The sequence below is a fragment of the Pseudoduganella guangdongensis genome, assembly GCF_009857475.1.
Taxonomy (GTDB): Bacteria; Pseudomonadota; Gammaproteobacteria; order Burkholderiales; family Burkholderiaceae_D; genus Rugamonas; species Rugamonas guangdongensis.
This window is the reverse complement of sequence record NZ_WWCJ01000005.1, coordinates 276,659-320,268: the sequence shown is the minus strand read 5'-3', so window position 1 is coordinate 320,268 and position 43,610 is coordinate 276,659. Positions and strand designations below refer to the sequence as shown.

The following is a 43,610-nucleotide window of genomic DNA, read 5'->3' as shown; positions in this document are numbered from 1 at the left end:
AAGCTTTGCATTGCCCGCCGCTGCCGGCCGTTTGGCATCAACTCAAATCGATATGATTGAAGGCGCTCCATACTGTAATTTTATACAGCATTCCGTATCGCAGTCGCACGGAAGGATGCCTGCGGCATCCGCGCTCTTGACCTCGGCCTGAAGGCCGAGGCTTGCCGCGCATTGGGTCAATTGCAAATGCTTCTCATTTACCTTAAAATTTGCAAAAATACTATGGAGAACTCCCTTGGACACTGCCCGAGATATCCACGCGTCCGGATTGAAGGTCACGGCACCTCGCCAGCGCATTCTTGAGCTCTTCCACACAGGGCGCGACCAGCACCTGACGGCGGAAGACGTGTTTCGCCTTCTGCTCGAAGAGCACGAAGACATTGGCATGGCCACCGTCTACCGTGTGCTGATGCAGTTTGTAGAAGCCGGCATCCTGGCGCGCAACCAGTTCGAAAACGGCCCCGCGCGTTTTGAGCTGAACACCGGTAAGCACCACGACCACCTGGTGTGCACCCAGTGCGGCCGGGTCGAGGAATTCGTCGATCCCTACATTGAAAAGCGCCAGCGCGTCATCGCCGAACAGCGCGGCTTTGCGCTGATCGAGCACACGCTGTCGCTATACGGCCAATGCCGCATCTGCTCCGAACAGCAGGCAGGTGCTATAGCCGCTTCTTCATAAAGACGCGGCTGACACCCTCCAAATCGGATTCAACTTCGCCGAATTTCACCCACCCGTTCTTTTCATAAAACCCGGGCGCCTGGAAGCTGATGGTGTAGAGCACCGCGTTGCGGCAGCCCCGCTTGCGCGCCTCGTCTTCAAACGCTTGCAGCACCCGCGTGCCCATGCCCGTGCCGCGCACGCTTGCCGGCAGATGGAACAAGTCCAGGAACGCCAGTCCGAGCGAGGTCCTGCCGACAATGCCGCCCAGAGCCTCGCCGCTGTCCGGATCGCGCACAATCACACAAAGCGGGCGCTGGTCGCTAAAACCCGCTGCCTGCAGGTTGAATTCCTCCAGCCCTTTGCCAAGCAGGTTTTCGAACGCGGGATCGGCATCTTCCACCACCTCTATCACGCTCGCGCGCACCACCGCTGCGGTGACGTGCGACACCAGCCGCCAACCCAGCGTTTGGTAGAGCGCCCGGCCCTGATCCGTGGCGACCAGCACACCCAGCGTAGCGCCTTGCGCGATCGCGTAATTGCCCAGGGCCGCCATGACGAGGCGCCCAAGGCCGCGCCGCTGGTGTGCAGGCTCGGTCACGATCTGGTCGAAGGTGGCGAAGCCGCCGTTATGCGCAGCGCGCCCGCGTGCCGCCAGCTCGCCCTGCAAATCGCGCACTTCCACTTCGATGACCGCGCCCACGTTGGAGACGACGAGACGATAGCCTTCCGGCGCAACCGCTGTGTCCATGCCCAGGACCACCGCCATCAGGTACTCCGGCGCCTGGACCTGCCAGCGCTCGTGCAGCAGCGGAGCCACATCCTCCGCCGCCGCGCAGACTTTGAGCCAGGTGCCAGGCGTGCGCAGGCCACCGGCCAGTTCACGCACCAGCGGTGCATCGAAATCAACCACCACATGCCGCTCCAGGTGATCCGGCAGGCCCAGGTCGATCTTGCAGCCATAGCCCGTGCTGACGGGCGACGCCTTATCGCGCGTCAGCGTCCAGCCTTTGGCCCACGCAGAAGCCACATCCGCCACGTCCATGCTCGCCTCCCTGTCAGGCCGAAGGCTTACGATAGCCCGACTCCATCCAGGCAGTCGCACTCGCCACGCTCAACTTGAAGTTCGGCGCCACGCGCACCTGCGCCTGCTCTTCGCCGAAAGGGTCGAAAGCGGTCAGGGTCGCGTATGGATCGTCTTCATCCGGCGTGATATCGAGGTTAACGGTGACGTAGGCAGCGCCGTTCGTATGCACACGCACGCTCTTGTGCAGTTGCGCGTGCAGTTGCTGCTCGTGGCGGCGAATCACCTCATTGGCAGTCTTGACCAGGGTGTTGAAAGCGCCGACGTCGAGCGGCTTAGGGTTCTTCTTGTCGCGGCCCATGGTCCAGGGACCGACCAGCGCCGGTTCCGCCTCGCCATCCTTGACCATCGCCACCGCCCAACCGTCGTCGTCCTCGTTCTTGATGACGCGCGCAGTCCAGCCATTGCCCTGCCACAGGCGGTCTTCCTGCACCAGCACCTCTTCCGCAACGTCGATCACATCGTCCATCGTCCCCACTCCAAAGTTGGCTTGTTGAAAATACTGTGATTATATACAGTTATTTCGAGCCAGCAAGTGCAGCAGACGAAACTTATGCGTTAAACTTGCTACCAATCGGTAACTTTGACTCTCGCCCTATGAAATCCACCATCCGCCTGATCCTCGGCGACCAGCTCAACTGCCAGCACAGCTGGTTTTCCAGCGTGCGCGACGATGTGGTCTATGTGCTGATCGAGCTGCGCCAGGAAACCGATTACGTCCTCCACCACGCGCAAAAGATCATCGCCATCTTCGCCGCCATGCGCGACTTTGCCGAGCGTCTGCGCCAACAAGGCCACCGCGTGCACTACATGCGCATTGACGACGCGGACAACCGCCAGGCTTTCCCCGAAAATCTCGACTACCTGCTCGCCCACTACGATGCCGCAGCCTTCGGCTGGCAAGCACCCGACGAATGGCGGCTCGACCAGCAACTGCGCGACTACGCCGCGCGCCTGCCGCTTCCCAGCGAGATGTCGGACACCGAGCATTTCTATGCCGGCCGCGACGAAGCAGCAACCATCTTCGGCCAGCGCAAGCAATGGGTAATGGAACATTTCTACCGCCACATGCGCGTGCGCCACGGCGTAATGGTCGGCCCCACCGGCGCACCAGCCGGCGGCCGCTGGAACTTCGACCACGATAATCGCGAATCCTGGAACGGCATGCCGTGGGAGCCGGCCGATACCCGCCCGCACCACGATCACAGCGCGCTATGGGACACCATCCAGCGCGCCGGCGTGCGCAGCTTCGGCGAACCGCATGCCGACGCCTTCCGCTGGCCGCTGAACCGCGACGAAGCACTGGAGCAGCTCGACCAGTTCGTGCAGAACGCGCTGCCGCACTTCGGCCGCTTCCAGGACGCCATGAGCTACAAGGCCTGGCGCCTGTTCCACTCCCTGCTCTCCTTCGCCATGAACACCAAGATGCTCGACCCGCGCACGGTAGTCGAGCGCGTGGAAGCCGCCTGGCGCGACGGCCACGTGCCCATCGCAGCGGCCGAAGGCTATATCCGCCAGATCCTCGGCTGGCGCGAATACGTGCGCGGCGTGTACTGGCACCGCATGCCGGGCTACGACACGCTGAACGCCTTCGATCACCAAACCCCGCTGCCGCACTGGTTCTGGAACGGACAAACGCAGATGCGCTGCGTGGCGTCCGCCATCGGCCAATCACTGGAGCACGCGCACAGCCACCACATTAACCGCCTCATGGTGATCGGGAATTTTTCCCTACTGGCCGGACTGTCGCCGCAGGAATTACACCAGTGGTACCTCGGCATCTATATCGACGCCTTCGAATGGGTCGAGCTGCCCAACACACTCGGCATGAGCCAGTACGCTGACGGCGGCCTCCTGGCGACCAAGCCCTACGTCTCCAGCGCCGCCTATATCGACCGCATGAGCGATTACTGCAAGGGCTGCCACTACGACAAGAAGCAGCGCGTTGGCGAACGGGCCTGCCCTTTCAATGCCTTGTACTGGGACTTCTTCAACCGCAATCGAGACAAGCTGGAAGGCAACCATCGGCTCGGCATGGTCTACCAGCAACTGCGCCGCATGACGCCCGAGCAGCACGCCGCAATTGCAGAGCAAAGTGTATTGCTACGCAACAGGCTGGACAAACTGTAACGACGCCGGAGGTCTTCGCAAACTCGATTGAACTTTCTTGCGCCAATGCTGTCCAACCTCAAAACGCGGCCCCACGATTGCGTCATGGACGACCAAACACGCATCATTAAGCTTGAAGTCGAAATGGAATCCCTGCGCGAAAGCAATGCACGCTTGCAAAGATCAGTCGACTTACTACATGGTGAGCTGGTTGACCTACGCGAATACCTCGACCGGAGACTGGCAGCCCAGCAAGCCAGTAATGACGAGAATTTCCGGGAAGTCCGCGCAAGCATGGAACGAGGATTCGCCGAATGCCGCGCTGAGAGCCGCACAGCTGCGGCACAGAGCCGCAAGGAAGCCAAGGAGGCTAAGCGATGGTTAATTGGCATCCTGGTCTCGATCGCTCTCGGACTGACAGGTATCGCTGCCAAGTTCTTGCTCGGCACATGAACGCTGGCCCCCTTGCAATAGGATGATTGCAAGTCTTAAGGACCGGCCATGCGCATAAAATACATTCTTCTTGGTGGCCTGGGCTTGCTTGCCCCTCTAGCCCAAGCGGGCGAGTTGGACACGTTGGTAGCGGGGGCGCTGAAAGACCGCAGCATTCCCGCCATGGCGGTCCCTGCGGGTAATCCGAAAGGTGAATAGGTGGTAGAAATCAGATGAAGAAAAAACAAAAAGCCCCGAACTAGTCGGGGCTTTTTGCTTGAATCTGGCGGAGACGGTGGGATTCGAACCCACGATACAGGTTTTGCCCGTATGCTTCCTTAGCAGGGAAGTGCCTTCGGCCACTCGGCCACGTCTCCTCGTTGATGTATTACTGCGTCAACGCGACCGCTATATTAAAGACCGACCTTGCTTTGGTCAAGGGTAATACAGCAGCTTTTTTGGAAATATTTACGCTTTTTCCAGCTCGAACGCCTTGTGCAGCGCGCGCACGGCCAGCTCCATGTATTTCTCGTCGATCAGGACGGAAATCTTGATCTCGGAGGTGGAGATCATCATGATGTTGATGCCCTCTTCCGACAGGGTTTTGAACATCTGCGATGCCACGCCCACGTGCGAGCGCATGCCCACGCCGACCACGGAGATCTTGGACACTTTGGCGTCGCCCACCAGGGTGTGGTGGCCGATCTCGCCCTTTTCGTTGTGCAGCACATCCATGGCCTTCTGGTAGTCGTTGCGCGACACGGTGAAGGTGAAGTCGGTCTTGCCGTCGACTGCCTGGTTCTGGATGATCATGTCGACTTCGATATTCGCTTCGGCAACCGGGCCCAGGATGTGGTACGCGATGCCTGGACGGTCTGGCACGCCCAGTACGGTGATTTTGGCTTCGTCGCGGTTGAAGGCGATGCCGGAGATGACTGCTTGTTCCATGTGTGTGTCTTCCTCAAACGAAATCAGGGTGCCCGAGTTGGCTTCTTCTTCCAGATCCATCAGCGGATCGGTCAGCGAGGACAGCACGCGGGTCGGTACGCGGTAGTTGCCGGCGAATTCCACCGAGCGGGTTTGCAGGACTTTGGAGCCCAGCGAGGCCAGCTCCAGCATCTCTTCAAACGTGATCGCTTTCAGGCGGCGCGCTTCGGACACCACACGTGGGTCGGTGGTGTAGACGCCGTCCACGTCGGTGTAGATCAGGCATTCGTCCGCCTTCAGCGCGGCGGCAATCGCCACGGCCGAGGTGTCGGAGCCGCCGCGGCCCAGGGTGGCAATGTTGTCGTTTTCATCCACGCCCTGGAAGCCGGTAATGATCACAATACGGCCTTTTTCCAGGTCTTCGCGCACGCGGCCGTCTTCAATCGACTGGATACGGGCTTTGGTGAAGGCGGAATCGGTTTTAATCGCTACTTGCCAGCCGGTGTAGGAAATCGCGTCCTTGCCAATGGCTTGCAGCGCCATCGACAGCAGGCCCACGGAGACTTGCTCGCCGGTGGAGGCGATCATGTCCAGTTCGCGTGGGTCTGGCGGGTTTTGGATCTCTTTTGCCAGCGCAATCAGGCGGTTGGTTTCGCCGGACATTGCCGACGGAACCACCACTACCTGGTGTCCTGCGTCGTGCCATTTGGCGACGCGACGCGCGACGTTCTTGATGCGTTCCGTCGAGCCCATCGACGTGCCGCCGTACTTGTGAACGATTAAAGCCATGCTGATTTTTCCGCATTGATGTGATAAAGGGAGCCCTTTACTCTACATGCTGCGATGCAAAATCTCAAGACAAAAAGTTCATACTCTCATACCGAATTGGCATAAGTTCATATGTATAGACAGCCGTCGGCGACGATTATTTGGCTTCCCAGCGAAATACCAAACGAAGATCGCCATCCGAGCTTAATTTACGGCAATCCATGCCGATCCCGCCCGCATACAGCGTATGGCCGGGGATCGATACCATGGGCATGCGCTCGCGCTCCCAGGCCGGGATGCCCAGGGTCTGGTAGTGCTGCTTGAGGGTGCGCGTGGGGCGGTTGCGGGCTGGTTTCAGGCGCGCGCCGCCGCTGCGGAAGGCGATGGTCAGCATCTGCTGGCGCAGCCAGGCGGGGTCCAGGCCCAACTCGGCCGGTTCGATATGCAGGGTGCCGCCAAAATGCGGGAAGTCGATACTGGCTTCGCCGTCCCAGCGGAACACCTCTTCCTGCTCGGCGTCGGCTTCGGGGCGGCGCGGCACCAGGTACAGGCGGTCGCGGTGGCGCCGCACGTCGCAGTCGGGGTGGGTGACTTTGAGGTTGGCGTCGTCGCGCGCGGTCAGGGCCTGCTCCTGCATCTCAGCGAGCCAGTTGGACGATGGCAGGCGGATGCCGCGCTCGGTGAACCAGTGGCGCAGCAGGTTGGCGATGCGGTCGGCGCTGAGCGCCCTCACCTTCGCCATGTCCAGGCTCGCCTCAACGTCGGAGGCCGAGGTGGCGCCGGCAGCGCCGGCCAGGCAGGACTGCAGGTCTTCTGCGGCTTGCTCGGTCAGCAGGCGCTGCGCCGCTTGGGCGTGGCGCGCGCTGCGGGCGAAGCGCTCCTGGTAGCCGGGATAGGCGGCGGCCAGCTTGGGCATGATTTCATGGCGCAGTGCGTTGCGGGCATAGCGCAGGTCGGCGTTCGACTCGTCTTCGATATGGGCGATGCCGTGCTCGCGCACATACTCTTCCAGTTGCGCGCGGCTGGCTTGCAGCAACGGGCGCACCAGCAGCACGCTGGCGGTGCCGAGCAGGCCGGCGGCGTGGTTGGAAGCGTCCATGCCGGACAGGCCGGCCACGCCCGAGCCGCGCAGCAGCTGCAGGAGGATGGTTTCGGCCTGGTCGTCCAGGTGGTGGGCGGTGAGCAGGTGCTCTACGCCGTGTTCGGTGCACAGGGCGCCGAGGGCGGCGTAGCGGGCCTTGCGGGCGGAGTTTTCGCTGCGGTCGCTCAGGGTGACACGGCGGCTGGCGTACTTTACGCCCAGGCGCTCGCATTCGGCGCGGCAGTGCGCTTCCCAGGCATCGGCGTTGGGGCTCAGGCCGTGGTGGATGTGGAAGGCGTGCAGTTCGCGGCCGGTGGCGACGGCCAGGTGCAGCAAGGCGCTGCTGTCGAGGCCTCCGCTGTAGGCGATGGCGATTTTTCCGGGGGGGAGGTGCTGGAGGAGTTCGTTGAGGCGCATGGTTTTTAACCCGGCAAACCAGGGTACGACCCAAGGGTCGGACCCTGATACGCGGCAGCCGCCAGTCTGGGTCTGACCCTTGGGTCTGACCCAGGTTCTCCGGGGTTTACTCGGAAGCAGTGGTTTCTTTGAACTTGCCGTAACCCATCAGCTTCTCATGACGGGCAGCCAGCAGGTCCTTGGTTTTCACGCCCTGGAACTGGCGCAGGGAATCCGCCAGCGCGCGCTTGAGCAGCTTGGCCATTTCCTTCGGATCGCGATGCGCGCCGCCCAGCGGCTCGTTAACAATCTTGTCCACCAGACCAAGCGCCTTCAGGCGATGCGCAGTCAGGCCCAGCGCCTCGGCCGCATCCGACGCGCGCTCCGAAGTCTTCCACAGGATCGAAGCGCAACCCTCAGGCGAAATCACCGAGTAAGTCGCATACTGCAGCATCAGCACCGAATCGCCCACCGCAATTGCCAGCGCGCCGCCGGAGCCGCCTTCGCCGATGATCGTGGCGATCAGCGGCACTTTCAGTTCCGCCATCACATACAGGTTGTGGCCGATCGCTTCCGACTGGCCGCGCTCTTCCGCGTCGATGCCAGGGAAAGCGCCCGGGGTGTCAACAAAGGTGAAAATCGGCAGGTTGAACTTCTCGGCCACCTTCATCAGGCGCATCGCCTTGCGGTAGCCTTCCGGCTTCGGCATGCCGAAGTTGCGCATGGCGCGCTCTTTGGTGTCGCGGCCCTTCTGGTGGCCGATCACCATGCATGGCTGGCCGTTGAAACGGGCGAAACCGCCCACGATGGACTGGTCGTCCGCATAGGTGCGGTCGCCGTGCAGTTCGTGGAAGTCGGTGAAGATCTCGTTCACGTAGTCCATGGTGTATGGACGCTGCGGGTGACGGGCGATCTGGGAAACCTGCCAAGGGGTCAGCTTGGCGTAAATGTCTTTGGTCAGCTGTTGGCTCTTCTTGGCCAGGCGGTCGATCTCCTCCGAGATATCGACGGCCGAATCGTCTTGTACGAAACGCAGCTCTTCGATCTTGGAATCCAGTTCCGCGATCGGTTGCTCAAAATTGAGGAAAGTCGTTTTAATCATTGTACCTCCAAGTGTTTTGCTACCACGGCAGCCCCGCTTTTGGCCGGGCTGCCGTGAGAATTTGCGCTATTTTACCGGAACCGGGTCCAGGCTACGCCATAAATACCAGGTGGCGACAGTCCGGAAGGGTTCCCAGTTGGCCGATACTTCGCGCGCATCGCTGCGCGACACCGGTTCGCCGGAAAAATAGTTTAGGCTGATTCCAGCGATCAGCCGGCTGTCGTCCAGCGGCAGCACATTAGGTCGGAGCAGATTAAATATCAAAAACATCTCTGCTGTCCAGCGTGTAATGCCGCGGATCTGAACCAGTTCAGCGATCACTGCCTCGTCATCCATCTGCGCCCATTGGGCGGCGTGGACCTTCTTATTCTTGAAATGGTCGGCTAAATCCAGGATGTATTCGGCCTTGCGCTTGGACAGGCCGCAGCCCGCCAATGCAGCGGCGCCGGCTTTTTGCACCGCCGCCGGGTTAAATTTCGGACAAGTTTCCAGCAGCTTGGCCCAGGCGGCGTTGGCAACCTGGGTGGTGACCTGCTGGTTCACGATGGCGCGCGCCAGGGTGGTAAACGGGTCGTCGTGGCCGACCAGGTGCAGATCGCCGAAATGGGGGATCAGGCGGTTCATGATGCGGTCGCGCTTCATGAGTTCCGCCTTGGCTTCCTCCCAATACGGTGGCACCGGGGCCTGTTCCCCGTTTTCCCTGGACAGGACCATTACGCGCGGCGCCAGTTGGTGGTGCCGTCAGGCTTGTCTTCGAGGACGATGCCGGCTGCCAGCAGGTCGGCACGCACCTTGTCGGCGGTGGCGAAGTCGCGCGCCTTCTTGGCGGCGGCACGGGAGGCGATGGCGGCTTCGATCGCCGCTTCGTCCATGCCCTCGCCTGCTGCGCCTTTCGGGGCGGCCTTGCGGAATTCCTCCGGGCTGCGCTCCAGCAGGCCAAGCACGGCGGCCAGGCCTTTCAGCTGGCGCACGGCGACAGGCGACTTGGTCTTGTTGACTTCCGACGCCAGGTCGAACAGCACCGACACCGCGATCGGGGTATTGAAGTCATCGTCCATCGCTTCGGCGAAGCGCTTGGCGTTGTCTTCGTTCCAGTCCAGCGGCTGGCCGTCGCCCTGCACGCCGTCCAGCGCCGTATACAAGCGGGTCAGCGCGCCGCGCGCGTCTTCCAGGTGCACGTCGGAGTAGTTCAATGGGCTGCGGTAGTGCGCGCGCAGGATGAAGAAGCGCACCACTTCCGCGTCGAACTGCTTCAGCACTTCGCGGATGGTGAAGAAATTGCCCAGGGATTTGGACATCTTCTCGCCGTCCACGCGCACGAAGCCGTTGTGGACCCAGTAATTGGCCAGCTGCTTGCCGGAGGCGCCTTCCGACTGGGCGATCTCGTTTTCGTGGTGCGGGAACTGCAGGTCGGCGCCGCCGCCGTGGATGTCGAAGGTCTCGCCCAGCAGGGAGCAGGACATGGCGGAGCACTCGATGTGCCAGCCCGGACGGCCGCGGCCCCACTTGGAGTCCCACTTCACCTCTTCCGGCTCGGATTCCTTGGCGGCCTTCCACAGCACGAAGTCGAGCGGGTCGCGCTTGCCGGTGTTGACATCCACACGCTCGCCGGCGCGCAGGTCGTCCAGCGACTTGCCGGACAGCTTGCCGTAACCCTCGAACTGGCGCACAGCGTAGTTCACATCGCCGTCGGCAGCCTTGTAGGCCAGGTCCTTGGCTTCCAGCTTCTCGATAATGCTCAGCATTTGCGGCACGTACTCGGTCGCCTTCGGCACGTCGGTCGGCGCCAGGATGCCCAGCGCAGCGCAATCCTCTTCCATGAACTGGATGAAACGGCCGGTCAACTGGCCGATGGTTTCCTTATTCTCCACCGCACGCTTGATGATCTTGTCATCGATATCGGTGATATTGCGCGCGTAGCGCACGTCATAGCCCGACGCCTTCAGCCAGCGGTAGATCACGTCAAACGCCATCAGCATACGGCCGTGGCCCACGTGGCAGTAGTCGTAAACGGTCATGCCGCAGACATACATCCGGACTTTGCCCGCCTCAATGGGTTTAAACGACTGCTTTTCGCGTGCCAGCGTGTTGAAGATCTTTAAATTGCTCATCGGACTAGAAGTAAACGGGCGACGGGCGCGAAACGCCTGGGGCGCCGCACCGGTGCTCGGTGGATTACAGGGGAATGTACCTACCCTTTGTTATAGTTCTACTTTGTTAGAATGGAACGTCTGCCGAAGTATAGCACCGAAAATTTCGACTACGCGAGAATCAAACCTTATGAATAAAACAAGAATGCAGAAGTTGACCTGGATCGCCTTTGCCGCCGGCATCGTCAGCGGCAGCCTGCTGATGGGCAGCGGCATCGCCCTGGCCGCCGACAACCCGCAAGTCTCGATCAAAACCACCCTGGGCGAGATCGTCGTCGAGCTGGACCAGGAAAAAGCGCCCATTTCCACGGCCAACTTCCTCGCTTACGTTAAAAGCGGCTTCTATAAGGACACCATTTTCCACCGCGTGATCAACGGCTTCATGGTGCAAGGCGGCGGCTACACCGCCGACATGAAGCCCAAGATGCCGCTGCGCCCCACCATCAAGAGCGAAGCGAAGAACGGCCTGTCCAACCTGGCGTACACCATTTCCATGGCCCGCCACGACTCGCCCGACTCCGGCCAGTCGCAATGGTTCATCAACGTGGTGGACAATATCGGCCTGGACTACCCGAACGCCAAGGGCCACGGCTACGCCGTCTTCGGCAAAGTCATCCAGGGCAAGGAAACGGTCGACAAGATCAAGGTGCTGCTGGTGGACGACAAACCCGGCTTCCAGAACATTCCCGTGATCCCGGTCGTGGTCAAATCGGCCACCATCCTCAAGACCCGCATCGTGCCGCCAGCGCCGCCTGCGCCGCCGCCGGTCGAACAACCTGCCCCGGCAGTCGAGCCGACCCAACCGGCGCAAGCTGCCCCGATTCAGGAGGCCACTCCTGCTCCGGCGCAAGAGCCTGTAAAATAACGCTTTTTTAGAAACACAAAAGGACAACAAGATGACCACCATCACCATCACCACCAACAAAGGCACCATCGTTGCCCAACTGGACGCGGAAAAAGCGCCAAAGACTGTTGAGAACTTCCTGAACTACGTGAAGGCCGGCCACTACAACAACACCATCTTCCACCGCGTCATCGACGGTTTCATGATCCAGGGCGGCGGTTTCGAGCCAGGCATGAAACAAAAGCCAGCCGACCAGACCGTGGAAAACGAAGCCAAGAACGGCCTGAAAAACGAGCCATACACCCTGGCCATGGCCCGCACCTCGGCGCCGCACTCCGCATCCGCCCAGTTCTTCATCAACGTGAAGAACAACTCCTTCCTGGACTACCCAGGCCAGGACGGCTGGGGCTACGCCGTATTCGGCAAAGTCACCGAAGGCACCGAAGTGGTTGACGCCATCAAAGGCGTAAAAACCACCCGCTCCGGCATGTTCGCCGACGTGCCAGCGGAAGACGTCATCATCGAAAAGATCGAAGCGGCGTAATTTGATCCTCTTCGTATCAGACCTGCATTTGCAGCCGGCGCGGCCGGTGCTGACGGAAGCGTTCCTGCGCTTCCTCGACCAGCACGCGCTGGGCGCTAAGCAGCTTTACCTGTTGGGCGATATTTTCGAATATTGGGCGGGCGACGACGACCTGCCGGATCCGTTCCACCAACAGATTGTGACCGCCCTGCGCCGCGTCAGCGACGCAGGCGTCCAGCTATTCTGGATCGCAGGCAACCGCGATTTCCTGGTCGGCGAACAATTCGCCGCCGCAGCGGGCCTGACCCTGCTGCCGGAAACCTGGGTCATCGACGCCTACGGCCAACGCATCGTGCTGCTGCACGGCGACGCCCAATGCACCCAGGACGTCAAATACATGGCCTTCCGCGCGCAAGTGCGCCAGCCCGCGTGGCAGCAGCAATTCCTGTCCATGCCGCTGGAACAGCGCAAGCACATCATTGCCGGCCTGCGCGAGCAGAGCAAGCAAGGCCACGCCGAAAAGTCGTATGAGATCATGGACGTGACGCCAGCAGCGATCGCCGAGGTCTTCGCCCAGACCGGCACTTCGATCATGATCCACGGCCACACCCACCGCCCCGCCCTGCACGAAGTTGGCGGCACCCGCCGCTACGTCCTGCCTGACTGGGAACCCGAAGCCACGCCCCCGCGCGGCGGCTGGCTCGCCATTGCCGAAGACGGCACCATCTCGCAGATTCGGGGTCAGGTCTGACAATCGGACAAATTATGCGCTTCGCGCATAATTTGTCCGATTGTCAGACCTGACCCCGAATTACCAGAACCGCCACCAACTGACAGGCTTGAAGGCCATCAAGGGAATGCTCTCGGGATCGAGGAGCGACGGCCCGTTGTCGCCTTCGAGCTGGTAGCCGAACAGGGCTTCCAGGGCGGCTTCGCCGAGGTCGAGCGGGTGGAACGGTAAGGGGTAGGTGCTGGGCTCGTCATCATCGGGGTCGATGGCGGGGTAGGCGCCGGCCCAGTATGCCGCTTCGAAGGGGCGGCGTTCGCCGAGCTCTTCCAGAACGCCGCCGTCCGGGGCGACACTCAATGAGCGCTGCCATTTGCCGTCTTTCCAGATCGCGTAGGCGAACCAGTCAACCACGCTGTACATGATGTGCAAGTAGACCGTGCGGCCAGCGGCGATATCGAGGAAGCGCTGGTCGAGCTGGCTGGGGGTGTCGATGGCGAGTTCGTCCGCCGCGACGATCGACAGGCCCGGGAAGCAGCCGACCAGGATATTGCGGCCGCTGGGGCAGGCCTGGGCCAGCGTCAGGTCGTCCGCCGCCTTATAGCGCTTGCCTGGGAAGAGCTGCGCCAGCAGGGCCTCGCTGGCCGCCCGGTCCAGCACTGGCCGGGAGCGCAGGATCTCGGCGGGGTCGCCTTCCGCGTACATCAGCATCCATGTTTTTGCGCCCATACTTGCCCCTTCGTTCACATTGCAAAAAGCTTACCATGATAAATGCTTGACGCGATTGCGACAGTTGTCACATACTGTCACCATTCGTCACATAAATGTCTGTCATGCTGATCCCGTCCACTCCCGAACTCTGCATCCTGAAAGCCCTGTGGCGCCAGGCGCCTTTGAGCGCGCGCGAAATCCATGCTGCGGTGGAGGAGGATCTGGCCTGGTCGTTCTCGTCCACCCGCAAGACCGTGGAGCGCATGATGGAGAAGCAGATGCTGGCGCAGCACGTGCGCCATGGCGTGCAAGTCTACGAGGCGCTGCTCGATAAGGTGGAAACCCTGGCCGCCTACGCCCGCGATTTCGGCTCGCGCATCATGGAGCTCGATACGCCGCTGCCGGTCAATATGTTCGCCGGCAGCAAACTGGTCGATGCCGGCGAACTGGCGCAGCTGGAGCAAATGCTGTCCGACTGGCCCGATGAGGAAGACGCCAAGTGAGCGGCCTGGAGCTCCTGACCATGCGCTTCCTGCTGGCCAGCCTGGGTTGCCTGGCTGCCGGCTTGAGCGTGTGGGCCATCAGCGCCCTGCTGCGCCGCTGCCTGCCGGCGCTGGCCATGCAGCGCAGCCTGTGGCTGCTGGGCCAGTTGACCGTGCTGGCGATCTTCGTACTGATGCTGCTGCCGCACAGCCAACGCGTGCGCCTGATCCCGCCGCTGGAAGGCGCCACGCGCACCGTCACGCAATTCCTGCCGGCGGCCGCTGCCACCGCCCTGCCCGCCCCCCGCGCCGCGCAGGCCGACGCCACGCCGGCCCTGTCGCCGCGCACCCTGCTGCTGCGCGGCGCCCAGGCCTGGCTGGCCATCTACCTGCTTGGCCTGGCGTGGTCCATCGCCCGCCTGTGGCGCGCGCACCGCCTGCTCGACAGCCTGGCCAAAGGCGGCGCGCCAGCCAAGGCGCAAGACGGCGCCACCATGCTGGAGGTGGATGCGCCCATCTCGCCCATGCTGCTTGGCCTGTTCAAACCGCGCCTGCTGCTGCCGCGCCATTTGCGCGACTTCGATCCGCTGCAGCGGCAGATGATCGTGGAGCACGAGTTGACCCACCTGCGCCGCCATGACTTGCAGTGGATGTCGGCCGGCGTGCTGCTGCAAACCCTGTTGTGGTTCAACCCCTTCATGCGCATGCTGCGCAACAGCCTGACCTGGGCCCAGGAACTGGGCTGCGACCGCGATGTGCTGCGCGGCCGTCCAGCGGCGCAGCGCAAGGCTTACGCATCGGCCCTGGTGGCGCAGCTCAAGCTGCAGCACCTGGCGCCGCAAGGCGCGCTGGCTTTCGGCAGCATCGATCCGAACACGCTGACCGAGCGCGTTGCCCTGATTCGCAGCCCGGCCAGTACGCGCCGCGCCATGTGGGCGCGCGCCGCCACCGTCGCCGCGCTGGCCGCCATCGCGGGCGGCAACTTCGCGCTGCAGCCGGCCTTGGCGTGGAGCGTTTCGCCGTCCGCGCAGTCGGTGGCCGCACTGAACTGCACCACCTTGGTCGATGCCGCCAGCGGCAAGGCGCTGCTGCGCGAAGGCGATTGCGGCGCGCGCATCACGCCGGTCTCCACCTTCAATATCGCGGTCAGCCTGATGGGCTACGACAGCGGCTTCCTGCGCGACGAGCACGCGCCGCTGCTGCCCTACCGCGCCGCATACAATGCCTGGAACCCCGACTGGAAACGCGACATGGCGCCGCGCGACTGGATCCGCTATTCCGCCGTGTGGTACGCGCAGCAGGTGACCCGGCAACTGGGCCGCGAACGCTTCGAGCGCTATGTGCAGGGCTTCGGCTACGGCAACCGCGATACCGGCGGCGACGCGGGCAAGGACAACGGCCTGGCATGGTCCTGGATCGGCTCTTCGCTGCAAATTTCGGCCGACGAACAGACCGACTTCCTGCGCAAACTGGTGCGCCACGAGCTGCCGGTGTCGCCGCGCGCGGTGGAACAGACCGCCACCCTGCTGCGCCTGGACGACCTGCCCAACGGCTGGCGCGTCTACGGCAAGACCGGCACCGGCGCCCCCGTCGGGGCGGACGGCAAGGACGATTTCTCGCGCTCCCACGGCTGGTTCGTCGGCTGGGCCAGCAACGGCAAGCGCACCATCGTCTTCGCCCGCCTGGCGCAGGATGAGAAAAAAGAGGAAGGCGCCGCCGGCCCGCGCACCAAGGAAGCCTTCCTGCGCCAACTGCCGGCGCAACTCGCAAAACTCTAACCAAGGACCCCACCATGAAGCGTCAATCCATCGCCCTGCTCGCAGGGCTGGGCCTCCCTTTGCTCGCGTATTCGGCGGAACACTGCCTGGCCATGGCCGATGCCGCCAGCGGCAAGTGGCTGGTACACGAGGGCGTGTGCGATAAACGCCTGCCGCCCATGTCCACCTTCAAGCTGCCGCTTGCGCTCATGGGCTATGACGCCGGCGTGCTGTGGGACGAGCAGGCGCCGGTGCTGCCCTTCAAACCCGGCTACGTGGACTGGCGCCCGGTGTGGCGCCAGCCGCACGGCCCGGGCACCTGGATGAAGGAATCGGTGGTCTGGTACTCGCAGCAAATCACCCTGCAGCTGGGCGCGGAACGCTTGGCCGCCTACACCCGCCAGTTCAACTACGGCAACGCCGATGTCAGCGGCGATCCGGGCCAGGACAACGGCCTGTCCGAATCCTGGCTCGGCTCCTCCCTGCGCATTTCGCCGGACGAACAGATCGCCTTCCTGCGCCGCGTGGTCGGGCGCGAACTGCAGCTGAAGCCCGCCGCCTACGACATGGCCGCCACCCTGGTGAAGTGGCCGCAGACGGTCGGCGGCTGGCACGTCTTTGGCAAGACCGGCAGCGGGCGCGAAGTGGGCTGGTACGTCGGCTGGCTGGAGCACAGCGCACAGGCGGGCCGCCGCATCGTCTTCGCGCAGGCCGGCGCCGGCAGCGGCATGGAGCAGCGCGATGCCTTCCTGGCACGCTTGCCGGGCCTGATGCCCTGAGACCATCGTTCAGGGGCTGATTCTCACTTGATCTAAGTCAAAAGTTTCCGAGTCGTTTCGATATTCCGCAGTTCTTTCCAAAAATTTGACCTGCGTCAATTCAGAAACATGCATTTAAAAACTAAGATTTAGCTGTCAAACGGCGCAATCCCGTGCCGGACAAACCTGTGAGAAGAAAATGAAACCGACCTTGATGTCCAAAGCCATCGCAGCGCTGGTGATCGGCGCAGCCACCCTGGCGCCAGCTTACGCACAACACGGCCAGCACGGCGGCAACGGCAGCACCGCCGTGAAGTACCGCCCCGACGTGACTTACACCCTGCGCACCGATATCGCAGACGGTAAGCTGGTATTCGTGAGCGACTCCGGTGAGACCAAGGGCAAGGCCAACCCGACCTTGCGCGTGCCGGTCGGCGCCGTGGTGCAGATCAACCTGGTCAATGGCGACGGCGCCATCCACGACATCTCCGTACCCGAATTCAAAACCAAGTCGAACCAGCTGAAGGACAAGGGCGCATCGACCGCCATCGTCTTCAAGGCCGACAAGAAAGGTGAATTCACCTACATCTGCACCCTGCCCGGCCACGTGGCGGCAGGCATGATCGGCAAGATCATCGTGGGCGATGTCGAAGCCAAGGCCAAGCCACTGGCGGCCGACGTTTCGCAGAACCCAATGAACGTAGGCACCCCGATCGGCAAGCGCGGCCCGCAAACCGTGAACGTCAAACTGGACACCACGGAAATCGTCGGCCAGCTGATGGACGGCACCACCTACAAATACTGGACCTTCAACAGCAAAGTGCCAGGCCCGTTCATCCGCGTGCGCGTGGGCGACACCGTCAACGTCGACATGTCCAACGCCAAGGACAGCGAAATGATCCACTCGGTGGACTTCCACGCTGTGACCGGACCAGGCGGCGGCGCGGCAGTCACCCAGGCAGCGCCAGGCAGCACCAAGAGCTTCACCTTCAAGGCCATCAACCCAGGCCTGTACGTGTACCACTGCGCGACCCCGATGGTGGCGCAGCACATCTCCAACGGCATGTACGGCATGATCCTGGTGGAACCGGAAGGCGGCCTGCCGAAGGTTGACCGCGAGTTCTACGTGATGCAGGGCGAGCTGTACACCGCGCAGAAGCACGGCACCCCAGGCGAAGCCGAGTTCTCGCTCGACAAGCTGCTGGCCGAACAACCGGAACACCTGATGTTCAACGGCACCCATGACGCGCTGACCAAAACCCACCGCATGGAAGCCAAGGTTGGCGAAACCGTCCGCATCTTCTTCGGCGTCGGCGGTCCTAACGCCACCTCCAGCTTCCACGTGATCGGCGAAGTGTTCGACCGCGTGTACAACCTGGGCGACCTGACCTCGCCACCGCTGCAAAACGTGCAGACCACTACCGTGGCTCCTGGCGGTGCAACGATGGTCGAGTTCAAAGTCGAAGTGCCGGGCCGCTTCATCCTGGTCGACCACGCGCTGTCGCGCATGGAAAAAGGCCTGGTCGGTTTGCTGCACGTGGTGGGCAAGGAAAATCCAGAGATCTTCCGCACCAACAGCAAGCCTGACGGCGATTCGGGCCACTGATCCCCGGGATTAGACCGACATTAGCGTAACCAGACAGGACCCCCAGCCGGGGGTCCTTTTGCCATTTCAGGAGAACCAAATGCCAAGCCCCAAAATCGACCCCCGCGAGTTCCTCAAGCGACTGCCGCTGTTCGCAGACCTGTCGCAGGAAGAACTGTCGCTAGTGGCTGCCGGCACTACCGAGCATCACATCCCACGCGGTAGCGCAGTGTTCCAGCGTGGCGATCCGTGCGTCGGATTCCACATGGTCATCTTCGGCCAGGTCAAACTCAGTTTCCTCTCCGCCCAGGGCAACGAAAAGATCGTCGAGATCATCGGCCCGGGCCACAGCTTCGGTGAAGCTTTGATGTTCATGGAAAAGCCCTACATCGTCACCGCCCATGCAGTCAGCGACTGCATGCTGCTGCATATCTCCAAGCACACCGTGTTCGCCGAGCTGCAGCGCAACCCGCAGTTCGCGCGCCGCATGCTGGCCGGTATGAGCCGCCGCCTGCATGGCTTGATTTCGGACGTGGAGGCCTACTCGCTGCGCTCAGGCAGCCAGCGCATTATCGGCTATCTGTTGAAGGAAGATGACGCCGGCGATGGTTCGGAGATCACGCTGGCGGTCAGCAAAAAGCTGCTCGCCTCGCGTTTGAACCTGACGCCGGAATACTTCTCGCGCGTGCTGCACGAGTTGGCCGACCAGGGCATGATTGCCGTGAACGGCCGCCAGATCACGATTCTGGATGCTGCGCGCCTGCGAGCTTACGAAGGCTAAACGCGGCCAGCGCCAGGTCGAAACCCAGGCGCATGCAGGCCACCGCCAACACCGCACCCGCCAGCTGGGCCAGCCAGCCGGGTGCGAAGGCGGCGCCCAGCAGCAACAGCACGCTGGCGGCATGCCAGGCCAGCTGCACGCGTGGCTCGCTGTCCGGCATCAGCTGGCGCACGCCCGGCACGTTGCAACCGGCGTGCTGGCCGTGGTACCACAGCAGGAACGGCACAATTTTATACAGCATGCCATTCACCGCCGACATGGCGAAGCCGCCGATAAACAGCACCCCGATCACCAGCGCCTGGTCCCCGCCCAGCGGGCACAGGAACACCAGCACGCAGGCCAGCAGGGAGCCCAGCGACAGCCACCAATACCAGGTCGAAACATCGGCCGCGCGCTTGCGGCGCTGCAGCAGCAGTAAAGTGTAGACGGCGAACAGCGCCAGGCACACGCCCACCAGGCCGGCGCCGAGCCATTGCCAGGGCTGCCCCAGCAGGTAGCCGGCGCTCCACAGCGCCAGCCCGCCCAAGCATAAAGGTGGCAAGGCAAACGCCAGCGGGCGCGGGAACAACTGGGTGGACTGGAACATGGGCACCACCTGGAACACTACCGACACCACCAGCACGCCGACCCAGCCCACCAGGGCCCAGGCCGCATGCACATTGGTCCAGACGGTCGGCTGCAGGCGCACCGCGCCCACCAGCACGCCCACCAGCGTGACGCCGATGGCGACCGCGCAGCCCAGCGCCAGCACGGCCTGGCGCATGCCCGCCACCACCGGCAGCGCGGCCGGCGCCGAACGCTGCGCCAAAGCGCGCGCCAGCACCGCCACCAGCAGCACAAAAGCGCCGGCCAGCAAAACGCCGGCGGCGCGCAGGCACCACGGTAAGCCGCACAGGAAGCCAAAGGCCAGCAGCAACGTGCCGCCGCCCAGCGCGCCCCAGATGGCGGGCGCCAGCCTGCGCGCCCAGTGCAGTTCCACCCCGGCCACCACCGGCACCATTTGCAGCAGCGAGCCTGCCATGGCCATGCCCAGGTAGCCGAGCGTAATCAAATGGGTGGCGGCCAGGGTGGCCGGCGCCCAGCGCGTGGACATCGCTTCCGCACCCTGCCACACCAGCAGCAGGCCGGCCAGGGCGCCAAACCAGGGCGCCACCAGCAGGAAACGCAGCGGCAGCGCCAGCCCGGGCGTATGCTCGAAAGCCAGCTTGCGTTGCATCAGTTAGCTTGGGTAATCAGGATTTCGTAGATATAGTCGTCGCGCATCGAGGTGGCGTAGCGGTAGCCGTTATTTTGCAGGATGCGGTACAGCGGCACAGGCTCGCGGTCGATGACCATGCGGATATGCTGGCCGGGTTGCAGCAGGTCGAGCGCTTCCAATACGCGCTCCATCGGTTCAGGCGGCACCATGCCGCACAGCTCCAAGACAATTTCAGGCGCACTCATGATGATTCCTTCAGATTAGGTCCGCCAGGGTCTGGCGGTCGAGATGACCAAGGTAAGCCTCGGTCGCCTTTTGCAAACCTTCCTGCAGGCGGCAGGCGCCGCTCAACTGGCAGGTATTGCGTGTGGCATTAAAACATTCAACGATGGTGAAATCGGCTTCGGCCAGGCGCACCACGGCGCCCACCGAAATCGAAGCCGGTGGCTGCGCCAGGCGCAGGCCACCGGCCCGTCCACGCCAGGTGGCGACCAACCCGGCCTGGCCGAGTCGGTGCGCTACCTTGCGCAGGTGATGCTCGGAGATCGCGTGTGCCTGGGCGACCTCCTGCACGGTCACCAGCCTGCCCTGATGCCGGCCCAGGTACATGAGCAGGCGCAGCGCATAGTCTGTGTGACCGGTCAGGCGCATGGATCAGTTCTCCAGCACTACGCCTTCGGCGACGGTTTCTTCCTTCTTCGCCTTGCCGATCAGGCGCAGGGCGAACAGGGCCAGGAAGGCGCAGCCAATCGCGAACACGATATCGCCCGGAACGCGCAGCCAGACCGCGGTTTCCATGAAGGTGGAGTGCACCACTTCCGGCGAACGGGCGTACCACATGCCCTTGGTGATCGAGGCCACGGCCTGGTAGATACCGGCTGGGACCAGGGACATGAAGACCATCATGGCCAGGCCGATATTCATGCTCCAGAACATACCGGCCAGCAGCTTATCGGACCAGGCGAAACGATCCACCAGGCCGCGCAGGCAGAACAGCATCAGGCCGATACCGAGCATGCCGTACACGCCAAACAGTGCAGCGTGGCCGTGGGCGGCAGTCATGTTCAGGCCTTGCATGTAGTACAGCGCGATCGGGGTGTTGATCGAGAAGCCCAGCAGGCCAGCACCGACGGTATTCCAGAAGCCGACCGCGATGAAGCACAGGATAGCCCACTTGTAAGCGCCCAGCCATGGAGCCGACTGCGAACGCTTGTAGTTGCGGTAGGCTTCGATGCCGATCAGCGACAGCGGAACCACTTCCAGCGCGGAGAACATGGCGCCGATGGCGATCACCGAAGTCGGGGTGCCGGTGAAGTACAGGTGGTGCAGGGTACCCAGGATGCCGCCGAACAGGAACACGATGGTTTCCAGGATGATGGCGCTATTCGCCGATGCGGCGCGGATCAAGCCCAGGCGGGTGAACAGCAGCGCGATGACAGCGGTAGCGAACACTTCGAAGAAGCCTTCCACCCACAGGTGGACCAGCCACCAGCGCCAGTACTCGACCATCGAGTAGTGGGTGCTCTTACCCCAGGTCAGCGACGTCGCATAGAAGCCGCCGATGCACAGCGCAGCCAGGAACACCATGGCGATGATGCCGCGGCTTTCCGAAGGGGTTTTCAGCGCTGGCCACAGGCCGCGACCGAGCAGGAAGGCCCAGAACAGCAAGCCAACGAACAGCAGGATTTGCCAGATACGGCCCATCGAGGTGAATTCCAGGCCCTGGTTACCCAGCCAGAAAGCGAAGTCGGTGCCTTTGTGACCCAGCACGCCCAGCCAGCCGGTGGCGGTGGAGCCGACCACGATGAACAGCAGCGCGTAGAACAGCACATCGGTGCCCAGCTTCTGGAACTTGGGTTCCACGCCGGAGATGGCAGGAGCGATGTACAGGCCGGTCGCCAGCCAGGCGGTCGCGATCCACAGCACGGCGAACTGGGTGTGGATGGTGCGGCTGACGGTGAACGGCAGGATTTCAGCCAATGGGAAGCCGAAGAAGCTGGTGCCTTCCACCGCATAGTGGGCGGTGATGATGCCCATGCCGACCTGGGCCAGGATCAGGCCGACCACCACCAGGAAGTACTTCTTGGTGGCCTTCATGGAAGGCGTGGCTTTCAGGCTGAACAGCGGGTCGTTCTTCGGCGGCACAGGGTCAGCTTCTTCCTTGTGCATGCCATGGTAGAACAGCATGCCGGCGATGGCGCCGATCATCAGGATGATCGAAGCGATCGACCAGATGCCAGCGCCGGCGCTCGGCGTATTGTCGATCAGCGGTTCGTGCGGCCAGTTGCTGGTGTAGCTCAGGCCAGTTTCGCCCGGACGGTCGGCAGCGGCGGCCCACGAGGACCAGAAGAAGAAGCCGGTCAGCGCCGCGCGGTCCTTGGCTTCAGGCAGCGCGTTCGGGGTCATTGCATACTGCTCGCGCAGTTTTGCATACTGGGCTTCATCGCCGAACAGGCCGTTGTAGTGGGCAGCCACGATCCGCACTGCTTCAGCGCGGGTAGCGGACAACTTCACTTCATTGGTGTCGGCATTGTAGGTGTTGGTGCGCAGCTCGGCTTTCACCAGGGCGTCAACGTGGGCTTTGCCGCCGGCTTCCAGCTGGGCGTAGTCCTTGTTGAAGTTTTTACGCGCGAACAGGTCTTGCAGGGCGACGGCTTCGCGGTGCAGCCAGTCGGCCGACCAGTCAGGCGCCAGGTAGGAGCCGTGGCCCCAGACGGTGCCCAGCTGCTGGCCGCCGGCCGACAGCCACGCGCTTTGGCCGTACTGCACCTCGGCCGGCGTGTACAGCACGGCGCCGTTCTCGTCGACGACTTGCGCAATCGGAGGCGCTTTCAAATAGATTTCGCGGCCCACCCAGCCTAGCACCGTAAACGATGCAAGGCAGATAATGGCGAGCCACGTCCATAACTTCTTAGTGGCGTGCATGATAGCTCCTTTTGTGGTGTTTCAAATGTATGTTTTTAGCCAGAATACAGCCGCCACCCGGGCAGCTCACATGATCCAGATCAAGTGTTAATTAATGGCCGCCGCAACCGCCGCAGCAGGTCTGGCTACGTTGGGTCACTGGCGTGTAGCCGTTTTCTTCCAATACCTTGCCCAGGTGATGGACGCTGGTCAGGGAATCGTCAAAGGCGATTTCGACATGGGCGCCGCCGGCAGGGGCGTGCACGCCACGGATGCCAGGCACGGTGCGCAGCAGTTCAAGCACACGGGTCACGTTGGCGGCGTCCAGGATGGAAGCCAATTGGAAAGAGTGATGCATTTTTAATTCCTCCTCGGGGTAGTTGTGGGAGGAAGTTTAGGCAGGGGCGGCGTTCGCGTCCTTGACGCAGCTTAAGCAAAACCCGGTAAGGCGGTGTCTGACACAAGTGTCAGACACCCAACGGTCTCAAAGCCGGGGGGCGGGCTCAAGGGCCAACAGACCCCGCTTTACCGGGTTTCAGCCGCAGCCGCCCATATAGTGGCACTCCACGCAGCGCGTGCAGCCATCCACCTTATGCAGCGCGCGCGCGCCGCACTCCGGGCACTTGCCCGCCGACTGCGCGGGCGCAGCACCCGCCGCCGTCATCGCCTCCGGCGCCACATGGCCCGCCTCCCCGCGCATGGCGAATTGCGCCGCCAGCTGCGGCACCGGCACCTGGTTGCCGTAAGCATCCAGGAAACCGCGCCGTATCAGCATGCGCTGCAAGGTGAAGGCAATGGCCGCCACCTCCGAATCGTGATAGACCGGCACCTGCACCCCGTCCTCACGCGTCAGCAGGCCGCAGCGCACCGGCCCCTTCTCCCACACTACCTCGCGCATATCGGCCAGCGCCTTGGCGATCGAACTGCCGGCGCGCGCCGCCATCGACAGCAAGCGCATGGAAGACGTGATCCACTGCTGCCCGTCGCTGCGCTGGTTGGCCGGCATGAAGAACTCGAACGGCCGCTCAATGCGCACCGGCAGGCCGTCCTGCATGCCATCGACGGTGATGAAGCTCACCGTCAGGTAGGCCGCCTTCTTACCCTCCTGGGTCCAGTATTCAACCTTGGAGGTGACCGACTCCAGCTCGCCCAGCGGGCGCCCGTCGAAACGCTTGCGCAGCGGATCATCATCGCGCACCAGCGGCGCCGCCACCGCCGCCGACACCGCGGCAGCAGCCGGGTCCGGCGCCACGCTCAAGACACTGCCCGTCACCGAATTCGGACGGAAGGTCGCCAGCCCCTTCAAGCCAGCCTGCCACGCCTCCGTGTACAGGTCCTTGAAATCCTCGAAAGGATAAGCCTCCGGCACGTTCACCGTCTTCGAAATCGCCGTATCGACGAACGGCTGCACCGCCTCCATCATGCTCACATGGTCCAGCGCCGCCATATCCAGCGCCGTCACGAACTGCGGCGGCAACTGCTCCATTTCAAAGCCCATATGGCGGTACAGGCGCCACGCATGGTCCGCCACCTCGTACGAACGCGACGAGCCGTCCGGCATGCGCTTGCGGCGCTGGTAAACCCACGAGAACGCCGGCTCAATACCGTTCGACGCATTGTCCGCAAAGGCCAGGGTAATGGTGCCGGTCGGCGCAATCGACAGCAGGTGGGAATTGCGGATGCCATGCTTGGCGATCGCCTCGCGCAACGCCTTCGGCAAGCGACGCACGAACGCCCCCTGCATGTACTTATCCTTGTCGAACAGCGGGAAAGCGCCCTTCTCCCGCGCCAGCCCCACCGAGGCCGTATAGGCCGCATCGCGCAAAGCCTCCGCGATGCTGGACGCCATGGCCCGGCCGTTGGCCGAATCGTAGCGCAGCCCCAGCATCACCAGCGCGCTGCCCAGGCCCAGGAAACCGAGGCCGATACGGCGCTTGTTGGCCCCCTCCTCCGCCTGCTGCGGCAATGGCCACTGGGTCGCGTCCAGCGCCAGGTCCAGCATGCGCACCGCGATGCCCGCCACGCGGCACATCGCCTCGTAATCGAATTCCGCCTTTTCGCTGAAAGGATGGCGCACAAAGCGCGTCAGGTTCAGCGAACCCAGGTCGCAGCAGCCATAGCCGGGCAAGGGCTGTTCGCCGCAAGGGTTGGTGGCGCGCAGGGTCTCGCAGTAATACAGGTTGTTCTCGGCATTGATACGGTCCACGAACAGCACGCCCGGTTCGGCGTGGTCGTAGGTGGAAGCCATGACCTTGTCCCACAGCTCGCGCGCCGGCACGCGGCGATACACCCACAGCCCGTCGTCGCGCTGGCTGGCGCCCGCCGCCAGGTCCTCATCGCCCGGCTCCACCTTGTGCACCAGCTCGAACTGGCCATCGGCCGCCAGGGCCTGCATGAAGCCGTCGGTCACGCCGATCGACAGGTTGAAGTTACGGAAGCCGCCTTCGTCCTTGGCGGCGATAAAACGTTCGATATCGGGATGGTCGATGCGCAGCACGCCCATCTGCGCGCCGCGGCGGGCGCCGGCCGACTCCACCGTCTTGCAGGAGGCATCAAATACTTCCATGTACGAGACCGGCCCGGACGCGCGCGACTGCGTGCCCTTGACCTTGGCCCCGGCCGGACGGATGGCGCTGAAATCGTAGCCCACGCCGCCGCCCCGGCGCATGGTTTCCGCCGCCTCCGCCACGGCGGTGTAGATGCCCGGCAGGCCGTCCGCCTCGCCGGTCACCGAATCGCCCACCGGCTGCACGAAGCAGTTCATCAAGGTCGCCTTCAGGCCCAGGCCCACCGCCGAATTGATGCGGCCCGCCGGCACGAAGCCGTGCTCCTGCGCCCACAGGAACTGCTCCTCCAGGTCGGCGCGCAGCTCCGGCGCCTCCAGCGCCGCCAGCGCCTGCGCTACGCGGCGCCGCACATCGATGATGTCCTGCTCTTCACCCTTCGCGTATTTTTCGCGCAGCACGTCCAGCGAGATTTCCTGGGGCGGCATCGGGTTGCCGAACATTTTGTCGTTTGCATTCATTTTAGTGATAGTCCTGCTCAGGTTAAACCGAGTCTGACTATCCCCGAATGGCCGGACAAAATCCTTAACTTACGTCAAGTTTGGCATCCAGATATCGTCTTCCGACCACCCCAGCTCCGCAAAGTCCCGCGCCCGCAGGTCCGCCTCGCCCGAGGAAAAGAACTCGTCCAGCTGCGGCGGCGCCACCGGCGTGGAAGACAGCATGGCATGCACCTGGCCCCGATGGTGGATCTGGTGCTGGAGCAAATGGGCCAGCAGGCGCTGGCGGCTATCGCGCTGGATCTCGCCATCGCCCCGGTCGATGGTCACCACCCGGCCCAGGCCGTCGTCGCGCAAGGCCCTGCAATAGGCGATCAGGCGGCGGTCGCTAGCCTGCTGCGCCGCCCACAAATCCGCGCAATGGCCGAATGGCTCCGGCTGCGCGAAGAACTCGCTGTAATAGTCGGGATGGGGCGGCGCGCCGCGCGCCTCGCGCTCCAGCGCATCGATGTAAAACCAGTCCACCGTAAGGATATGGTTCAGGGTCGCCTTGATCGACGGGAAAAACCCCGTGCGCGGCGCCCCAAAGTCGGCCTGCGACAACTGGGCGCAAGCGCGCAGCAAGCGGTGGTTGGCCCAGCCATTGTTATACGCCTCGGCCAGCAGATGCCGCGCCAGGCGCCGCTCATCCATCCGCAGCGCAGCGGCAATCGAAGCCCGGTAGCCTTGCGGCAGCCGCTCCGGCAACGCGTCCGGCGCGAACAGGCCGACCGCCCGATGCTCTTCGCTCAAGGCAGGCTTGAAGTCGCCCTCCAAACGGCAGGCATAGGTGACGATGAAGACGCATTTACCCGGCACCACCTCGAACAGATAGCTATCGAGCGGCGCCCCCACGCGCACTAGCAGGCCCAACTCCTCCGCCACCTCGCGCGCCAGGCATGCCGCCGCGCTTTCGCCCGCCTCGATCCGACCGCCGGGCAGCTCCCACTCCCCGCGCTCATTGAGCAGGAGGACAACGCGGCCATCGGGCGCGCAGAACACGCCTTTAACAGAAACAGGAAAATTCATTCGGTATGCAAATCCTGGATGCCGGGCGCGCTTTCAAGAATCGCGCGCACGGCGGAATAAAGACCCGCGACCGTCTCCGCGCGCGGATCGCGCCCGATCAGCCGCGCCATCAAGCCGCAATCGGCAAAGACATAGATCTGCCAGCCCTCCTCGGCGTTGGCGCAAGCGACATACAGCTCGCAGTCCGCCGCCGCCACCGGCACGCACCAGGCAAAATCCTCGGGAATCACCTCACCCAGCGCCTGGTAGCCGTGCGCGGGCAACTCTTTCGCCACCCAATCGGCCAGGCTGCGGCCAAAGATGCCGGGATTGGTCAGCTTGTCCTCGTCCTGGACAATGTCGAATTGCGTGGATTGGAACATCAGGATCGGGCTATGCATGCTGATGCTCCTTCCATCTTCACTCGTGCGGTATCTGCGCGAACGCTGTGTTGAGGCGCCGCACCATGGCGCCGTTCATGCTGGCGGTATGCCTGTTCCAGCGGTCCATCGAATGCTGCAGCTCATTGCGCAAGCGCTGTGCCAACTGGATCTCGCCCGCATTGGCGGCCCAGATCGCAAACTCCGCACGCGCCTCAAAGCTGCCAAAGCGGTTCACCGTGTTTTCAAACTCGGCACGCGCCTCGTCACGCCGGCCCGCACCGGCCAGTGCCTGCGCCATCAACAGGCCGCACTGCTCCGCACGGAAGTTGGCATCGGCGCGGCGCGCAAACTCCAGGTGTTCAAGCGCCTTGCCAAAAGCGCCGGAGGCCAGGCTGGCACGCGCCGCACCCAGGCGGATGTCCAGGTCCGAACCGAAAGCCCCCTGCAGGCACGCCTCATACGTGGACGCCGCCTCCGCCGCCTCGCCCGCCTCCAGCATGGCTGCGGCCAGGCGCATCTGGTTCTGCGCCGTTGGCGTAAAGCTGAACGCCTCGCGCGCCTCGCGCAACTCGCGTCCCGGGTCCAGCATACGGCCTGCGGCAACAACCGCCTTGCGCGCACCATGCTGCATGCGGGAACTCGGCAGGTAGATAGCAAAGAAGTACACCAGGCTACCCAACAACGGGAAAGAGAACAGGATCAGCAGCCAATACAGCTCCCGTCCGCGCCGCACCGCGTGCACTGCAAAGAAAATCGCCACCAGAATGTGCAAACCCAAACCTACAAACGGCATTTCCGTTCCCCAGAATTATTAGTATTTTGATTATAGTCGAGCGTCGCGCACCGGTTCCAGGTGAATACTGAGGCCATCCGCCGACGTGCGGATCGCCGTCGGCACATACTGCACCCCGGCATAGCGCAGCTCTTCCGGCCGCCAGCTGTAGATTGCGGTATCGCGCGTCAGCGTATCTGCCAGCAAGCGCGCCGCGCTGCCCACCTGCGTCTGGGTGCGCTCATCCAAGCCATCCAAAGTGAAATTATCCAGCCGCGCATCCGCCAGCATCACGGCGTTGCGCTCAAGGTCGATACTCAAGCGCCCCGACAGCGACAGGCTGCCGGAAAACCGCCGCCGCATCAGCGGCGAACCGACCGTCAGCATCGCGCTCAAGGCGATACGGTCGTTCGGCAGCGTGGACAAGCGCGGTTGCTGCAAGCGCAACTCAAAGAGGCCCAAAGCCCGCTGCTCGAGCGGGAAACGCTGGTCGATATTGCGCTGCAGTTTGGACAGCGGCACCTCATAATCGCGCGGCCCGGCAAACGTAGCGCAGCCGGACAGCAGCGCCATCGCACCGCCCCCCGCCAGCAGCGCCATGGCGGCAGCCGCGCGCACGGCACGGCGTCTGTGTTGGTTCATCTTAGGCTCCTGTGTCATAGTGCCTGCGACTATAGCGAGGATCAGGCATGGCGAGTGTAACCATTGGTATCGCAGGCTGGTCGCTGCCCGGCCCGGACAGGGTGCTCTTCCCGCCCGCTGCGGAAGGCAGCAACCTGGCGCGCTACGCCGCCGTATTCAACGCCGTCGAAATCAATTCTTCATTCTACCGCCCTCACCGCCCGGAAACCTACGCCCGCTGGGCCGACAGCGTACCGGCCGGCTTCCGTTTCGCCGTCAAACTCCCGCGCAGCATCACGCATGAAAAGCGCCTGCACAACGCCGGTGCAGAGCTCGACCAGTTCACCGCCGAGGCAGGCACGCTCGGCCTGAAACTAGGCTGGGTGCTGGTGCAGACCCCGCCCAGCCTGCGCTTCGATGCCGCCGCCGCCGCCGCCCTGTTCAGCGGCCTGCAAGAGCGCCTGGCCGGTGGGCCGCAACTGGCGTGCGAAGCACGCCACGGCAGCTGGTTCACCGACGAAGCGACCGCCCTGCTGCGGCAACTGGACGTGATCCGCGTGGTCGCCGATCCCCCGGCCGGCGTCGCCGGCCCCTACCTCGCCACCGCCGCCGGCGCCAGCTATGTGCGCCTGCACGGCAGCCCGCACATCTACCGCTCCCCCTACGAGCCCGAACGCCTGGCACGGGTGGCCGCCTGGCTGGGGGAACAGCCCGGCCAAGCTCTGGTCATCTTCGACAACACCATGTCCGGCACCCAGGCCAGCCAGGCCCTGCAACTGCGCACCCTGCTGCAAGCCACCTGACAGTTGCAAAAAAACCACTTGCAGCGCTGCAAATCAGTGTTATAGTTCACTACAACACCAGTCCATTAAATCACCAACACTGGAGGAAATGATGTATGTGGAATGAAAACCGTCCGATCTACCTGCAGCTGAAAGAGCGGGTTGTCGGCATGATGCTCGACGGCCTGCTCAAGCCCGGCGATGCACTGCCCTCGGTGCGCCAGGTCGCGGCCGACTATCAATTGAATCCGATTACCGTGTCCCGCGCCTACCAGGAGCTGGTCGACGAAACCTTGGTTGAAAAAAGAAGGGGATTAGGAATGTACGTTACCGAAGGCGCTGTTGATAAACTGCTGTCCTCTGAACGCGAGCGTTTTGTACGCGAAGAATGGCCCGCAATGGTAGAGCGCATCCGCCGCCTGGGCCTGGACATTGAACAACTGCTGCGCGCCACGAATGTGCCGCCACAAGGAGCCCCGGCATGACAGCCATCATCACCGCCAAACACCTGAGCAAAAGTTTCGGCAGCACTAAAGCGCTGGACGATGCCAGCTTTGAGATCCAGGCGGGCCGCATCGTGGGCCTGATCGGCCCCAACGGTTCGGGCAAGACCACCACCCTGAAAGCCATCCTCGGCCTGTCGCGCTTCGACGGCGAGCTGAATGTGCTCGGCCTCGACCCGCGCCAGCAACGCGATGAACTGATGAAGGACGTCTGCTTCATCGCCGACGTCGCCATCTTGCCGCGCTGGCTGAAGGTGAAAGACGCCATCGCCTTCTGCGAAGGGGTGCACCCGCGCTTCAACCGCGAGCGTGCCGAAAAGTACATCGCCAACACCAAGCTTGAGCCGAACATGAAGGTCAAGGCCATGTCCAAGGGCATGATCGTGCAACTGCACCTGGCGCTGGTCATGGCGATCGACGCCAAGCTGCTGGTGCTGGACGAACCGACCCTCGGCCTGGACATCCTGTACCGCAAGCAGTTCTACCACCAACTGCTGGAAGACTACTTCGACGAAAACAAGACCATCCTCATCACCACGCACCAGATCGAGGAAGTCGAGAACATCCTGACCGACCTGATGTTCATCCGCGACGGCAAGATCACCCTGGCCGCCTCGATGGACGAAATCGGCGACCGCTACACAGAAGTGATGGTGCAGCCTGAATACATGACCGCCGCCAGCGCCCTGCAGCCCCTGCACCAGCGCACCGTGTTCGGCAAGGCCGTGATGCTGTTCGACGGCGTCTCGCGCAAACAGCTCGAAACGTTCGGCGAAACCCGCACCCCAAGCGTGGCCGACCTGTTCGTCGCCAGCATGAAAGGACAATACGAATGAATACGATGAAATGGCTGATCCAGCGCGAATACTGGGAAAACAAGGGCATGCTGTTCTGGGCCCCCGCCATTGTGGGCAGCCTGATGGTGCTGTTCTCCGGCGTGATGGTCGCCTTTGGCATGAACATGAACCTGCAGATCGACGGCGAAAAGATTGCGCGCTTCCACGAGATGACCACCATCGAACGGCACGACCTGGCCAACGCGTTTGGCGCCGCCTTCCCGATGGTGGCAACGCCGCTGTACATCCTGATGGCGTTCCTGATCTTCTTCTACTGCCTGGGCGCCCTGCATGACGACCGCCGCGACCGCAGCATCCTGTTCTGGAAATCGCTGCCGGTGTCGGATACCGAGACCGTGCTGTCCAAGGTTGTCATGGCGCTGGTGGCAGCACCGCTGATCGTCGCCGTGATCGGCTTCATCGCCTCGTTCGCCATCATGCTGATGGGCTCAATCGCCCTCACCTTCCATGGCTTGAACATTTTCAGCGACCTGATCTCCGCCACCTCGTTCTGGCTCAGCCCATTCCGCATGCTGTCGCTGATCCCGATCTACCTGCTGTGGGCATTGCCGACGGTGGGCTGGCTGCTGATGGTATCGAGCTGGGCACGCAGCAAAGTGTTCCTGTGGGCGGTCGGCGCACCACTGATGAGCGGCGCCCTGCTGGCCTGGGCCAACGCCGGCTTCAAGCTGGGTCTCAACATCGAATGGTACTTCACGCAAGTGGTGCTGCGCCTGCTGGGCAGCGTCCTGCCGGGCAACTGGATGATCTTCGACCAAGGTGCCCGCCAGGCAATGGCGCAAGCCGACCGCGGCGACGTGCCGCCAGCGAGCCAAGTAGCCGCCTTCTACAACGAAGCCTACGCCTCCCTGGCCAGCCCGACGTTGTGGATCGGCGTTGCCGCCGGCGTCGCAATGATCGCCGCCGCCATCTATCTGCGCCGCTGGCGCGAAGAGAACTAAGCTCAGGCCGCAAACGACAAAGCCCGCCCATCAGCGGGCTTTGTTTTTCTCAAAACCGCACCCAAACCGGCGCCAAACCGGTGCCAGGTCTGTCATTCGGACACTCGAGACCAATCTTTGATATTTCTCAATACGCGAAATCGTCGACTCTCGCGTATTGAGAAAGATCAAATGCTAGCGCTAGCTGTCCGAATGACAGACCTGGCACCGGTTTTTTTGTCAGAAGTGGTACTCGGCGCGGATCATGGGGGTTTGGGCGAGGCTGCCGGGCACGTTCGAGGGGTTGCCGAATTTGTTGCGCCAGTATTGGTATTCGATGCCGGCCTTTAGCTTGCCGGGCTTTAAGCCGGCGGCGGTGCTCAGGTCGTACATCAACTGCATGTCGAGGTTGGTCTCGGGGGCGGTGGGGCCGCCGAATTCGTTGCGGCCTTTGCTGCCGATGTAGTTCACATAGCCTTCAAACGACCAGCCGCTGCCCAGCGGGATGCCCCAGGCGGCGTTCAGCATGGCGTGCGTGTCGTAGCGGTAGCGCTTGGGCACGCCGATCGGGTTGTTGCTTTCCCATAGCGCGAGCAGGCTGATATTCAGGAAGCCGGGGACGTCCACCATCAAGGTCGGGCCGGCCACCAGCATCTGCTTGCGCGAGGCGTAGCCTTTGTCGTTCTTGTGGTTCCAGTCGAAGCCTGCGGTCAGGCCCAGGCCGCGCATGCCTGCGCCTTTGAACTCTTTGCCACTCAGCTTGCCGATATCCCAGGTGTGGCGGTATAGCAGGTAGGCCTCGGTCGCACTGTCGTCCTTGCGGTCGGACTTCAGGATGTCGAGATTCATGTAGTTGCTGCCGTAGGCGTGGCCGCTGGCGTGCGTCAGGTTGACGATGTGCTTGCGGATGTCCTGCGGGTTGTACGGCTCGGCGAAGCGGGTGCCGAAGCGGTAGCCGACGGTGTTGTCCATCCAGTCCAGCGCCTGGGCTGGTTGCGCGGTGCCGAGGGTCAGCAAGGCTGCGGTGACGGTCGTGGTGAAGTGCTTCATATGCGGCCTCCCCTTTAGCGAATTTTGAGCGTGGCGTCGAGCTTGAACAGGCCGACCACTTCTTCCAGACGTGCAGCCTGTTCGCTCAGGGACTGGGCGGCGGCGGCGGCTTGTTCGACCAGCGCGGCGTTCTGCTGCGTGGTGTTGTCCATTTGCGTGACGGCTTGGTTGACCTGGTCGATGCCGAGGCTTTGCTCCTGGCTTGCGCTGGCGATTTCGCTCATCAGGCCGGCGACGTTCTGCACCGATTTGACGATGTCCTGCATGGCGGCGCCGGCGGAATCGGCGAGCTTGCCGCCGTCGGCGACTTGCTGCACCGATTCGGTGATCAGCTCTTTGATCTCTTTCGCTGCGGCGGCGCTGCGTTGGGCCAGGTTGCGTACTTCGCTGGCGACGACGGCGAAGCCGCGCCCTTGTTCGCCGGCGCGCGCTGCTTCGACGGCGGCGTTCAGCGCGAGGATGTTGGTCTGGAAGGCGATGCCGTCGATCACGCCGATGATGTCGGCGATCTTGCTGGAGCTGGCGGTGATCAGCTGCATCTTCTCTACCACCTGCTCCACCACCTGGCCGCCGCGCCGCGCGGAATCGGCGGTACTGGCGACCAGCTTATTGGCCTGGTCGGCGTTGGCGGTGTTGTTATGCACGGTGGAGGTGAGCTGCTCCATGGCGGCTGCGGTTTCCTCCAGGTTGGACGCTTGCGCCTCGGTGCGGGCGGACAAGTCCATATTGCCGCTGGCGATGTCGTCGGTGGCGGCGCCAATGGCGCGGCTGCTGTCGCGCACGCGCAGGATGGTGCCGTTGAGCGATTCGACGAAGCTGTTGAAGGCGCCGGCCAGGGCGCCGATTTCGTCTTGCGATTGCACCGGCATGCGGCGCGTCAGGTCGCCGCCGCCGCGCGCGATGTCTTCCAGCAGTTCGGCGGCTTGCGCGACCGGGGCTGCGATGGCGCGGGCAATGACGAAGATGGCGAGCATGCCGATGCCGCCGCCGAGGATGGCGGCAATCAGCGATGTCATGGCGGCGCCGCGCGCGATGCCGGCCAGGACTTCGGCTTCTGGTACTTGCGCCACCAGGTAGGCGTTGAGCTCGGGGATGAAGGAGGATGCCACCAGTTGCTCGCCTTCGCCGTCCTTGAAGCTGTCGGCGACGAAGGCTTCGCTGCCAAGCAGGCGTTTGGCCAGCGCGGGCGACATGCCGGGCAGCTCGGCCAGGGCGTGTTTGCCATCCACCAGTTTGGGGTCGCGGTGGATCAGGACCATGCCGTTGGCGCGCACCAGGTAGACGTAGCCGGACTGTCCGAGCTTGTAGTTGCGCACTGCTTCGGCCAGTGCGTTCACTGACAGGCCAAGGCCGGCGGCGGCCAGCTTGCCACCTGCGGTTTGCACGCGGGTGTTGATGAACAACATATAGGAGTCGGCGCTGACGTCTTTGTCGATGTCGAGCTGGTATTGCGCGCTGCCGGACAGGAAGCCATAGAACCACTGGTCGCTGGCGGCCTTTTCGTTCAGGGTGCGGTCGTAGCCTTTGTCGGTGAAGTACTTGCCGGTGGCGCGGGAAACCCAGAACACGGTGGCGGCATTATTCTTGGTCTTGAGTTCTTTGGCCTGGGCGGTCCATGCTGCCACGCCTTCATCCGGCACGCCGGCGTCTTCCCATGCGCCGATAAAGGTGTTGTTGGCCAGCGATTGCGATACCGCCAGCGGGGTGGCGATCTGGCGCAGCACGTCGTTGCGGATGGCGGCCACCTGCGCGGGAAGCTCCTGCCGCAGCACGCGTTCGCGCGCGGCCTGGCTGGTCTTCATGATGCTGAGGGTGGATGAGATGACGATGAACAGCAGCAGGCACAGGCCCATGCTGAGAAGAAGTTTGTGCCGGATGGACAAGCGGCGCAGCAGTTCCATTCATACTCCCCAAGGCGTTAGTTGTTATGGGTCAAGCATAACAACCCCTCGGGGCCGCCACAATCAATCCAGTTGAATATGGCGGATTCTCACAACAGCTACTGCTACTCGATTACAGCGCGCAGTTCGGCGACTTGGGCGGCCAGTGCGGCCACTTCTTCGCGCAGCGAGGCGACTTCCTGCTCCAGGGCTGCGACACGGTCGGCGCGCGAACCGCTGCCAGCGCCCTCGCCCGCACCGCCAGCGGCGCCGCCGAAAGCGCCTGCGGTGGCGTCCCGTGCCAGGGCATCTTCACCGCCCAACAGGTGGCCGTAACGCGGTTCGCGCGAGCCTGGCGCCAACGGCAGCTTGGCCACCAGCGGCGGGTATTTGTCGATCAGGAACTGCAGCGCTGCTTCCACGTCGGCCACGGATTTGAATTCGTGCATGCGGCCGGTGCGGGTGCGGATCTCGCCTGCGGTCTGCGGGCCGCGCAGCATGAGGATGGTGAGCACGGCCAGCTTGTCCTGTTCCAGCGTCCACTTCATGCGCATGCGGTGCTCGTACTTGACCACGCGCGCGCCGGATTGGCTGACGGTGGAAACCAGCTTGCGCTCGCCCAGGCGGGCCAGCACGTCGGCCACGGTGTCTTCGCTGATCTGCATCACGGGCTCGCGGCTGGAGAGCTGGTTGCAGCCGTTGGTCAGGGCGTTGAGGGACAGCGGATAGTTATCCGGCGTCAGGCCTTCTTTTTCGGCCAGTACCGCGAGTACGCGGATTTCAAACGGGTCCAGAATGTCGTCCATTTTTTTTCCTTATTCGACCAGTTTGTTGAGTTCTGCGGTATCGAGCTTGTCGCAGGCTTTGAGGTCCGGACAGGATAAACCCGCCGCCTTCATGGCTGCCGACAGGCGTTCGATTTGCTGCTCCTGCACGACCGCGTGGGCGATCAGGCTATGCAGGGCTTTGGATAGCGGGTCGTCGCCGTTCGCGGTCACGCCGTAGGCGGAGAACAGGTGCGAGGCGGGCGACGGGGCGTGGTCCTTTTGTACCAGGTGGGCCGGGTTGCCGACGGCGGTGGCGCCTGCGGGGACGGGTTTGATCACCACGGCATTGGAGCCGACCTTGGCGTACTCGCCGACGGTGAAGCCGCCCAGCACCTTGGCGCCGGCGCCGATGATGACGCCGCGCTCCAGCGTGGGGTGGCGCTTGGCGCCGGCGTGCAGCGAGGTGCCGCCGAGGGTCACGCCCTGGTAGATGGTGCAGTCGTCGCCGACCTGCGCGGTTTCACCGATCACGACGCCGAAGCCGTGGTCGATGAAGACGCGGCGGCCAATCATGGCGCCGGGGTGGATCTCGATGCCGGTGATGATGCGGGCCAGGTAGGAAATGAAGCGGCCCAGCCATTTCAGGCCATGCGTCCAGCACCAGTGCGCCCAGCGGTGCATGACGATCGCTTGCAGGCCGGGGTAACAGGTCAGCACCTCCCAGCCGTTACGAGCTGCGGGGTCGCGCTCGATGATGCTGCGGATATCGTCACGGAGGTGGTGGAACATGGTGGTGCTGGGGGAGTTGGTTGGGGAACTATCATAGCGCATCCGGGCGGGGGATGCAGGCGGCACGGCGCGGGTCAGACCCTTGGGTCTGACCCTGGTTTACCGGGTTCAGCCTTCCTTGGCAATCCGCTGGCGGCGCGCCTCGTACAGACAGACGCCGGATGCAACGGAAACGTTCAGCGATTCAACGGAGCCAAACATCGGAATCGACACCAGCACGTCGCAGGTTTCGCGCGTCAGGCGGCGCATGCCCTCGCCTTCCGAACCCATGACAATCGCGGTCGGGCCCGAGTAATCGCCTTCGTACAAGGTCTTGTCGCCGTCGTCGGACGTACCGATCAGCCAGATATCGCGCTCCTTCAGCTCGCGCAGGGTGCGCGCCAGGTTGGTCACGGTAATGAACGGCACCGACTCCGCCGCGCCCGACGCCACCTTGGCAGCGGTAGCATTCAAGCCCACCGAACGATCCTTCGGAGCGATCACCGCATGCGCGCCGGCGCCGTCGGCCACGCGCAGGCAGGCGCCCAGGTTGTGCGGATCGGTAATGCCGTCCAATACCAGCAGCAGCGGCGGGCCTTCCACCATATCCAGCAGCTCGTCCAGGTTGCGCGCCAGCGACAGCTGCGACGCGAACGCGATCACACCCTGGTGGCGGCGGGTGCCGACGATCTTGTCGAGGCGCTCGGATTCCACCGGCATCACGCGCACGCCGGCCGCTTTCGCGTTGGCGATCAGGTCTTTCATGCGGCGGTCATCACGGGCATGGTCGAAGAAGATCTCTTCAACGCTGGAAGCTTCGTGGCGCAGGCGCGAGGTCACGGCGTGGAAGCCGAAAATCATTTTGTTCTTGGACATCGTAGTTCTCAAAATAAGTCCGGCGCCGAAGCGCCGGACGGGGTGCTTATCGTTTCTTCTTAGGCTTGGCAGCCTTGGTCACGCGCTTGGCGCTGGTCTTGGGGTTGGCTTTCGCCTTCGGCTTGGCCGATGGGCGCGCCGCCGGGGCGGATGGCGCAGGCGCCGCGCCACGCTTCGGTGCCGCCCCGCGCTTCGAGTCGGCGCGGCCCGTGGCACGGGTCGGCGCCTCTTCGCGCGCGCTGATCGACGGCGCCGCGGCGCGGGCCGCCTTGCGCTTGCGCGCCACGCCTGGATTATTGTCCTCGTCGTCGAAGCTGTCGAAATCGCCGAGGGAGCCAACCAGGCCGCCGCCCTTGCGGGACGGCTTCTTGCCCTGCGGCGGCAGCGTAGAAATCTCGCTGTCGGCCAGGCGCAGGTCGATCTTGCGCGACTCCAGGTCCACCCGCACCACCTGCACATTGACGCGGCCGGTCAGCTGGAAACGCTTGCCGGTGCGCTCACCGCGCAGTTCATGGCGCGCCTCGTCGTACTCGTAGTAATCGGCGCCCAGGTCGGTGATGTGTACCAGGCCTTCCACGAACAGCTGGTCCAGCTGCACGAAGATGCCGAAGTTGGTCACGCCGGTGATGATGCCGCTGAACTCTTCGCCCAGCTTATCCTGCATGAAGTAGCACTTCAGCCAGGCTTCCACATCGCGCGACGCCTCGTCGGCGCGGCGCTCGTTGGCCGAGCAGTGCACGCCCAGCGCGTCCCAGATGCTCGGATCGCCCTTGGCTTTCTTCTCCTTGCCTTCCTGCTTGTCCTTCAGGGCCTGGCGCCGTTGCGCGTTCGAGATGGTGGTGTTCAGCACCGACTGGTCGGCCACCTTCGGCTCGTACTTCTTGCCCGCCAAAATCGCCTTGATGGCGCGGTGGGTCAGCAAGTCCGGATAACGGCGGATCGGGCTGGTGAAGTGGGCATACGCCTCATACGCCAAGCCGAAGTGGCCGATATTGTCAGGGCTGTAGACCGCCTGCTGCATGGAGCGCAGCAACATGGTTTGCAGCAGCTGCGCGTCCGGACGCTCCTTGATCTTCTTCATCAAGTCGGCATAGTCGCGCGCCACCGGCGTGTCGCCGCCGCCGAGCGACAGGCCGAGCTGCTTCAGGAAATCGCGCACCTGGGTGAGCTTTTCCTTGGTCGGGCTGGCGTGGATACGGTAGGTGCCAGGGTGCTTGTGGCGCAGCAGCAGGTCCGCCGCGCACACGTTCGCCGCCAGCATGCACTCCTCGATCAGCTTGTGCGCATCGTTGCGGGTGCGCGGGATGATCTTCTCGATTTTGCCGGACGGGTTGCAGACGATATAGGTCTCGGTGGTTTCGAAATCGATCGCACCGCGTTCCTGGCGCGACTTCTGCAGCGCGTGGTACACGTCGTACAGGTTTTGCAGATGCGGCACGATTTCCGCGCGGCGCGCCGCCTCCGGGCCCTTGGTGTTGCCCAGGATCGCCGCCACCTCGGTGTAGGTCAGGCGCGCAGCCGAGTGGATCACGGCCGGATAGAACTGGTAAGCCTTCACCTCGCCCTGCGCGGTGATCACAGCATCGCACACCAGGGTCAGACGGTCGACGCGCGGGTTCAGCGAGCACAGGCCGTTGGACAGCTTCTCCGGCAGCATCGGGATCACCCGGCGCGGGAAGTAGACCGAAGTGCTGCGCTCGATGGCATCGCCATCCAGGCCGTCGTTCGGCTTCACGTAGTGCGACACGTCGGCAATCGCCACGATCAGGCGGAAGGCGTTGCTGCGGCCGATCTTCACCGGCTCGCAATAGACGGCGTCGTCAAAGTCGCGCGCATCTTCGCCGTCGATGGTCACCAGCGGCACATCGCGCAGGTCGACGCGCTCGCCCCAGTCGGATTCCTTGACAACGTCCGGCAGCTTGGAAGCCTGCTTCAGCGCGGCATCCGAGAAAATATGCGGCACGCCGAACTTGCGCACGGCGATCTCGATCTCCATGCCAGGGTCATCCATATCGCCCAGCACTTCCACGATCTTGCCCGACGGCTGCTTGAAGCGGCCCGGCTGCTCAGTCAGCTCGACGCTCACGATCTGGCCCGACTTGGCCTTGCCCACGGCGCCCTGCACCAGGATGTCCTGGCTGATGCGCTTGTCTTCCGGCGCCACCACCCACGCCCCGTTTTCCTTCAGCAGGCGGCCAATGATATGGGTCGTGCCACGCTGCACCACCTCGACAATGGTGCCTTCCGGGCGGCCACGGCGGTCATAACCGACCACACGCCCCAGCACCTTATCGCCGTGCAGCACCTTCTGCATTTCACGCTCGGCCAGGAACAGGTCTTCGCCCGGCTCATCCGGGATCAGGAAACCATAGCCATCGCGGTGGCTGGAGACGCGGCCGGCGATGAATTCCGAATGGTCGGCCAGCACGTAGAAGCCGCCGGTATCGGAACGGATCTGGCCGTCGCGCTCCATGGCGTTCAGGCGGCGCGTCAGCACGGCGTGGGATTCAGCTTTGACTTTGAGCGACAGCGCCAGCGTGCGCAGGTCGAGCGGCGCTTTGGCGCTGCGGAAGATGCCGAGAATTTCTTCGCGGCTAGGAATGATATGAGTGGAGTTCAAAAGGTTTTCAGTAATCTTTTTATTGGTTGTTAGTGTAACAGGAAGGGCCGCGTACAAAAATCTTTCGCAGACCCTTTGACTTCGGCAGAGTTTCCTCTATAATTCTGGCTCTCGCAGCGATGCGGGAATGGCGAGTTGATGTGCAGCGTGGAATGAAAGTTCATCTGGCGCAAAACTCACCAAAGCAGTATGATAGCAGATGTTGCTAATGCCCACGTGGCGGAATTGGTAGACGCGCATGGTTCAGGTCCATGTGCCGCGAGGTGTGGGGGTTCGAGTCCCTCCGTGGGCACCAAAAATTCCGTAAAAAAGCTCATCAGTACTGAGCGCGATCCAAAGCGCGTTCAGGCTGGTGGGCTTTTTTCATTTCCGCGTCGGATTCCTTGACGCCACCAGGCGCAGCCCGCCTTACCGCATCCGCAAACACTCATCAGCGCACGCTTCTTGCGGCAGCCCTCTTACCCAACTGTTTGAGGAGAGTGCCATGAAAACATTGCTCATCGGTCTATGTTTACTGGCCGGCAGCGCCTCGGCCGCCCCGGTCTTCAACTTCACCTTCACGCCCGGCACCTCGCTGCAGGCCCAGCAAGGATTCCAGGACGCCGCCGCGCGCTGGGCCAGCCTACTGAACGACAACGTGACGATCAACTTGACGGTCGGCTTCAACCCGCTGGGCGGCGGCATCCTCGGCCAAGCGGCCGCCGCCTCCGACTTCCACACCTACGCCTCGGTCCGCACTGCCCTGGCAGCCGACGCCACCTCCGCCGCCGACGCCTCCGCCGTCGCCCACCTGCCCGGCGGCCCCAGCTTCGGCATGCTGATCAACCGCACCGCCGACAGCCCGCATGGCGCCGGCAGCGCCACGCCCTACCTCGACAACAACGGCGGCGACAACAACCAAGCCATGTACATTGCCAACGCCCAGGCCAAAGCCATTGGCCTGGCGGTCGCGCCGCAGACGCTGAGCGGCTGCATAGGCCCGTGCGACGGCTTCATCCAGTTCAACAGCGATTTCGCCTTCGACTTCGACGCCAGCAACGGCACCAACCCGAACGCCTTCGACTTTGTCGGCGTCGCCGCGCACGAAATCGGCCACGTGCTGGGTTTCATCAGCGGCGTCGACATCCTCGACTACAACGCCCCGCCGCAGAACGGCCCGTTCGAAGCCGACGAATTCACCTTCGTTTCTGCGCTCGACCTGTTCCGCTACTCCAGCCAAAGCGCCGCCCAAGGCGTGATCGACTGGACCGCCGACGCCCGCCGCAAATACTTCTCGCTCGACGGCACCACGGTCGGCCCCGAGTTCAGCACCGGCGCCTTCTTTGGCGACGGGCGCCAGGCCAGCCACTGGAAGGACGATTTATTCATCGGCCTGATGGACCCCACCGCCGGCATGGGAGAAACCCTGCACATCACCGGCAACGACGTGCTGGCCATGGACACCATCGGCTGGGACGTCACGCCCATCCCCGAACCCTCCGGCTGGGCTATGCTGGGCGCCGGCCTGATCCTGCTGACCGCCCGCCAGCGTGGTCGAAGGAACAAACTTTCATAAATGTCTTGACCGAAGGCGCGGCGGCCATTAATATGCGTGCCTCGTTGCAGAACAACGCGACAAAATGCCCACGTGGCGGAATTGGTAGACGCGCATGGTTCAGGTCCATGTGCCGCGAGGTGTGGGGGTTCGAGTCCCTCCGTGGGCACCAAAAATTCCGCAAAAAAGCCGCTGAAAAGCGGCTTTTTTGTTTTCTAAATTCGGGGTCAGGTCTGACAATCGGACACTCAACCCGATTCTTTGCGATTGATCAAAGCCCTTCGCAGATTTCCTGCATTGAAATTCCCCCACCCCATCTTTAAGCGCACCTTGAGAAAAATCAAAGGTAATGCGTTGGTGTCCGATTGTCAGACCTGACCCCGAATTTGTTCCGAATTGCGAATAATCAATTTTCCCCTTGACCGATCGGGTTGCGGCCATTAATATGCGTGCCTCTGTTGCAGACAACACCGCAGCAGAGAGTTGAAGAAGTTAGCGCCCACGTGGCGGAATTGGTAGACGCGCATGGTTCAGGTCCATGTGCCGCGAGGTGTGGGGGTTCGAGTCCCTCCGTGGGCACCAAACGCTACCTTCTGAGACAAATTGCAGCACCAGTGCCCACGTGGCGGAATTGGTAGACGCGCATGGTTCAGGTCCATGTGCCGCGAGGTGTGGGGGTTCGAGTCCCTCCGTGGGCACCAAAAATTCCGCAAAAAAGCTCATCTTCATTGAGCGCGTTCTAGAGCGCGTTCAGGCTGATGGGCTTTTTTCATTTCTGGCCTAGCGCGCCAAGACCATTGCAACTGCCTGCGCCAAACTGCGCGTCGGGCGGCCAATCAAACGCTCCAGCGCTTTCCCGTCATCGAACAAGCCGCCCAGTGCGGTGCCTGCGTCGGAATCGGCCAGCAGTTCCGGCCAGGGTGCGGGTACGCCCACGGCGGCCAGCGCGCCGGCATATTCAGCCTGCGCGACGTTGCGGTAGCTGACCGGGCGTCCGCTTTGGCGCGCGACTTCGCTTGCCAGTTGCGCCAGCGTGAAGGCGCTGCTGCCGGCCAGTTCGTAAACCTGCTGCGGGGCGTCGGCCAGCAACACTGCGACCGCTGCGGCGGCGTAGTCGGCGCGGGCGGCTGCGGCAATGCGCCCTTCGCCTGCGCTGCCCAGCACTTCGCCGCGCTCTGCGGCGCCGCTGATGCGGCTGTCGAAATTCTCCAGGTACCAGCCGTTGCGCAGGAAGGCGTGCGCCAGCCCGCTGTCGCCGATGGCGGTTTCGGTCGCGACGTGTTCTTGTGCCATTGCCAGCGGCGAGCGGTCGGCGTGCAAAATGCTGGTGTAGGCCAGCAGGCTTGCGCCGGCGCGGCGGGCGGCGGCGACCACGTTCAGGTGCTGCGGCAGGCGCTGGCCGACGGCGTCGGACGATATCAGCAGCACCTTTTCCGCACCGGCCAGGGCGGCATTCAGGCTGGTCGGGTCGTTGTAGTCGGCTTGCCTTACCTGCACGCCGCGCGCGGCGAGATGGGCTACTTTCGCCGGGTCACGTACGGCGGCGATGACCTGCCCCGCAGGTACTTTCTCCAGCAAGCCTTGCACTACCAGTTGGCCCAATGCGCCCGAGGCGCCAGTGACGACGATCATGTTTCTCTCCTTGGTTAAGAACAATGTGGGGCTATAATAGGATCAACACTAACTTTTCGTAAGTACGCACTTTTCGGTAAGTATGGAAAAAACTTCAAAATCCCTGCGCGCTGCCCTGGCGCGTCACGTTGCGCGACCGGGCAATGTACTGGCGCCGGACTGCCCGTCGCGGGCCGTGTTGAGCCACGTCACCAGCCGCTGGGGCGTGCTGGTCCTGGTGGTGCTGTTGGGCGGCATGCACCGTTTTAGCCAGTTGCGCAAGGAGGTCGGCGGTGTGAGCGAGAAGATGCTGGCGCAAACCCTGGTGGCGCTGGAGGGCGATGGTTTCGTGCTGCGCACTGCCCTGCCGGTGATTCCGCCCCATGTTGAGTACACCTTGACGCCCCTCGGGCGCGAGGTGGCGCAGCGGCTGGAGCTGCTGGTCGATTGGATTGAGGATAATTTGCCACGCATCATCACGCCGCAGGTGTAATACACTGGCGGGGTGGAGAAGAACATCACCATCCTGGTCGCAAGCAGTACCAGCCTCGATGTGGCAGGGCTGGAGCTGGCGTTTGCACGGCACCAGTACCGGGTTGAGTCGGTCGCCAGCGGTGCTCACGCTTTACAAGTGGCGG

The 43,610-nt window shown here is 63.2% G+C and carries 43 protein-coding genes, 5 tRNA genes and 2 pseudogenes (1 of these 50 cut by a window edge); 23 read left to right on the top strand and 27 right to left on the bottom strand.

All coding sequences use genetic code 11. The features are described 5' to 3' along the window. The first annotated feature begins 235 nt into the window (after window positions 1-235). Window positions 236-679: a ferric iron uptake transcriptional regulator gene (gene fur, locus GTP41_RS09330; RefSeq protein WP_161025290.1), complete on the top strand. Its 444-nt coding sequence runs from the start codon at window positions 236-238 to the stop codon at window positions 677-679. Here fur and GTP41_RS27115 read toward each other — a convergent pair. From GTP41_RS27115 to GTP41_RS09320, 3 genes and pseudogenes are all read right to left on the bottom strand, one after another. Further along, window positions 660-1,085 carry a GNAT family N-acetyltransferase gene (locus tag GTP41_RS27115; RefSeq protein WP_371867312.1) on the bottom strand — a complete coding sequence of 142 codons (426 nt, stop codon included), beginning with the start codon at window positions 1,083-1,085 and terminating at the stop codon, window positions 660-662. The genes fur and GTP41_RS27115 overlap by 20 nt on opposite strands. A gap of 30 nt (window positions 1,086-1,115) precedes the next feature. Next, window positions 1,116-1,409, bottom strand: a pseudogene (locus GTP41_RS27380) (GNAT family N-acetyltransferase); the annotation flags it as partial. Window positions 1,410-1,716: 307 nt separating this feature from the next. Continuing rightward, on the bottom strand, window positions 1,717-2,211 hold the full coding sequence (locus tag GTP41_RS09320) for a hypothetical protein (RefSeq protein WP_161025288.1): 495 nt from the start codon (window positions 2,209-2,211) through the stop codon (window positions 1,717-1,719). Window positions 2,212-2,339: 128 nt separating this feature from the next. Here GTP41_RS09320 and GTP41_RS09315 point away from each other — a divergent pair, with 128 nt between their 5' ends. Further along, window positions 2,340-3,872, top strand: coding sequence for a cryptochrome/photolyase family protein (locus tag GTP41_RS09315; RefSeq protein ID WP_161025287.1), 1,533 nt, complete (start codon window positions 2,340-2,342; stop codon window positions 3,870-3,872). 84 nt (window positions 3,873-3,956) lie between these two features. Beyond that, window positions 3,957-4,304, top strand: a complete 348-nt coding sequence (locus tag GTP41_RS09310) for a hypothetical protein (protein ID WP_161025286.1) — start codon at window positions 3,957-3,959, stop codon at window positions 4,302-4,304. 263 nt (window positions 4,305-4,567) lie between these two features. Here the strand turns inward: GTP41_RS09310 and GTP41_RS09305 are convergent. The 6 genes from GTP41_RS09305 to cysS form a co-directional block, all read right to left on the bottom strand. Continuing rightward, window positions 4,568-4,660: transfer RNA gene (locus GTP41_RS09305), tRNA-Ser, on the bottom strand. A 91-nt stretch (window positions 4,661-4,751) separates the two neighbouring features. Next, the gene (locus tag GTP41_RS09300; RefSeq protein ID WP_161025285.1) at window positions 4,752-5,999 is read right to left on the bottom strand and encodes an aspartate kinase; all 1,248 of its coding nucleotides are present in this window, start codon (window positions 5,997-5,999) and stop codon (window positions 4,752-4,754) included. Window positions 6,000-6,135: 136 nt separating this feature from the next. After that, on the bottom strand, window positions 6,136-7,476 hold the full coding sequence (tilS, locus tag GTP41_RS09295; RefSeq protein WP_161025284.1) for a tRNA lysidine(34) synthetase TilS: 1,341 nt from the start codon (window positions 7,474-7,476) through the stop codon (window positions 6,136-6,138). Between the two features lie 106 nt (window positions 7,477-7,582). Continuing rightward, window positions 7,583-8,557, bottom strand: coding sequence for an acetyl-CoA carboxylase carboxyltransferase subunit alpha (locus GTP41_RS09290; protein ID WP_161025283.1), 975 nt, complete (start codon window positions 8,555-8,557; stop codon window positions 7,583-7,585). Between the two features lie 66 nt (window positions 8,558-8,623). Beyond that, window positions 8,624-9,271, bottom strand: a complete 648-nt coding sequence (locus GTP41_RS09285; RefSeq protein ID WP_161025282.1) for a DNA-3-methyladenine glycosylase family protein — start codon at window positions 9,269-9,271, stop codon at window positions 8,624-8,626. Then, on the bottom strand, window positions 9,271-10,668 hold the full coding sequence (gene cysS / locus GTP41_RS09280) for a cysteine--tRNA ligase (protein WP_161025281.1): 1,398 nt from the start codon (window positions 10,666-10,668) through the stop codon (window positions 9,271-9,273). Before cysS ends, GTP41_RS09285 begins: the two co-directional genes overlap by 1 nt. Window positions 10,669-10,852: 184 nt before the next feature. Between cysS and GTP41_RS09275 the strand changes: the two genes are divergently transcribed. From GTP41_RS09275 to GTP41_RS09265, 3 genes are read left to right on the top strand one after another with little or no spacing between them, the layout of a single operon-like run. After that, window positions 10,853-11,572 carry a peptidylprolyl isomerase gene (locus GTP41_RS09275; protein WP_308700841.1) on the top strand — a complete coding sequence of 240 codons (720 nt, stop codon included), beginning with the start codon at window positions 10,853-10,855 and terminating at the stop codon, window positions 11,570-11,572. A 31-nt stretch (window positions 11,573-11,603) separates the two neighbouring features. Continuing rightward, entirely contained in the window at window positions 11,604-12,095 is a 492-nt protein-coding gene (locus GTP41_RS09270; RefSeq protein WP_161025279.1) for a peptidylprolyl isomerase, read from the top strand. A gap of 1 nt (window position 12,096) precedes the next feature. After that, window positions 12,097-12,825 carry a UDP-2,3-diacylglucosamine diphosphatase gene (locus GTP41_RS09265; protein WP_161025278.1) on the top strand — a complete coding sequence of 243 codons (729 nt, stop codon included), beginning with the start codon at window positions 12,097-12,099 and terminating at the stop codon, window positions 12,823-12,825. Window positions 12,826-12,885: 60 nt separating this feature from the next. On the opposite strand, the gene GTP41_RS09260 is transcribed toward GTP41_RS09265, so the two are convergent. Further along, entirely contained in the window at window positions 12,886-13,530 is a 645-nt protein-coding gene (locus tag GTP41_RS09260; RefSeq protein ID WP_161025277.1) for a DUF6928 family protein, read from the bottom strand. Window positions 13,531-13,634: 104 nt separating this feature from the next. Between GTP41_RS09260 and GTP41_RS09255 the strand changes: the two genes are divergently transcribed. From GTP41_RS09255 to GTP41_RS09235, 6 genes and pseudogenes are all read left to right on the top strand, one after another. After that, complete coding sequence (locus GTP41_RS09255) at window positions 13,635-14,015, top strand: BlaI/MecI/CopY family transcriptional regulator (RefSeq protein ID WP_202419681.1); 381 nt, start codon at window positions 13,635-13,637, stop codon at window positions 14,013-14,015. A gap of 20 nt (window positions 14,016-14,035) precedes the next feature. After that, window positions 14,036-14,884, top strand: a pseudogene (locus GTP41_RS27965) (M56 family metallopeptidase); the annotation flags it as partial. A 39-nt stretch (window positions 14,885-14,923) separates the two neighbouring features. Further along, on the top strand, window positions 14,924-15,772 hold the full coding sequence (blaOXA, locus tag GTP41_RS27960; RefSeq protein WP_371867311.1) for a class D beta-lactamase: 849 nt from the start codon (window positions 14,924-14,926) through the stop codon (window positions 15,770-15,772). A 14-nt stretch (window positions 15,773-15,786) separates the two neighbouring features. Next, entirely contained in the window at window positions 15,787-16,530 is a 744-nt protein-coding gene (locus GTP41_RS09245) for a penicillin-binding transpeptidase domain-containing protein (RefSeq protein ID WP_161025274.1), read from the top strand. A 178-nt stretch (window positions 16,531-16,708) separates the two neighbouring features. Beyond that, complete coding sequence (nirK, locus tag GTP41_RS09240; protein WP_202419672.1) at window positions 16,709-18,115, top strand: copper-containing nitrite reductase; 1,407 nt, start codon at window positions 16,709-16,711, stop codon at window positions 18,113-18,115. A gap of 79 nt (window positions 18,116-18,194) precedes the next feature. Next, entirely contained in the window at window positions 18,195-18,875 is a 681-nt protein-coding gene (locus GTP41_RS09235) for a Crp/Fnr family transcriptional regulator (RefSeq protein WP_161025273.1), read from the top strand. On the opposite strand, the gene GTP41_RS09230 is transcribed toward GTP41_RS09235, so the two are convergent. The 10 genes from GTP41_RS09230 to GTP41_RS09185 form a co-directional block, all read right to left on the bottom strand. After that, window positions 18,832-20,091, bottom strand: a complete 1,260-nt coding sequence (locus tag GTP41_RS09230; RefSeq protein WP_161025272.1) for a permease — start codon at window positions 20,089-20,091, stop codon at window positions 18,832-18,834. The genes GTP41_RS09235 and GTP41_RS09230 overlap by 44 nt on opposite strands. Then, on the bottom strand, window positions 20,091-20,318 hold the full coding sequence (locus GTP41_RS09225) for a DUF2249 domain-containing protein (RefSeq protein ID WP_161025271.1): 228 nt from the start codon (window positions 20,316-20,318) through the stop codon (window positions 20,091-20,093). Before GTP41_RS09225 ends, GTP41_RS09230 begins: the two co-directional genes overlap by 1 nt. 10 nt (window positions 20,319-20,328) lie before the next feature. Beyond that, window positions 20,329-20,724 (bottom strand): RrF2 family transcriptional regulator, encoded by a 396-nt coding sequence (locus GTP41_RS09220; RefSeq protein ID WP_161025270.1) that lies wholly within the window; start codon window positions 20,722-20,724, stop codon window positions 20,329-20,331. A gap of 3 nt (window positions 20,725-20,727) precedes the next feature. Then, a complete protein-coding gene (locus GTP41_RS09215; protein WP_161025269.1) occupies window positions 20,728-22,998 on the bottom strand; it encodes a nitric-oxide reductase large subunit in 2,271 nt (756 codons plus the stop codon). A 91-nt stretch (window positions 22,999-23,089) separates the two neighbouring features. Then, on the bottom strand, window positions 23,090-23,335 hold the full coding sequence (locus tag GTP41_RS09210; protein ID WP_161025268.1) for a hypothetical protein: 246 nt from the start codon (window positions 23,333-23,335) through the stop codon (window positions 23,090-23,092). A gap of 177 nt (window positions 23,336-23,512) precedes the next feature. Next, window positions 23,513-26,002: an adenosylcobalamin-dependent ribonucleoside-diphosphate reductase gene (locus tag GTP41_RS09205; RefSeq protein ID WP_161025267.1), complete on the bottom strand. Its 2,490-nt coding sequence runs from the start codon at window positions 26,000-26,002 to the stop codon at window positions 23,513-23,515. A 69-nt stretch (window positions 26,003-26,071) separates the two neighbouring features. After that, complete coding sequence (locus tag GTP41_RS27795) at window positions 26,072-27,049, bottom strand: DinB family protein (RefSeq protein ID WP_161025266.1); 978 nt, start codon at window positions 27,047-27,049, stop codon at window positions 26,072-26,074. Next, entirely contained in the window at window positions 27,046-27,429 is a 384-nt protein-coding gene (locus GTP41_RS09195) for a hypothetical protein (protein WP_161025265.1), read from the bottom strand. Before GTP41_RS09195 ends, GTP41_RS27795 begins: the two co-directional genes overlap by 4 nt. A 19-nt stretch (window positions 27,430-27,448) precedes the next feature. Next, entirely contained in the window at window positions 27,449-28,204 is a 756-nt protein-coding gene (locus GTP41_RS09190) for a hypothetical protein (protein WP_161025264.1), read from the bottom strand. 30 nt (window positions 28,205-28,234) lie between these two features. Further along, a complete protein-coding gene (locus tag GTP41_RS09185; RefSeq protein ID WP_161025263.1) occupies window positions 28,235-28,825 on the bottom strand; it encodes a DUF1439 domain-containing protein in 591 nt (196 codons plus the stop codon). A 47-nt stretch (window positions 28,826-28,872) separates the two neighbouring features. On the opposite strand from GTP41_RS09185, the gene GTP41_RS09180 reads away from it, so the two are divergent. The 4 genes from GTP41_RS09180 (at window position 28,873) to GTP41_RS09165 (ending at window position 31,887) form a co-directional block, all read left to right on the top strand. After that, window positions 28,873-29,607 (top strand): DUF72 domain-containing protein, encoded by a 735-nt coding sequence (locus tag GTP41_RS09180; RefSeq protein ID WP_161025262.1) that lies wholly within the window; start codon window positions 28,873-28,875, stop codon window positions 29,605-29,607. A 95-nt stretch (window positions 29,608-29,702) separates the two neighbouring features. Next, on the top strand, window positions 29,703-30,071 hold the full coding sequence (locus tag GTP41_RS09175) for a GntR family transcriptional regulator (protein WP_161025261.1): 369 nt from the start codon (window positions 29,703-29,705) through the stop codon (window positions 30,069-30,071). Beyond that, entirely contained in the window at window positions 30,068-30,925 is an 858-nt protein-coding gene (locus GTP41_RS09170; RefSeq protein WP_161025260.1) for an ABC transporter ATP-binding protein, read from the top strand. The genes GTP41_RS09175 and GTP41_RS09170 overlap by 4 nt, the downstream gene beginning before the upstream one ends. After that, window positions 30,922-31,887, top strand: a complete 966-nt coding sequence (locus GTP41_RS09165) for a hypothetical protein (protein WP_161025259.1) — start codon at window positions 30,922-30,924, stop codon at window positions 31,885-31,887. The genes GTP41_RS09170 and GTP41_RS09165 overlap by 4 nt, the downstream gene beginning before the upstream one ends. A 219-nt stretch (window positions 31,888-32,106) precedes the next feature. Here GTP41_RS09165 and GTP41_RS09160 read toward each other — a convergent pair whose 3' ends face one another. The 6 genes from GTP41_RS09160 to rnr form a co-directional block, all read right to left on the bottom strand. Further along, complete coding sequence (locus GTP41_RS09160) at window positions 32,107-32,916, bottom strand: outer envelope protein (RefSeq protein ID WP_161025258.1); 810 nt, start codon at window positions 32,914-32,916, stop codon at window positions 32,107-32,109. Window positions 32,917-32,930: 14 nt separating this feature from the next. Continuing rightward, on the bottom strand, window positions 32,931-34,817 hold the full coding sequence (locus tag GTP41_RS09155) for a methyl-accepting chemotaxis protein (RefSeq protein WP_161025257.1): 1,887 nt from the start codon (window positions 34,815-34,817) through the stop codon (window positions 32,931-32,933). A 104-nt stretch (window positions 34,818-34,921) separates the two neighbouring features. After that, a complete protein-coding gene (locus GTP41_RS09150; protein ID WP_161025256.1) occupies window positions 34,922-35,602 on the bottom strand; it encodes a YceH family protein in 681 nt (226 codons plus the stop codon). A gap of 9 nt (window positions 35,603-35,611) precedes the next feature. Continuing rightward, window positions 35,612-36,352 carry a serine O-acetyltransferase gene (cysE, locus tag GTP41_RS09145; RefSeq protein WP_161025255.1) on the bottom strand — a complete coding sequence of 247 codons (741 nt, stop codon included), beginning with the start codon at window positions 36,350-36,352 and terminating at the stop codon, window positions 35,612-35,614. 108 nt (window positions 36,353-36,460) lie between these two features. Further along, window positions 36,461-37,192, bottom strand: a complete 732-nt coding sequence (gene rlmB / locus GTP41_RS09140; RefSeq protein ID WP_202419678.1) for a 23S rRNA (guanosine(2251)-2'-O)-methyltransferase RlmB — start codon at window positions 37,190-37,192, stop codon at window positions 36,461-36,463. 61 nt (window positions 37,193-37,253) lie between these two features. Further along, complete coding sequence (gene rnr, locus GTP41_RS09135) at window positions 37,254-39,827, bottom strand: ribonuclease R (RefSeq protein WP_161025253.1); 2,574 nt, start codon at window positions 39,825-39,827, stop codon at window positions 37,254-37,256. A gap of 210 nt (window positions 39,828-40,037) precedes the next feature. On the opposite strand from rnr, the gene GTP41_RS09130 reads away from it, so the two are divergent. The 5 genes from GTP41_RS09130 (at window position 40,038) to GTP41_RS09110 (ending at window position 42,062) form a co-directional block, all read left to right on the top strand. Then, window positions 40,038-40,122, top strand: a tRNA-Leu gene (locus tag GTP41_RS09130). Window positions 40,123-40,311: 189 nt separating this feature from the next. Further along, window positions 40,312-41,382 carry an NF038122 family metalloprotease gene (locus GTP41_RS09125; RefSeq protein ID WP_161025252.1) on the top strand — a complete coding sequence of 357 codons (1,071 nt, stop codon included), beginning with the start codon at window positions 40,312-40,314 and terminating at the stop codon, window positions 41,380-41,382. Window positions 41,383-41,448: 66 nt separating this feature from the next. Further along, window positions 41,449-41,533, top strand: a tRNA-Leu gene (locus GTP41_RS09120). Window positions 41,534-41,858: 325 nt separating this feature from the next. Then, window positions 41,859-41,943 (top strand) — tRNA-Leu (locus GTP41_RS09115). Window positions 41,944-41,977: 34 nt separating this feature from the next. Continuing rightward, window positions 41,978-42,062, top strand: a tRNA-Leu gene (locus GTP41_RS09110). 79 nt (window positions 42,063-42,141) lie between these two features. On the opposite strand, the gene GTP41_RS09105 is transcribed toward GTP41_RS09110, so the two are convergent. Next, window positions 42,142-42,993, bottom strand: coding sequence for an NAD(P)H-binding protein (locus GTP41_RS09105; RefSeq protein ID WP_161025251.1), 852 nt, complete (start codon window positions 42,991-42,993; stop codon window positions 42,142-42,144). 82 nt (window positions 42,994-43,075) lie between these two features. On the opposite strand from GTP41_RS09105, the gene GTP41_RS09100 reads away from it, so the two are divergent. Further along, on the top strand, window positions 43,076-43,465 hold the full coding sequence (locus GTP41_RS09100) for a winged helix-turn-helix transcriptional regulator (protein WP_161025250.1): 390 nt from the start codon (window positions 43,076-43,078) through the stop codon (window positions 43,463-43,465). 12 nt (window positions 43,466-43,477) lie between these two features. Continuing rightward, window positions 43,478-43,610, top strand: the 5' portion of a protein-coding gene (locus tag GTP41_RS09095) for an ATP-binding protein (RefSeq protein WP_371867309.1). Its footprint extends 2,003 nt past the window's final position; only the first 133 of its 2,136 coding nucleotides appear in the window; it begins with the start codon at window positions 43,478-43,480; the stop codon falls past the right edge of the window.

Coding starts and splice junctions, on each gene's coding strand:
- GTP41_RS09255 (WP_202419681.1), top strand. CDS start 13,635: ATGCTGATCCCGTCCACTCCCGAACTCTGCATCCTGAAAGCCCTGTGG.
- tilS (WP_161025284.1), bottom strand. CDS start 7,476: ATGCGCCTCAACGAACTCCTCCAGCACCTCCCCCCCGGAAAAATCGCC.
- GTP41_RS09225 (WP_161025271.1), bottom strand. CDS start 20,318: ATGAGTGCGCCTGAAATTGTCTTGGAGCTGTGCGGCATGGTGCCGCCT.
- GTP41_RS09275 (WP_308700841.1), top strand. CDS start 10,853: ATGCAGAAGTTGACCTGGATCGCCTTTGCCGCCGGCATCGTCAGCGGC.
- GTP41_RS09270 (WP_161025279.1), top strand. CDS start 11,604: ATGACCACCATCACCATCACCACCAACAAAGGCACCATCGTTGCCCAA.
- GTP41_RS09175 (WP_161025261.1), top strand. CDS start 29,703: ATGTGGAATGAAAACCGTCCGATCTACCTGCAGCTGAAAGAGCGGGTT.
- GTP41_RS09290 (WP_161025283.1), bottom strand. CDS start 8,557: ATGATTAAAACGACTTTCCTCAATTTTGAGCAACCGATCGCGGAACTG.
- blaOXA (WP_371867311.1), top strand. CDS start 14,924: ATGTGGGCGCGCGCCGCCACCGTCGCCGCGCTGGCCGCCATCGCGGGC.
- GTP41_RS09155 (WP_161025257.1), bottom strand. CDS start 34,817: ATGGAACTGCTGCGCCGCTTGTCCATCCGGCACAAACTTCTTCTCAGC.
- GTP41_RS09165 (WP_161025259.1), top strand. CDS start 30,922: ATGAATACGATGAAATGGCTGATCCAGCGCGAATACTGGGAAAACAAG.
- GTP41_RS09195 (WP_161025265.1), bottom strand. CDS start 27,429: ATGCATAGCCCGATCCTGATGTTCCAATCCACGCAATTCGACATTGTC.
- GTP41_RS09260 (WP_161025277.1), bottom strand. CDS start 13,530: ATGGGCGCAAAAACATGGATGCTGATGTACGCGGAAGGCGACCCCGCC.
- GTP41_RS09300 (WP_161025285.1), bottom strand. CDS start 5,999: ATGGCTTTAATCGTTCACAAGTACGGCGGCACGTCGATGGGCTCGACG.
- GTP41_RS09235 (WP_161025273.1), top strand. CDS start 18,195: ATGCCAAGCCCCAAAATCGACCCCCGCGAGTTCCTCAAGCGACTGCCG.
- GTP41_RS09100 (WP_161025250.1), top strand. CDS start 43,076: ATGGAAAAAACTTCAAAATCCCTGCGCGCTGCCCTGGCGCGTCACGTT.
- GTP41_RS09205 (WP_161025267.1), bottom strand. CDS start 26,002: ATGAATGCAAACGACAAAATGTTCGGCAACCCGATGCCGCCCCAGGAA.
- GTP41_RS09285 (WP_161025282.1), bottom strand. CDS start 9,271: ATGGTCCTGTCCAGGGAAAACGGGGAACAGGCCCCGGTGCCACCGTAT.
- rlmB (WP_202419678.1), bottom strand. CDS start 37,192: ATGATTTTCGGCTTCCACGCCGTGACCTCGCGCCTGCGCCACGAAGCT.
- GTP41_RS09180 (WP_161025262.1), top strand. CDS start 28,873: ATGGCGAGTGTAACCATTGGTATCGCAGGCTGGTCGCTGCCCGGCCCG.
- GTP41_RS09320 (WP_161025288.1), bottom strand. CDS start 2,211: ATGGACGATGTGATCGACGTTGCGGAAGAGGTGCTGGTGCAGGAAGAC.
- cysE (WP_161025255.1), bottom strand. CDS start 36,352: ATGTTCCACCACCTCCGTGACGATATCCGCAGCATCATCGAGCGCGAC.
- GTP41_RS09185 (WP_161025263.1), bottom strand. CDS start 28,825: ATGAACCAACACAGACGCCGTGCCGTGCGCGCGGCTGCCGCCATGGCG.
- GTP41_RS27795 (WP_161025266.1), bottom strand. CDS start 27,049: ATGAATTTTCCTGTTTCTGTTAAAGGCGTGTTCTGCGCGCCCGATGGC.
- cysS (WP_161025281.1), bottom strand. CDS start 10,668: ATGAGCAATTTAAAGATCTTCAACACGCTGGCACGCGAAAAGCAGTCG.
- GTP41_RS09190 (WP_161025264.1), bottom strand. CDS start 28,204: ATGCCGTTTGTAGGTTTGGGTTTGCACATTCTGGTGGCGATTTTCTTT.
- GTP41_RS09315 (WP_161025287.1), top strand. CDS start 2,340: ATGAAATCCACCATCCGCCTGATCCTCGGCGACCAGCTCAACTGCCAG.
- nirK (WP_202419672.1), top strand. CDS start 16,709: ATGAAACCGACCTTGATGTCCAAAGCCATCGCAGCGCTGGTGATCGGC.
- GTP41_RS09160 (WP_161025258.1), bottom strand. CDS start 32,916: ATGAAGCACTTCACCACGACCGTCACCGCAGCCTTGCTGACCCTCGGC.
- GTP41_RS09230 (WP_161025272.1), bottom strand. CDS start 20,091: ATGCAACGCAAGCTGGCTTTCGAGCATACGCCCGGGCTGGCGCTGCCG.
- GTP41_RS09170 (WP_161025260.1), top strand. CDS start 30,068: ATGACAGCCATCATCACCGCCAAACACCTGAGCAAAAGTTTCGGCAGC.
- GTP41_RS09215 (WP_161025269.1), bottom strand. CDS start 22,998: ATGCACGCCACTAAGAAGTTATGGACGTGGCTCGCCATTATCTGCCTT.
- GTP41_RS09220 (WP_161025270.1), bottom strand. CDS start 20,724: ATGCGCCTGACCGGTCACACAGACTATGCGCTGCGCCTGCTCATGTAC.
- GTP41_RS09150 (WP_161025256.1), bottom strand. CDS start 35,602: ATGGACGACATTCTGGACCCGTTTGAAATCCGCGTACTCGCGGTACTG.
- GTP41_RS09310 (WP_161025286.1), top strand. CDS start 3,957: ATGGACGACCAAACACGCATCATTAAGCTTGAAGTCGAAATGGAATCC.
- GTP41_RS09125 (WP_161025252.1), top strand. CDS start 40,312: ATGAAAACATTGCTCATCGGTCTATGTTTACTGGCCGGCAGCGCCTCG.
- GTP41_RS09210 (WP_161025268.1), bottom strand. CDS start 23,335: ATGCATCACTCTTTCCAATTGGCTTCCATCCTGGACGCCGCCAACGTG.
- GTP41_RS09105 (WP_161025251.1), bottom strand. CDS start 42,993: ATGATCGTCGTCACTGGCGCCTCGGGCGCATTGGGCCAACTGGTAGTG.
- GTP41_RS09245 (WP_161025274.1), top strand. CDS start 15,787: ATGAAGCGTCAATCCATCGCCCTGCTCGCAGGGCTGGGCCTCCCTTTG.